Here is a 56,708-nt window from a genome sequence, read left to right on the forward strand (position 1 = left end):
TTGGTGCCACTCCGCCCGCACCGGCGTTACCGGCAACGCTGGGCGGGAGGGAGCCGAAAATTACGTTGCCGGTGTCTCCTTTGCGGGAGGAGTCGCACCGGCGACGCTCCCGCAGGGTCGTCACCGGCGGGTCCATGGGCCTCAAGTCGGTGGGGGACTTCACGTAAGGCAATGGCTTTTGTGATTGCGGCAGGGGGGTCCTAGGGGGGCGGAGCCCACCTAGCGGGGGGTGTAGGGGGGCGGAGCCCGCCCTACGCCCGTCCGGCGAGGACCGGGGGTTTGGGGGCGGAGCCCCCAACAACAGACCGGGTACGAGGGCTGAGGCCCTCAGCCATTGGCGGCGGCGCCAGTGGAGCAGGCGGCCTGGGGACGAATCGGCATGCGATTGACAGGCCGCCCCGTCGCCGCCCGCACCGCCCCCGCCACAGCCGCCGGCGTCACGACAACCGGCGCCGAGGAGGCGGCCTTCGCCCCGAAGGGGGCCACCACGTCCCGTTCCTCCACCAGCTTCACCACGCGAATGTCCGGCGTGTCCAGCGCGGTCGGCAGGGCGTAAGCCGTGAAGTCGGCGTGCCGCACGACGCCTTTGGCCACTCGCAGGTGTTCGGTCAGTGCGGTGCCGATGCCCTGGGTGACGCCGGCCTCCAGGCGGGCCCGCAGTTGGCGGGGGTTGAGGACGGCGCCGACGTCCTGCGCGAGCGCGACCTCGACCACCCGTACCGAGCCCAACTCGATGTCGACGTCCACCACGGCGCGTACGGCGGCGAAGGCGAGGCCGACGAAGGCGTCGCCTTGTCCCCACTCGTCGAGTGGCTCCGTGGGGTGGGGGCGGCACTGCGCGGTCGCCCACAGTTCTTTGCCCTCCAATGCCTCGGCCACTGTCGTCGAGAGCACCCCGTCGTAGGAGGTGATCTTGCCGTCGGCGATGGTCAGCAGTTCGGTGGACATGCCGAATTTGGCCGCGAGCGGCTGGAGCAGTTGGGTGCGCACCATTTTCGCGGCGCGCTCCACCGCGCCGCCGGAGACCCAGGTGTGCCGTCCGCGGCCACTGGCTCCGGACGGGGGCTGGTCCGTGTCGACGGATGCCACATGCACTTCGTCGACGCCCAGCACGTCCTGCACGATCTGCCGGGCCAGTGTGTCGAATCCCTGCCCGGACTCGACGGCCGCGCACATCACCGTGGCCACCGGTCCGTTGACCTTCACCGTCGCGGTGGAGACCTCGTCGGTGCCCTCGGCGCCCAGCATGTGCACCATGCCGAGTGCGTAGCCGACGCCCCGGCGTACGGCCGCGGGGTCGCCGGCGCCCTCGGGTCCGCCGGGCAGCAGCCAGTCCTCCTCGGGCGCGTCCTTGGGCAGCGGCGGCAGCGGCGCCTCGTGGACGGCTTCCAGCAGTTCGGCCACCGGTGCCGGGCAGGTCACGGTCTGGCCGGTGGGCAGCAGGTCTCCGGTGGCCATGACGTTGCGCATCCGCACCTCGACCGGGTCGAGTCCCAGCCGTTCGGCCAGCTTGTCCAGCTGGCCCTCGTAGGCGGCGCACACCTGCATGGCGCCTTCGCCACGTACATGTCCGGAGGGCGGGTTGTTGGTGCGTACGACCCAGCCGTCGATCACCGCGTGCGGCACCACGTACGGCCCGCAGGCGAACGAGACGGCGGCGGCCAGGGCGTCCGAGGAGGTGTCGGCGTAGGCGCCGCCGTCCAGCAGGATCTGGGCCTCCACCTTGACCAGCTTGCCCTCGCTGTCGGCGTGGTGGCGGTAGCGCAGCAGGGTGGGGTGGCGGTGTGCGTGGCCGAGGAAGGACTCCTCGCGGTTGAGGGCGATCTTCACCGGGCAGCCGGTGCGCATGGCCAGCAGGCCCAACGGGACCTGGAGTGCCGCGTCCTCGCGGTCGCCCATGGCGCCGGGCACCCCGGTGACGACGATCTTGACCTGTTCGGCGGGCAGTCCGAAGCAGGCGGCGGCCAGGTCGCGGTCGGTGTGCGGGTCGGTGGAGGCGGTGTAGATCTCCACGCCGCCGTCCGGGCGCGGCACGGCCAGTGCCGCCTCGGCGCCGATGGGTGCCGGGTCCTGCCGGCCGATCCGGTAGAGCCCCTCCACGACGACGTCGCCGGTGGCCTCCGGGTCGCCGTAGCGCAGCGGGATGTGGCGCAGCAGGTTGCCGTCCGGGTGCAGCGGTTCGGCCTCGAACGACTTCTCCGGGTCGGTGACCGGCTCCAGCACCTCGTACTCGACGGCGATGGCCGCGGCGGCCAGTCGTGCCGTGTCGGGGTGGTCGGCGGCGACGGCGGCGATCGGTTCGCCGTAGTAGCGCACCATGTCCCGTGCGAACGCCGGCTGGTCGGCGATCTTTCGCCCGTGGGCCGAGTCGCCGGGGACGTCCTCGTGGGTGATGACCGCCCGGACGCCGGGCATCTTCGCGGCCTCCTCGGTGTCGATCGCCAGGATCCGCGCGTGCGGGTGCGGCGACCGGTGCACGGCCGCCCACAGCAGTCCTTCGGCCCACAGGTCCGCGGCGTACGGGAAGGTGCCCTGCGCCTTGGCGTAGGAGTCGGTGGGCAGGACGGAGGCGCCCAGGCCGTGCGGCTCGGGCTCGCTGCGGGCGCCCGGCAGCGGGGTGCCGCCGGGCGGGGTGGTCGCTGTCCCTGGGCCGCCCGCACCGGGTCCGGGGCCGGCGCCGGTGTGACCGTCAGCCGTTTCCGTCATGCCGCCGCCTTTCTGTGCTTGCGTGCGCGGGGCGCGCCGGTGCGGGGCGCGCTGCCGCCAGGGGACGCGCTGCCAGGGGGCGCGCTGCTGCGAGGGCCGCGCGCATCAGGACTCGCCGCCGTTGTCGGGGTGCCGGGTCTGGTGCGGGATGTGCGCGCCGTAGGTGCCGTCGTCGTACGTCCCACCGTCGTAGGCCCCGTTGTCGTACGCTCCGCCGTCGTACGTCCCGTGGTGGCCGTGCGCCGCCGGGTCGTAGTCGTAGCCGCCGCCCTGCGGGGCGCCGTAGCCGCCGGTCGGGTAGCCGCCCTGGTCGTAGCCACCTTGGTCGTAGCCGCCCTGGCCGTACTGCTCGTAGGGGGCGGGCTGTTGGTAGCCGCCCGGCTGCTGCTCGGGGACGCCGTGGCCGTAGCCGCCCTGCGGGTCGTAGCCGCCCTGGCCGTGACCGGCCGGGCCGGGCTGCTGTCCGGTTCCCGGCCCGCCGGGGCCGTCCGGCTGCCGGCCGGTGGCCGCCTGCGCCTCCGCCTCGGCCGCCTCGCGCTCGGCCTGGGCGGCGCGCTGCTCGACGACCGTACGGACCGCGTCCAGCACCCCGCGGTAGCCCGAGCACCGGCACAGATTGCCGCTGATCGCCTTGCGGGTCTCCAACTCGGTGGGCGCGTGGTTGCCCTCCAGCAGGTCGTGCACGGTCATCGCGAGTCCCGGCACGCAGAACCCGCACTGCACCGAGCCGCTCTCGGCGAGCGCGCACTGCACATCGGAGGGGGTGCCGTCGGCCGACAGCCCCTCCACCGTGCGTACTTCGCTGCCCGCCGCGGTGGCGGCGGGCACCAGGCAGGCGGCCACCAGCCGGCCGTCCACCTGCACCGAGCAGGCGCCGCACTCGCCCTGGGAGCAACCGTCCTTGGCCCCGGCGAGGCCCAACCGCTCCCGCAGCACGTACAGCAGCGACTCGCCGATCCACGCGCTGGCGACGGGCCGGTCGACGCCGTTGACCCGCAGGACGTACGAGACGTGCGGGTGCTCGTCCTCCGTGTCGACGGCTTCGGGGAGCGGCGCGGTGTCGCCGTCGCCGTCCTCCGCCGGGCCGGTGCCGCTGTGCTGGGACGGCTCGGCGGACGGCTCCTCGGAGCTCCCCTCGGGCTCGGGGTCCGCACCGCCGTCGGTGCCCGGCTCGGCGCCCGCGTCGGCCCCTTCGGCTCCGGCGGCCGTATCCGCTTCCCCGGCACCGGTACCGGCACCGCCGGCCGGGTCCGGGGCGTCGGCGTCACCGGCCTGACCGGTCCGCGGTGCGGCGTCCGGCTGGGTGGCGGGGGTGGGTTCGGGCTCCGGCTGCTGCGGTGCGGCCTGCTGCGGTACCGGGGCGGGCGCCGGGGCGGCCTCGGCCAGGGAGGTCACCTCGGAGTCCGCGTTGCTCTCCGGCCCGGCGGGCGGGGCGGGCGGCTCGCTGGCGACGATCCCGGCACCGGCGGCGGGCTGCGGCTCGGCGGGCAGGGGCTGCTGCTCGGCGGGCGCGGCGTCGGTCCGCTCGGTGGTGGGCGCGTCGGGGAAGCTGTAGGCAGCCGCCGGGGCGCTGCCCGGTGCCTCCTCGGTCGGCCAGGCGTCCGTGCCCGGCTCCTGCGGAGGCAGCGGCCCGGGGCCGACCGCCTCGGATGCGCTCCCGGGTGCGGGCGCCGTGCTGTCCCAGCTCGGCGCCGAGGTCGGCGAGGAGGGCGCGGAGGGCGCCCAGGCGTGTGCGGTCTCCGTCCCGGGGGCGCCGGGACCGGGCTGGGAGGACCCGGGAACGGGCGTGCCCGAGGCGGGCGTGCCGGGCACGGGTGTACCGGTTGCGGGCGTGCCGGGCACGGGTGTGCCGGAAGCGGGCGTGCCGGTTGCGGGTGAACCCGGCGCGGGCTGCGCGGGCTCCTCGTCCGCGGTCGCCGCGCGGGCCACACCGGTACCGAGGGGGCGGCGTCCCGTGCGGGCCTCGTGGGAGCCCGCGAGCGCGGCGGCAGCACCCTGGCCGAGCCCGGCGGGCGGCGCGGCGCCGGCCGGGCCCGTGGCAGCGCCGGGGACGTCGTGGCCGCTCTGCCCGCCGAGCGTGTCGTGCGGATCCGGCGCACCGGCCGGGCCGTGCTCCGGTGAGCCGCCGCCGGGACCGGCTTCGGGACCGGCTTCGGGACCGGCTCCGTACTGACCGGCCCGGCCGTAGGGCCCCGGCTGTCCGTACTGCCCCGGCTGTCCGGGCCCGCCGCTGCCCTGCTCGCCGTTCTCCGGTGCGAACGGCAGCACCCAGTGGCCCCCGGCGGCCGGATCGGTGCCCGCGGCGGGGGGCAGCGCTCCGGAGCCGCTGCCGGGCTCCGCGGCGGTGTGGGAGGACGGGTCGATGGGCGGCGGGGTGTAGCCGCCCTGCCCGGTGCCGGGGGCGGCCAGCGGCACGTCCTCGGCGAACTCCCCGAAGCCCCCGCTGGGCAGCTGCACGAAGGCGGTGGCGTCGGCGTCGTACTCGCCCCCGCCCCAACTCCTGGGCACATGCTGCCCGTACGCCGCCTCCTGGGTGTAGGGGGCGTATCCGGCGTCGGCGCCGGCGCCGTGCGCGGACTCGGCGCCGTGCGGGGCGGCGTAGGGCTCGCCGTACTGTTCGGCGCCGCCTGTCGGGTTGCCGTACTCGTCTGTGTCCGTGTGCGCGCTCACGTGTCCGTGCGGATCCGCACCCGCGTGCGGCCCCGCGCCCCCGTTCCGGTTTCCGTTCCCGTTGCCGTGTGGTGCCTGTGGTGTGCCGCTCATGCGAGAGCCCTCCCGAGTCCTCGGCGGGCCAGTGTCGCCACCGTACGCCGCAAGTGCAGCGCCGCGGGCGGAAGCTGGGGTACCGCGCCGGGAGTGCCGTCGGCGCCCTCCTCCGGCATCGGGTCGGGGATGCACGCCATCGCGACGTACTCCCCGAAAGCGGACAGCGCCTCGGGGGCCAGCGACCGCTCGCCGTCCCAGTCGATGAGCGAGGCGATCCACTGCTCGGCCTCCAGCGGGCGCAGCGGCATCGGTGCGACGGCGCCCACCGCGCAGCGCACCCCGCGCCGCATCGGGTCGAGCACGACGGCGACGGAGGCCAGCGCACGGCTGGGCCCGGTGCGGCTGGTGGCCTTGAGGAACGTCTGCGGCGCGTGCAGCAGCGGCACCTTCACATAGCCCACGACCTCGCTGGGCCGGAGCATGTCCATCCCCGCGAGCAGATGGCTGACCGGCAGTTCGCGGCGCGACCCTTCCGGGCCCGCGATGGAGAGCGTGGCCTCCAGCGCGGCCAGCACGGGGAGTGCGTCCCCGGTGGGCGACGCGCTGACGATGTTGCCGCCGAGCGTGCCCGCGTTGCGGATCTGCGGGGGCCCCGCGGCGCGCGCGGCGGCGGCGAGCGCGGGGATGAGCGCGGCGAAGTCGGGGCGGCCCATGCGCGCGTGGGTGAGCCCGGCGCCGAGCACGGCGTACCCGTCCTGGTACGACCAGCCGCGGATCTCGCTGATCCGGCCGAGGCCGACCAGCGCGGCGGGGCGCAGCTGGCCGGAGTTGACGTCGGCCATCAGATCGGTGCCCCCGGCGACCGGCACGGCGGCGGGTTGGGCCAGGAGCGCGGAGACGGCCTCGTCCAGGGTGGTCGGCAGCATGACAGCAGGGGGCACAGCCTGCGCGGCTCGTTCGCCGTCTGGTGCATGCCGTACGTGCGTGCTCAACCTGCTGCCCCTTCCCCGACATACCGGGCTCCCGGCTGCACTGCCGTACGGTACGTGCTCACAGCCCGGACGAGGCAACTCTGGCATATCTCGGCCCCCGCCCGACACGAGGGCCAGGGATGGGCGCTTTCGCACCTTTTACCGAGGAGCCGGCCTCTCTCACTCCAGCGGCCGCCCCGCGATTCCCGGCCGCCGCTGCCAGGGACGAGGCCCGGAAAGGGGGCGGTACTCGACCCCGCAGGCGTCGAGGCGGGGAAGGTGTGCCGCCGCCAGGCGCTCGGCGAACTCGTCGTAGGAGTGCCCCGGCCCGGCCCAGGCCACCTCCGCGACGGCGGCGAGCCGCGGAAACACCTGGTAGTCGACGCGCTGCGAACTCTCCGCGCACTCGGTCCACATGTTGGCCTGCAGCCCCAGTACCCGCCCGGCGTGTCCGCTCTCCGCGAGCCGTGCGGGCACCGGCCGCACCTCGTACACGTCTTGCAGCGACGCCACCCGGCCCAGCGGCACCGGCTCGTCCTCCCCCGGCGCCTGCCGCCGGTCGAGGTACACCTCGTGCTCGGGACACATCACCACATCGTGGCCCGCCTCGGCGGCGGCGATGCCCCCCTCGTACCCCCGCCAGGAGGAGACGACGGCACCCGGCGTGAGGCCGTCGCCCCCGAGGGTGCCTCCCTCCAGGATCTCGTCCCAGCCGACCATCCGCCGCCCCCGCTCGGCGAGCCAGCGGTCGAAGTGCCGCACCATCCACGCCTGCAGGGCGTCCTCGTCGCGCAGCCCCTCGCGGGCGATGCGCTCCTGGGCGACAGCCGAAGCCCGCCACTGCTCCTTGGGGGTCTCGTCGCCGCCGATGTGGATGAAGGGGGACGGAAAGACGTCGAGCACCTCCTCCAGCACGTGCTCGTAGAAGCGCAGGACGTCGTCCGTGGGGGCCAGCAGCTGCGGGCTGACACCCCAGTCGGTCCACACCTCGAGCGCGGAGGTGTCGACGACGTCCGTGTTGCCCAGCTGCGGATAGGCGGCGATCGCGGCCTGCGAGTGCCCGGGGAGTTCGATCTCGGGTACGACGGTGATGTGCCGTTCGGCGGCGTACGCCACGATCTCGCGCAGATCGTCCTGGGTGTAGTGGCCGCCGTGCGGGCGCTCGTCCCACAGCGGGGAGGCCCGGTGCCCCACCCGGGTGCGGGAGCGGGAGCCGCCGACCTCGGTCAGCCGTGGGTAGCGGCGGATCTCCATCCGCCACCCCTGGTCGTCGGTCAGGTGGAGGTGGAAGACGTTCAGCTTGTGCACGGCGAGCAGGTCGAGGAGGCGCAGCACACCGTCCTTGGGCATGAAGTGCCGGGCCACGTCGAGCATCAGGCCGCGCCAGGCGAACCGCGGGGCGTCCTGGACGCGGCACGGCGCGATCCGCCACTCGCACCGGGGGCCGGCCCGCCGGAACGCCGCGGGCGGCAGCGCCTGGCGCAGCGTCTGGAGGCCCCGGAACACCCCTGCGGCGTCCCCGCCCTCGATCAGCGCGCGATCGGCCGTGACCTCCAGCCGGTAGGCCTCGGGGCCGAGTCCGGCATCCAGCCTCAGCTCCACGGTGTTGCCCGGCGCCCCCTCGTCGTCCGGCGCCCCTCCGTCGTCCAACGCCCGCTCGCCCTCCTCCCGGAAGGGCAGCACGGACTGGCCGCGCAGCCAGCGGGCCACCTCCCGCAGACCGGGTGCGGGCTCCACGACGAGGGCCGTACCGCTCCCCCAGACGAAGGGCGGTCCGTCGCCCTCCCGTACGTCACGGGCGCGCGGCACGAGCCCCGCCCAGCCGGTGGCCGACATGACCGGTCCTCCTTGTGTGAGGTGCTTGGTTGCCTGTGTGAGGGCTTACTTGACCGCGCCGCCCAGTCCGGAGACCAGGCGGCGGTGTACGCAGACGAAAAAGATGAGCACGGGCACGGTCATCACCGTGGAGGCGGCCATCACCCCGCCCCAGTCGGGGGTCTCGGTGTCGAAGAAGACCAGCAGCGCCATCGGCAGTGTGGAGTTCTCCGTCGCGCTGATGATGAACGACTTGGCGAACAGGAAGTCGTTCCAGGTGGAGATGAACGAGAACACGCTCGTGGCGACGAGTCCGGGAAGGACCAGCGGGAAGAGGATCTGCCACAGAAAACGCGTCCGGCTCGCTCCGTCGATGAACGCCTGTTCCTCCAGCGCCTCGGGGACGGCCTTCACGAAGCCGCGCAGCATCCAGATGGCGAACGGCAGCGAGAACGCCAGATGCGGAAGGATGAGGGAGAAGAGGGTGTTGAGCGCGCCGATGTCCCGCATGAGGAAGAACAGCGGAATGGTCAACGCCTCGACGGGCACCATCTGGGCGACCAGGAAGAGGATGAGCAGCGTGGTCCGCAGCCGGAACCGGAAGCGGGCCACGGCGGTCGCCGCGAGGAAGGCCAGCAGCGCGGAGGCGACCACGACGGTGCCCGCGACCAGCAGGCTGTTGAGGAAGTACCGCCCGAAATCCTGCTGCTCGAAGACGCGCCGGAACGCGTCGAGGGACGGCGAGAGCGTCCAGGGAACGGGGTGGTCGGAGCGGACCTCACCGGCCGGTTTGAACGCCGAGAGCACCATCCAGTACAGCGGGAAGGCGACGACGGCGGCAATGAGGACGGCGGCGCCGTCGGCTGCGAGCCGCCCCGGTTTCCGTATCCACGACCGCGTCCCGGCGCCCGGCCCCGGGCGCGTCCGCGATCCGGCACCGACGTCCGCGCTCATATCTCTTCCCCATTTCTGCGGAGCAGCTTGAGATAGACCAGCGTGACGGCCAGCAGAATCAGCAGCATGACGACGCCGATTGCCGAACCGAGGCTGTACTGGGACGAGGCGAACGCCTTTTGGTAGGCGTAGACGTTCAGCACCAGATTCTGGTCGGCTATGCCACCGCCGTCCGTCATCACATAGATCTGGGTGAAGACCTTGAAGTCCCAGATGACGGACTGGATGGTCACCACAATCAGTACCGGGCGCAGCATCGGCGCCAGGACGCTGCGCCAGGTACGCCAGGCACCGGCGCCGTCCAGCGCGGCGGCCTCCAGCACCTCGCCGGGCACGGCGCGGATTCCCGCGTACGTCACCACCATCACCAGGGGGAACGAGCACCACACGACTTCCAGGAAGACGAGCGTGAACGCGCTGTAACGCCCGTACGTCCAGGAGTGGTCGCCCAGCCCCAGCACCCGGTTGACCGGTCCGAAGTCCGGATCGAAAAGGAACACCCACACGGTCGACCCGGTGATCGCGGGTGTCGCCCAGGCCCCGAGCGCCGCCAGCATCAGCAGCAGCCGGGGCACCGCCCGGACGCGGGTGAGCAGCACGGCCAGCGCGCACCCCACGGTCACCGTGCCGAGCACACAGGCGGCGGCGAACACCACGGTCGCCAGCAGCACGTCCCAGAACTGCGGGTCGCCCAGCAGCTCACGGTAGTTCGCCAGCCCCTGGAAGCTGGTCGGCTCTCCGCCGCTGACCTGCGCCTGGGTGTACTCCAGGAAGGAGATCAGCCCGAGCTGGTAGACGGGATAGACGAGCAGTCCGGCCAGGACGACCAGAGCGGGCGCGAGGTAGAGCCAGGGCGTCCACCCGCCGTGCCGGACGGGAGGACGGCGGATGCGCGCGCCGTCCCGCCCCCTCACCGGGCGAACGCCTTGTCCATCTTCCCCGCGGCGTCGGCGGCAGCCGAGTCCACGTCCTGTTTGCCGCTGACGATCCGCTGGAACATGCCCGGCAGGATCTGCGCGGCGTCGATCCGCCCCCACGCCGGGCTGGCGGGCACGAACTTCGTCCCGGCGTCGAGTGTCGCCACGAACGGCTCGACGAAGGGTTCCCGCGCGGCCACCTTCTTTCTGGTGTCGCTGAAGGTCGGCAGAAAGCCCATGGCGTCGAACAGCCGCTCCTGGGTGCGCTTGCCCGCCAGTTCCTTCATCAGCGCGACGGCGAGGCTGCGGTGCCGGCTGCTCTTGAGGACGCCGATGTTGTTGCCGCCCGCGAAAGCGGGCGCGACGCTGCCCTTCCGGGCGCCGGGCAGCGGAACCACGGCGTACTTGCCCCGGACGGCGCCGTCGTCCATGGCCTGCCGGTTGAAGTCGCCGCCGATGGCCATGCCCGCCTTGCCGCCGGCGAACGCCTCCACCGTGTCGTTGCCGCCCATGGCGGCACAGGTCGTGGCGGGGCAGTTGTCGTCCCCGAACAGGGAGGTGTAGGCCTTGATGCCCTTCTTGGCGGCGGCGCTGTCGAGGGTGGCGCGGAACTTCCCGCCGCCGCTCTCCTCGGCCAACTCCCCGCCGTGTGCCCACAGGAAGGGCATGGCCCCGTAGGTGTAGGCGCCGCCGACCGCGATGCCGTACATCTCCTGGCGCTCGGCGCGGATCTTCTTCGCCGTCGCGGCCAGTTCGCTCAGGGTGCGGGGCGGCTCCAGGCCGAGGTCCTTGAAGACGTCGGTGCGGTAGTAGAGGGCGCGGACGCCGACGAAGAGGGGGGCGCCGTACTGCTTGCCCTGGACGGTGACGGACTTCTCGGCGGTCGGGTCGAGGTCGTCGGCTGCGTCCCATTCGGCGAACTCGGCGCTGACGTCGGCCAGTCCGCCGTCGGCGACGTATCCGGCGGTGTCGGTGTTGCCGTACTCGATGACGTCCGGGGCCGAGTCGGGGTCGTTGAAGGCACCCTTGATCTTCTCGGCCCGGCTGTCGACGGGGATGTACTGCACGGAGACGCGCACGCCGTTGTGCTGCTTCTCGAACCGGTCGACCACACCCTGGACGACCTTCTCCTTGGGCTTGTTGCCGACCTCCCGGAAGAGCCAGACACGTACCGTCCCGCTCTTCTCGTCCGCGCCGCCCTCGTCGCCGGAGGTACTGGGAGCGCACCCGGCCACCGCGGCCGCCACCATTCCCAACGCCATGAGAGGGGCCACGAGACGCCGCCCGCGCCCCCGCCGCCCGCCCTCGCCGGACTGTCCGCCCTCGTCGGACTGTCTGCCCTCGCCGGACTGTCTGCCCTTGACGCGCTGTCTGCCCTTGACGACCTGCACGACGAGACCCCCAAGCACGCGATGCTGCAACGGCGTTGCAACATATGCAACTGACGTTTCGCAGAGCACAACCTGCACGGGAGGCTACGAGGCAGCCACACACGAGGGCAATAGGTCTGTACCAGCAAAGCGGCAGCGGCGGGAGGCGTCGACTCCCCGACCGACTGACCAGATCGTTCCGCCACCCGCCCCGATCGTGTCTGTCGGCAGCCCCCCGCCGCTGGCCAGACTGGCGCACATGAACAGAGCGCTGCTTGTCATCGATGTCCAGGAATCCTTCCGCGCCCGCCCCGACACCTGGGCCACCCTCGCCGACCCGGACATCGCCGGACCGGTCACCAGGCTGGTGCGGCTCGCCCGCACCGCCGGGGACCTCGTCGTCTGGGTCCTGCACACCGAGCCCGGCTCGGGCGGCGTCTTCGACCCCGAGCAGGGTCAGGTACGGCTGCTGGCCGAACTCGACCAGCCACTCCCCGGCGAGCCCGTCCTGTACAAGACCTCCCACAACGCGTTCACCACCACCAACCTCCAGCAACTGCTGACGAACGCGGGCGTCACCGAACTCGTCGTCAGCGGTATCCGCACCGAGCAGTGCGTCGAGACCACGACCCGCCTCGGCAGCGATCTGGGCTACCGCGTCTCCTTCCCCGTCGACGCCACCACGACGAACCCGGTCGGCGGCCTGAGCGCCGAGGCCGTCGTCGAACGCACGGTGGCGGTGCTCCGCGACCGGTTCGCACGGATCACCACGGTGGCCGAACTGGAGGCGGAGTCGGCACCGCCGGCGCCACAGCAGCCCGACGGGGAGCGGACGACGGCCTGAGCGGCGGAGCAGCCCGAGCGGGCGCCGGAACCCGAACCGGTGCCGGAATCCCAACCGGTGCCGGAACCCGAACCGGTGCCGAGGGGGCCGTCATGGGTGGAACCGTGGCCGGGGCGGCTGACACCATCCCGGGCGTGACCCACGTCGTCCTCGTCCTCACCCCGGGCGTCCACCTCCTCGACCTCGCGGGCCCCGCCCAGGTGTTCAGCACCGCGGCGGAGCTCGGCCGGGCCTACCGGCTCAGCTACGTCGGCGACCAGGAACGCGTCGACAGCGCCCAGGGGCTGCCGTTGAGCGCCCGGACCGAGTGGCCACCCGATCTGGGCCCGGACGACCTGCTCGTCGTACCGGGCTGGCGCTGCCCGCGCCGCACCCCGGGCCCGCCCTTCACCGACCAGACCCTCGCCCGGATCGCCGCGCACCACGCCGCCGGTGGCACGGTCGCCAGCGTTTGCTCGGGGGCGCAGGCCCTCGGCGAGGCGGGGCTGCTGGACGGTCGACGCTGCACCACGCACCACGAACTCCAGGACTCACTCGCCCACCGCTTCCCCCGGGCGAAGGTCGTCCGCGACGTCCTGTTCACCACCGACGACCGGGTCGTCACCTCCGCCGGCATCGCCAGCGGCATCGACCTGTCGCTGCACCTGCTGGCCGCACGCCACGGCCCGGCGCACGCCGCACAAGTGGCCCGCAACATGGTCGTCTACGCCCGCCGCAACGGGGACGAGCCGCAGGCCAGCGCCGTACTGCGGTACCGCTCACACCTCAACGACACCGTCCACCGGATCCAGGACCTCATCGACACCCGCTTCGCCGAGCCCCTCACCCTGGACCAGCTGGCCGCCACCGCCGACGTCAGCCCGCGCACCCTGACCCGCCTGTTCACCCGCGCCACCGGCGGTCTGACCCCCCTCCGCTACCAGCAGACCCTCCGCCTGGAGCGCGCCGAGCACCTCATCGCCCACGGCGCCACCACCGAAACCGCCGCCCACGAGGTCGGCTTCACCGACCCCCGCATGCTCCGCCGCCTCCGCTCCCGCACCGCCTCGTAAAGCCCCCGAGAACTCACCTTCCGCAAAGGCACCGCCGCCCTCACAGCTTGCGCTCGAACGTTCACATGTAGATACGGTGTTCGATCGATGGGGCGGGAGGAACGCAAGGGGGGAGCTGGGATGGGTGACAACAGTGGACCGCCGCAACCGGGCACGATGCTCACGAACGAGCTGGCGTACCGGGGGAAGTTGCAGGTTCCCAAAGAGACCGTCGATCGGCTGACCAAGGGCATCAAGGGTGCGCTGGATGAGCTGCGTGAGGTCGGCACGGACGTGGACGCCGCGCAGGGCAGCGGGTTCGAGGAGATGTCGCTGTCCAAGATGGAGGTCGGCGACGACGCGCTGTCCCAGTCGTTCGAGGGTTTCTGCGAGCAGTGGGAGTGGGGGGTGCGCGGGCTGATGGCGGACGCGGACGCCATCGCCGAGGGCCTGGGACTGGCCGCGGGCATGTCCTGGGAAGAGGACCGCTACCGGTCGGTGGCGATCAAGGGCAGCGTCAACGCGCTGAACCCCATCGGTAACCCGTACGCCTCTCAGGACGGGGTCGACAAGGCCGGGTTCGTGGACATGGTCACAGGCCAGGTCGCCGGCGAGCCCGGCCAGGGCGAAGGAAAGGCCGACTGATGGGGCTCGGGGACCTGATCAACGCGGGAACCGACGCGGCCAAGGACGCCTACCACGACTTCACCCCCGATCCGGTCGAGGACAAGATCGAGGGCGCCGTCGAGAAGGGCGGCGAGGTCGTCGGCAAAGGCTCGAACCTTCTCGCCGACAAGCTGGACGAGATGGGCTGGAAGCCCGGGGCCCGGTTCGTCCGGGACGCGGGCGACGCGGTCACCAACAAGACCGGCGGTGATGTCCAGGAGCGGGAGCTGGGTGAGACGCAGGAAGCGAACAAGCTCATCCACGGCTCCCCCTCCAAGCTGGAGTCCACCGCCAACCACCTGCGCGACTTCCACAAGGCGTTCAACCGGGTGGGCCGCGGCCTGAAGGGCCTGGACTCACACCACTTGAAGGGCGAGGCGGCCGATGCCTTCCGCCGGTCGGTGGAGGTGCAGCCCGGCCGGTGGTTCAAGGCGGCCGACGCCTGTGAGAAGGCCAAGGGGGCGCTGAACGACTTCGCCCGCACCGTGCGCTGGGCCCAGGGCGAGGCGAAGGAGGCCATCAGGCTCTACAACGAGGGCAAAACCGCCTCTCAGCAGCACAAGGCGAAGGTCGACTTCTACAACGACGCGGTCAAGGCGTACAAGGAGACGCCGAAGAAGGATCGCGTGCCCGGCTCGCTCCCCGACAAGCCTCCGGCCAAGGACCCGGGCGAGGCCAAGATGGACCAGGCCCGGGAGAAGCTGAAGGAGGCCCGCCGGCAGCGGGACGAGGCGGCACGGGCCGCCAACAAGCTGATGGAAGCAGCCCGGGATGCGGCTCCGTCCAAGCCCTCCTACTACGCCCAGGCCCGCAGCGGACTCAAGGGCGGGCTGCTGGCGGTGGAACACCGCATCGGCGGCTTCCTCACCACAGGCACCGAAGCCGTCAACTTCGTCCACGGTATGAGCCCGGTCAACGGCCACAACCTCCTCAACCCCGACGACTACCAGACCAACCTCAACAGCACGGCCACCGGGATGAAAACCCTGGCCACAAACCCGGACCTCGCCCTCAAGCAGGCATACCGAAGCTTCCTGAAGGACCCGGAGGCGTTCTTCGGCGGCGCGGCCTTCGACGTCCTCACCGGAGGCAGCGGCAAAGCCGCGAGCACGGTGGCTAAAGGCTCACGGCTCGCCCAGAAGGCTGAGCACGCCACGGAGCGTCCGGGCCGCAAGTCACTCCGACATGAGCCGGACAACTCCAACCGGCCGAACGACGGCCGGCCCTGCGGTGAGGATCCGGTCGACTTCGCCACCGGCCGCATGCTGTTGCCGCAGACCGACCTGGCACTTCCCGGTGTGCTGCCGTTGGTCTTCCGGCGTCAGTTCGAATCCTCCTACCGCGCCGGACGCTGGTTCGGGGCGGCGTGGTCGAGCACCCTCGACCAGCGCCTGGAAGTCGACGCCGAGGGCCTCGTCTTCCACGGGGAGAACAGCCTGCTGGTGGCGTATCCGTACCCGGAGCCGGGCGGCGGGCCGGTCCTTCCCGAGAAGGGCCCGCAACGGCCACTGCGGCTGCACGCGGACGGCGACTACCTGCTGACCGACCCCGAAACCGGCTGGACCAGCTACTTCGCGCCCTCGGTGGATCTGGTCGACCGCACAGGCGTGGCCCTGCTCACCGAGGTGTCCGACCGCAACGGCAACCGCGTCACGTTCGAGTACGACGAAGACGGCACCCCGCTCGCGCTGGTCCACTCCGGCGGCTACCACGTGCGCATCGAGACCGACGGGGCGCTGCGGCGGGTGGTCGGCCTGCACCTGGCCGGTGCGGCACAGGACGGCGACGACCAGCAGATCGTCCGCTTCGGCTACGACGAACACGGCAACCTGACGGAGGTGACCGGCTCCACGGGCCGCCCGCTGCGCTTCGGTTACGACGACGCCGGACGCATCGTCTCCTGGACCGATACCAACGACTCGCACTACGAGTACGCGTACGACGAGCACGACCGCTGCGTGTGGCAGTCCGGCACCGAGGGCCACATGTGCGCAACCTTCGACTACAGCTCCGTCGACCCGGAAACCGGCCACCGCGTCACCAAGGTCACCAACTCCCTCGGGCACACCACCTACTACCTGGTGAACACCCGCAACCAGGTCGTCGCGGTCACCGACCCCACCGGTGCCACCGCCCGCATCGAACGCGACGCGTACCACCGCGTCCTCTCCCACACCGACGCACTGGGCCGCACCACCCGCCTGGAACGGGACGGCAACGGCCGCGTCGTGCGGATTCTGCGCCCGGACGGCAGCACGGGGTCGATCTCCTACAACACTCTGGGTCTGCCGGTCGAAATCGTCGAGCCGGACGGTTCGGTGTGGCGGAACGAGTACGACGGGCGCGGCAACCGCACACAGACCGTCGACCCGGTGGGCGCCGCGACTCGTTATACGTACGATGCGGCAGGCCACCTCACCTCCATGACCGACGCACTGGGGCATGCGACGCAGCTGCGCTGCGACGCGGCGGGCCTGCCCACCGAGATCACCGACCCGGCCGGCGCGGTGACGACGTACCGCCGCGACGCCTTCGGCCGCCCCACCGCCGTCATCAATCCACTCGGCGACACCACCCACCTGGCCTGGACGGTCGAAGGCCACCTCACGCGCCGCGTCGACCCGGACGGTGCCACCGAGCACTGGGAGTGGGACGGCGAGGGCAACTGCACCCGCCACGTGGACCCGGCCGGCGGCGAGACGATCCACGAGTACACCCACTTCGACCTGCTCGCCGCCCGCACCGGCCCCGACGGCGTACGCCACACCTTCACCCACGACACCCGGCTCCGGCTGCGCGAGGTGACCAATCCGCAGGGGCTGAGGTGGACGTACGAGTACGACGGCGCCGACCGCCTCGTCGCGGAGACCGACTTCGACGGCCGCACCCAGCGCTACACGCTCGACGCCGCCGGACAACTGGCCGCCCGCACCACACCGCTCGGCGACACCATCACCTACGAACGTGACCTGCTCGGCCGGATGACGGCCAAGGACGCGGCAGGCACCGTGACGACGTACGCCTACGACCGGGCCGGCCGCCTGGTCGAGGCCCGCAACCCGGACGCGGAACTGCTGCGCCAGTACGACCGAGCGGGCCGGCTCAAGACGGAGGTCGTGGGCGGCCGCGCTCTCACCCATGCCTACGACACGCTGGGCCGCCCGGTACGCCGCACCACTCCCACCGGCTCGGTGACCCGGTACGGCTACGACGCGGCCGGCAACCGCACGACAGTCACCGCCGACGGCCACACGCTGGCGTCGTCGTACGACATGGCAGGCCGCGAACAGCAACGGCGTCTCGGCGAGTTGTCGTCCCTCACCTGGACCTGGGACCCGGCAGGCCGCCTCACCGGCCAGAGCCTCACAGGTGCGGCAGCGGAAACCGACTGGCACCGCTCCTACACCTACCGCCCGGACGGCCATCTGATCGCGGTGGACGACTCCCGCGAGGGTGCCACCCGCTTCTCCCTCGACGCGGCGGGCCGCGTCACGCGGGTGACCGCCCGGGACTGGACCGAGTCCTACGCCTACGACGAGGCGGGCAACCAGACAACGGCGTCCTGGCCGGAAACCCACGCCGCCGCCGAAGCCCGCGGCCCCCGCACCTACACCGGCACCCGCATCCGCACAGCGGGCCGCCTGCGCTACGAACACGACGCGGCGGGACGCGTCGTGAGCCGCCAGAAGAAGAACCTCTCCCGGCGGCCGGACACCTGGCACTACGAGTGGGACGCAGAGGACCGCCTGACGCGGGTCACCACGCCGGACGGCACGGAATGGCGTTACGCGTACGACCCGCTGGGCCGCCGCATATCAAAGGAATCCGCCTCCGAGCGGGTGGACTTCACCTGGGACGGCCCCACCCTCATAGAACAGACAACAACCGGCGAGGCCCCCCACCCGGTCACCCTCACCTGGAACCATCAGGGCCTCCATCCCATCTCCCAGACGGAACGCATCACCGAGGAAACCACCCAACGGGAAATAGACTCCCGCTTCTTCGCCATCGTCACCGACCTCATCGGCACCCCCACAGCGCTGCTCACCGAGTCCGGCGCCACGGCCTGGCACACCCGGCAAACCCTCTGGGGCACCACCACCTGGAACACCGACGCCGCCACCTACACCCCCCTCCGCTTCCCCGGCCAATACTTCGACCCCGAAACCGGGCTCCATTACAACTACTTCCGCCACTACGACCCCGAGACAGCCCGCTATCTCTCCCTGGACCCACTCGGCCTGACACCGGCACCGAACCCGGTGGCCTACGTGGCGAATCCCAATTCATGGGCCGATCCACTCGGGCTCGGACCGTGCAAGAAAGTGGCGGAGAATGATGCTGGACGCTTTGGCGACCTGAACCCAGGCCCTCCAGGCGACGGGCTCACAGCTCACCATATGCCCCAGCACGCGCTGGGTTTCCTAGACAGGAACGAAGGCGGAGCAATAGTGATGAAACAAGCGGATCATGAACTCACCCGAACCTACGGCTATAACGGGAGGGCCACAAAAGCAGCTGATGCTGGTCTCCCGTTCCGGACAGTGCTGGCTATGGACATATGGGACATGCGGAGGATTGGCCAACTGCAGTACGGCGATCCAGGGTATTACAATAAAGGCATTATGGGTCTGCTGGCCTACTATCGCAGCATCGGACTTCTTTGAAAGGATTTTCAGGTGGCAATCCGTCGCACGGTTCAGAATCTGGTGGACGCGGGACCCTTCCCCTCCGAAGAGGGCACCGAGGAAGAGATTGCCGCCACGCAACACCTTCTTGAGCAGATCGTCGCACCTGTGACCGACGAAGAGGCGCAGGCACTTGCAACAGCTTTCGGCCCCGACGATTGCTACGGTCTTTCGTGGACCCTGCTGCACCTGATCGAGACCGCACCAAACGCCCAGAACGCACATTATCCGCAGAATGCAGATAACCCATGGGTCGAGCTGTTGAACTCCCGCGTTGCATTCGGTAAAGAAATGCGCAAGGAATGACTTGCGAAAGGCTGGCGTAACTCGCAGATAGTGGCCGCGACACTCTTGCAGCTGTGAGAACGAGCCTCGCACCGCGGTGCACACGGCATCGCCACGCCCGGCTGATCCCGCGAGCAGCCGGGGGCTATCCTGGCTGTCCTGACCATGCGTTGACCCAGAGGTCACCCTCGGTCAGTCAGCGCAGTGCAGCAGTCTCCCTCTCACCGAGCGAGCCTTCGGAGGTCACCGATCCATGGCCCAGCGGCCCCCGCGACTGCCTACGCCGCCGCCCAATCCGTATGGAGCGCATCCGGGGGCGGGTTGGGCGCCGCCGGCTTCGGGGGTGCGGAAGAAGGGGGTCACCACCGGGCGGGTGATCGGGACCTGTGTGGCGGGGCTGTTGGTGTTCGTCTATGTGGTGATACCAGTCGTGCAGCTGCTCCGTTGACCCGGCGGGCAGGGTGGGGCGGCGAACAGGGCGACGGCTAGTGCGAGGGCATCGGATGTGGAAGCGGGGGGCGGCCGAAGAGGTCGCGGGGGCAGCAGGGACAGGGGCGGCGGCGCCGGTCTGGGCGGAGGTGCCCAGTGAGGTGGAGCAGCGGCTGTACGAGGCCAAGTGCCGTCATGACTGGGGCGCATACCTGGACGTACTGGCCAACCAGTATCTCTACCGGCTGGCCTCCCGGCCCTGGCTGGACGCCAATCCGGGCCGGATACCGGCCCGGATGCACCCGGTCTGGCGTCCCGAGGTGCAGGGCTGGTGTGCGGCCGTGTACACGGAGGCCATGTTGCCGGCGCCGGTCGAGGATCCGGTCTTCATCTCGGAGAGCCTGGGTGAGTACGCCCGCCGGTGGTCGCCGCAGGATCCGCCGTGGTTGGCGGTGAATCCGGGGTCGCCCTGCGAGGCGTACTTCCCGGCCAGCCGGTCCCTGTGCGCACTGTGGCAGCAGCACGCCGACCGCGCCGCGGAGCTGAACAAGCAGGGCAGGCTCCGCACGCTGTGGGTGGGCGGCCCGCGTACCGGCCCGGTCGCGCGGGGGCTGGCGTGCGGGGCGCTGCTGTCCGTGTACAACAGCCGCTACTGGAACTCCCTCTCCCACGGAATCGGCTACGACGACGAGCGACGGGCGCTCGAACGCTGGTGGGGGGTCACCACGCGGGAGAAGTGGCAGCAGTATCAGGAGGAGCTGCTGACCAACGAGATGAGCAGCCCGGTGTGGGAGTTCACCCTGGGGCTGCGGCACAGTCTGGCCCAGGACTTCGGCGGGCAGGTGGAGCCGGCGCACTGGCGGCAGGCGGCGGAGCGGGTGCTGCGCAAGCGGGTCGCGACGGCCACGATCGAGCTGACGCCGGACGGGGTGACGCGCACGGAGGGCCCCAGCGAGGAGGAGGTGGAGTGGCAGATCGACGGTGTGAAGCGGCTGATCGGCCGGATCACCCGGTACGAGGCGAGGTTCCGCGCCGACGGGCTGCTGCCCGAGGGGCGGTTCGTCCGCTCGGTCGCCGCCTGGGACTACGGCCGTGGCTCCAACATGGCCCGCTTCGGACTGGCGGCCCGCTTCTGCACGGTGGAGGAGGCCGAGGCGGCCGTCCTGCGCGCCGGTCGGGTCAGCACCGTCACCTACCGCTCGTGGGAGGACTTCTCCGCCGCGTACATCCTCGGCCGCTGCCTCCACTTCGACGAGGAGGAGTTCGGGCCGTGGTACGAGGAGATGCTGGACGCCCATCGGGTGCTGACGACCGATCCGGAGAGTCCCTGGCTCACGCTCCCCTTCCGCGCCGGGTGACCGGTGACCGGCCGGGGGTCTCCCCGATCCCCTGGCCCCGGCCCGGGAGCGGCTAGCAGTACGGTGCCTGGCCCGTCAGCGCGTAGGCGACGCCCATGAAGACGCCGAAGAGGCGGAAGAGGGCCGGCAGATCGCCGCTGACCCGCACCGAGCGGTCGTGGGTCGAGCGGTCGTCGGCCGGGTCCTTACCCGGACGGGTGACGCCGGGGATGCCCTCCAACTGCTGGGCGACGGAGGCCGACTGCCAGCGCACGGTGAGGGTGTGGGCGCCGGTGTCGGGCGCCGGGCGGGTACGGGACGGGGCCTGGCGCACCCCCTCGCGTACGGCCGCCTCGATCGCGCCGCGCGCCTCGTCGGCGGGGCGGAGCCGGGCGGCGAAGCGGTCCCTGGCGTATTTGACGGGCGCCGTACGCACGTTCGCGTCCCATTCGGCGACCTCCGCACAGGCCACGTCGCAGCCCGAGAGTGCGACGACGGGCACGCCGAGCGCCGTGGCCGTCGCGTACGCGAAACCGATCTCGCCCATGGCACGGTCGTCGTCCAGCCACATGTCCTCGATCTCGTGGCCCATGAAGCTGTGGCTGAGTACGCCGAGCGCACCGGCGCGCGCGTGGTAGCCGATGAACACGGCGGCGTCGAAGGAGGCGTCGAGGTCCTGGAGCATGCCCATCGGCTTGGGCTTGCCGCGCACCAGGGACGCCGCCGGGTGCAGGTCTTCGACCAGCAGATTCCGCATCGTGCTGTGCGTGTCGTTGACGACGACCTCACGGGCTCCGGCCGCCAGCGCCCCGCGCACCGCCGCGTTGACGTCCTCGGTCATCATCCGGCGCCCGCGCTCGTAGTCCCGGCCGCCCATCTGTACGTCGTCGGCCCCGACCAGCCCGGTCACGCCCTCCATGTCGGCGCTGATGTACACCTTCATCCGCTGCGCTCTCCGTTCGCCCGTTCCGCGACTGCCTCGTCCGCGCCAAGTCTCGCAGTGAGGCGGGAGTGGCGGATGCCGTAGAGGAAGTAGCAGGCGAGGCCCACGGTCATCCAGGCGCCGAAGACGGCCCAGGTGACGGCGGGCAGGCTGACCATCATCCAGGCGCAGAAGCCGAAGCCGAGCAGCGGGGTGAGCGGGAAGAGCGCCACCCGGAAGGTGCGGTTCATGGTGGGGCGGGTGCGGCGCAGGACGATGACGGCGACGTTGACCAGGGCGAAGGCGAACAGGGTGCCGATGCTGGTTGCGTTGGCGAGTTCGCCCAGCGGGACGGTGGCGGCCAGGGTGCCGCAGAAGGCGGAGACCAGGAGGGTGTTGGCACGCGGTGTGCCCGTCCGCTGGTTCACCTTGGCGAACACCTGCGGTACGAGACCGTCCCGGGACATGGCGAACAGGATGCGGGTCTGGCCGTAGAGGACGGCGAAGACGACGCTGGCGATGGCGACGACGGCGCCCGCGGCGAGCACCACGCTCCACAGCCCGATGCCGGTGACGTCCTTCATGATCTGCGCGAGAGCGGCGTCGGTGCCCTCGAAGTCCTGCCAGGGCATGGCGCCGACGGCGACCAGCGCGACGAGGCAGTACAGGACGGTGACGATCAGCAGGGACAGCATGATCGCCCGGGGCAGGTCCCGCTTGGGGTTCTTCGCCTCCTCGCCCGCGGTGGAGGCGGCGTCGAAGCCGATGTAGGAGAAGAAGAGGGTCGCTGCGGCGGCGCTGACGCCGGTCGCGCCGAGCGGGGCGAGCGGCGCGTAGTTGCCCGCCTGGATGCCGAAGAAGCCGATGCCGCAGAAGAGCAGCAGCGTCACGATCTTGATGACGACCATGGTGGTGTTGATGCGGGCGCTCTCCTTCGCGCCGCCCATCAGGAAGACCATGGCGAGCAGGATGACCGCGAGCGCGGGCAGATTGACGAAGCCGCCCTCGCCGAGCGGTGCGGAGACCGCGGCGGGGATCGTCACCCCGATGGTGCCGGCCAGGAGTTCGTCGAGGTACTGCCCCCAGCCGACGGCGACGGCCGCCACCGAGATGCCGTACTCCAGCACCAGGCACCAGCCGCAGATCCAGGCGACGAGTTCGCCCATGGTGGCGTAGGCGTACGAGTAGGAGGAGCCGGAGACCGGGATGGAGCCGGCCAGTTCCGCGTAGGAGAGCGCGGAGAAGAGGGCCGTCAGTCCCGCGAGGACGAAGGAGATCGCGACGGCGGGCCCGGCGAGCGGAGTGGCTTCACCGAGTACGACGAAGATCCCGGTGCCGAGCGTGGCACCGATGCTGATGGTCGTCAGCTGCCACATCGACAGGGAGCGGCGGAGCGCACCGCCCTCCCCCTGCCCGCCCTCGGCGATCAGCCGCTCGACGGGCTTTCGGCGCAGCAGTCTGCTTCTGCGCCCGGACGCCGGGGCCTGCCCCCGGGCTTGGCCGGTGGCAGGGTCGGTGGCCGGGGCGCGCCCCGAGGTCGAGCCGGTGGCCGGTGCGGAGCCCGTCTGCGGTCCCGGCGGGGAGGAGGGTTCGGAGGCGGGCTGGGCCGTGGGCGGCGCTGCGCTGTGTTCCGGCGGCATGTCGGGCTCCTTGTCGCTGCGTCGGCGGAGAATGCGACGGCGACCACAATCCGCGTACATGACAAAGGGCATGACGCGTCAGCCCGTGCGGGGATCAACCCGTGCACCGGTGAGGGGGCCGCCGAGCTGGCGGTCACCGCCACTCCTGGCACGGGGCATGAGCCTACGAGTCCGCAGCTCACGGCAGGAATGCATGCCTGTTGCGCATTGCCGGAAGATCGTTGCGTACTTCGGGCCGCGAACGGGGAAACGTTGCGCGGACGGGAAACACCGCGCGAACGGCGCCTTACACGGCGCCGGACTCCTGCCCGGATTCCTGCCCGTTCTCGCGCCCCGGCTCCTGCCCGGTCTCCCGCACCGGCTCCTGCCCGGTGCCCCGCACCGGCTCCCCGGGCGACCCCACCGAAGCCGCCCCGGGCTGCGACTGCGCCTCCAGCACCGTCAGCAGCTCCGCGAACACGGGAAGCGCGCGCTCCAGCACCTCGCGGCGCTCCGGACCGAGCTCGTCCAGGGCGCGGCGGAGGGCACCGGTACTCACCCGGTCGTAGCGGCCGAGCATGTCCAGCGCCTTGGGGGAGGCGGCCAGCCGCACCGTCCGCAGATCGGTGGCGGACGGCGTCCGCTCCACCAGCCCGGACGCCGTCATCGCGCGGACCAGGTTGCTGACCGTGGAGGGCGCGATCCGCAGTCGTCCGGCGACCTCGCGCGGCGTGCACGGTCCGTCCTCGGCAAGGCTGCGCAGCAGTTCGATCTGGGCCTCCGGCAGGTCGGGCAGGCCCTCGATACGGCGGGTGCGCAGCACGGCGCGGCGCAGGGGTCCGATGAGCCGGCCGATACGGGTGGCGGTGTCCATGATCCCAGTATGGACCATGGATTTTGCGGCAAAACTATTTTGCTGCAAAATGAAACTAGTCCCCCAGCCGAGGGGGCGGGCACCTTGCCCAACACACACGAAGCAGAAGGAGGCAGCTCATGACCACGGCCGCCACCACGGCGACCGCCCCCGTCCCCCCGCAGGACCTGAGCGGCATCGTCGGACACCGCTTCATCTACACCTACGCCAACGGCTGGCAGTACGAGATGTATGTGAAGAACGACCGCACCATCGACTACCGCATCCACTCCGGGATGGTCGGTGGCCGCTGGGTCAAGGACCAGCACGTCGACCTCGTCCAACTCGACGAGGACAGCTACAAGGTCGCCTGGACGGAGCCGACCGGCACCTCCGTCACCGTCAATGTGCTGCCGGGCAAGCGGCGGCTGCACGGCACGATCTTCTTCCCCCGCTGGGTGGAGGAGCACGGCGAACGCACCGTCTGCTACCAGAACGACCACCTGGACGAGATGCGGGCCTACCGCGATCAGGGCCCCACCTACCCGCTCCACGTCGTCCCGGAATTCGCCCGGATCACCCTTTTCGAGTACGTCGGCACCGACGACGAGTCCGTCATCGCGGTGGCCCCCGGCGACCTCCCCACCGGCTGGGCCGACCGCACCGACCGAGACGGCGTGGGACTCTTTCCCCATGACGCCTCCGGTGACGAACCGACCTCTACCGGTACTCGTCTACGACGGTGACTGCGGCTTCTGCACCACCGCGGTGCGCTTCGGCGAACGGCACGTGCGGCCCCGGTGCGTGAGCGAGCCCTGGCAGTTCCTCGACCGCACCGAACTCGCCGCGCTCGGCATCACGCGCGAGCGCGCCGAACACGAGGTGCTGTGGGTGACGCCGACCGGAACGGTGTACGGCGGCGCCCAGGCCCTCGCGAAAGCCCTGCTCAGCGCGGGCGGCGCCTGGCCCGTGGCCGGCGCCGTACTGACCCTGCCGCCCTTTCGCTGGGCCGCCCACATGGGCTATCGCCTCGTCGCCGCCAACCGCCACCGCCTGCCGGGCGGTACGGCGGCGTGCGCCGTCACCCGATCCGGCGACCCTGGTGAGGGCCCGACTAGTTGATGGACTGGATCTCCTGGACCGTCACGTCCTGCTGACCGCCGAACTCGCCGGTGGGCAGATCGTTCTCGCCGGCGCCGTCACTGCCTTCCCACGACGCCTTCCACGTCAGCGTGGAGCTCAAGGTGTACGTCCCGCCGCCCTGGGTCGCCCGCAAATACGTCACCCCGCACGGCGGCGCCTTCTTCCCGCTCCCCTTCTTGTACGGGGAACCGATGCTGCCGTCACCCTTGATCGCGCACTCACCTGACTCCGGGTGCACCGTCGCGTCCTCCGTCCCCGGGTCCAGCTTGAGGGAGTCGGGCGTCACCGTCGTCCGCGCCCAGATCTCCTCTCCCCCGCCGAGATCCACGGACGCCTTCACCGACAGCGGCCTGTACCGCCCCTTGTCCAGCCACACCCAGGTGGGCAGATTGACCGTCTGCTTGTCCTTCGGATTCAGCTCCACCCGCGTCTCGGGCACCGTGATCTGCGCATACGCCAACTTCGAGAGGATCTGCGGACTGATCGCGTTCTCCACGTCGTCCGGCCGCTCACCGTTCTTCACCCAGAACGGCAACCTCGTACACGACTCCCGCTTCGCCGCGTCCTTCTCATTCGGATTCGGCACCGCCGCCCAGAACTTCCCCTCACCCTGCTTATCCAGGTTGAAGTCCTTGTACTCGCCCTCCGAGTACATGTGCCGGATGTCCTGGTCCATCTCCTGCTTGTGAGGACCGTTGTTGGGAGCTCGCCCGGTCAACGAGTACGGCGACGCGTCAACCTTCTCCTTGAGCTCCTTCGGCGTATACGTGGGTGCGTACCAACACGGCGGCGGCGACCAGTTCCCCACCGGCACGGACAGATTGCCACCCCCACCTTTGCCCCCGGCGGAACCGCTGCCGGAGTAGTGGACCACTCCTGCGTTAGCGCTGTAGTTCTGGCCCTCCTTGTCGCCGCCCTGGTCGGCGTCGAAGCCTGCGTAGGCGTACGGCGCTTCCAAACCGAGCACCGTGGCTGCAGCCCCTGCCAACACCGCCGCCCTGATTACTGCTCTTTGCATTGCTTCACCGCCTTCTCCGTGACATCCACAGACCGGGCTTTCCACGGCGCACCGCCTTCGGAAGGCTTCTGCATCACTACACTGAAGCGGAGAAAGTTCTCTTCAGGCGCACCAGTGTTTCGGATGACCTTCCCAGTCTTGATCTGCTTACTGAAGATCTTTCGCTGGTCGGAGCAGAACGCCACCTCAACGAGCTTCCCATCCACCGCGTCCCCGACCTGCTCCTTGTAGAAGCGCTCAGAGCCGGTAACGGTGTAATTCTTCTTGGCGTGCTGCTCCATCATGTAGGTGGCGTAATCCTGCGCGTCCTGAAGCGGCACTGTGTGGGCAGCGATCAGCGGATCTTTGGGGCGGTCCTTCACCATGCCGTGCCGGACCACCCTCATATAGTCCGCGGCTCCGTCCAAGGCGGCGGCCTTGTCGGGGTCGGAGGGCTGGTCCCAGTCGAAGACGAGCTTCACGTCATCGGGCAGTTCGATGTCGCTGGTGCGGAAGTCGGGCTCCTTCTCCTGGGTGCCCTCATTCTTCTTCGGGCTCGGGGACTTGTCCTTCGAAGAATCCGCGCCCTCGATCTTGTCGCTCTTCGAGTCGCCGTCGTCGCCCCCGCCGCACCCGGCGAGAAGCAGCGCGGCGGCAGCGGTGGCGGCGGCCAACGAGACGGCGGGGCGGGTGAGGTGCACAGCTGGCTCCCTGTTGCATCAGGTGACTGTCGTGCACCTGACGGTAGCAGCGGCGCCAACTCCCCACCCAGCGACTTCAGGAGCGGAAAAAGTGGAGGAGAACCGTCCGAAGAAAGGGCAGGGGAAGGGCGGGGCGAAGACAAAACCGCCGCTTCGCCCGTACGGAGTACGGGCGAAGCGGCGGTTTGCGGTACGCGCGTGACGCGTGAGCGCGGGGGCGCGGAGCGAGAACGCGTGGGCGGGCTACTTCTTGTCGCCGCCCTTGCCGTCCTTGCCGTTCTTGTCCCCGCCGGGACCCATGGTCTCGTAGATCTCCTTGCACATCGGGCAGACCGGGTACTTCTTCGGGTCGCGACCCGGGACCCAGACCTTCCCGCAGAGCGCGACGACGGGCGTCCCGTCCATCGCGCTCGCCATGATCTTGTCCTTCTGGACATAGTGGGCGAACCGCTCGTGATCGCCATCACCGTGCGACGTCTGCGGGGTCGGTTCGACGAGTGTGCCGGTGCCCGCCCCGCGCTCGGGCTCAAGAGTGCTCATGCAGTCCAAGGGTACTCATGCGACCGGAACACGTCAGGCATGGGCCGTGGCCCGCGTCACCCGTCGGGAGCCTTGCGCGGACCCGTGTTCGGCTCCGCTTCCTGGCTCCCCCGGGGACGGTCTCCGTGGCCTCGGGGGACGGCCTTCCGGCTGGCCCCGGTCGGTACGGGCCTCAGTTCAGCGACGGGTCGTCCGGGTACGTCGCCACCAGCGCCAACTCGCTGCGCTGTCTGCGCAGTACGGACCGCCACAGGCGCTCGGGGGCCGGGGACGAGACATCGCCGGGCTCCGACTCGACCACGTACCACGCGCCCTCCGACAGCTCCTTCTCCAGCTGTCCCGGGCCCCAGCCCGCGTATCCGGCGAAGATCCGCAGCGAGCCGAGCTCGGCGGCGAGCAGTTCGGGCGGTGCCTCCAGGTCGACGAGGCCGATGGCGCCGTGCACCCGGCGCCAGCCGAGGGGGCCGTCCGTGTCCAGGACGGTGTCGGTGTCGGCCTCGGGGCCGATTCCGGCGGCGGCTCCGGGGTCCGCCTCGGCGGTGTCGGCGCCCTCCGTATCGCCACCGGAAGCGCTCTCACCTGCGGTCTCCCGCTTGCCGGTGGCGCTGCCGCGCCCGGTGGCGGGGCCACCGGGCCCGGGGGCGTTCTCCGCCGGGCCACGCGTGGCGTCCGGCCGGTCCACCGGCCGTCCGCCGGGCTCTTCCGCCTGCTTGCCCGGGGGCTGCGCGCTGTCCGCCGTGGGGGCTCTCTTCTCGTCCGACGCGGCGCCCGGGCCGCCGTCGACCGCGCGGCCGGGGCCGCCGTCGGTGCGGTCGCCTCTGCCGGAGGGGACCACGGCGACGCCCAGCGCGGCGTCCAGCGAGACGGGGCCGCCCTGGAAGACGACTCCGGGCTCGCCGGTGAGCGCGGCCCACGGCTCCAGGATGTCGCTGACGTCCACCGGGGTGGGACGGTTGAGGACCACGCCCAGTGAGCCCTCCTCGTCATGGTCGAGGAGGAGCACCACCGCGCGGTCGAAGTTCGGATCGGCCAGCACCGGTGTGGCGACGAGCAGTCGTCCGGTGAGCGAGGACACCTCGGTCATACGGCAATGATCCCGCACCTGCGCCGTTTGCGGGACCCAATGGCCGGATCGGGGCCCCCACCGGGCCCGCCCCACGCCTCAGCCCCGCCTCACCCGCGCCCCATCGCACCCCGTGCACGCCCCGTCCACGCCCCGCCCGCGCCCCACCCTGACGCCGCGCACCGTTGCGCGGCACGACAGCCACCGGTTTCGCAGTACGGCAGGTAACGGGCAAATCACCCTACGTGTTATTGCTGACCTGTGACAGTCCCCGGCCCCCCTCGGACTTGGGTCCGCACCGGACGAGGCCATTACGCTTGCCTGTTGTCCCATCCCGTCTCGCGGAATCGCGGAGATCCATGACCGACAGCCCAGCCGACGTACTCCTCGTCCACGGTGGCGCCCCGCTCGAGGGCGAGCTCCGTGTCCGGGGTGCGAAGAACCTCGTTCCCAAGGCCATGGTCGCCGCGCTGCTGGGCAGTGAACCGAGCCGACTGCGCAACGTGCCTGACATCCGGGATGTCCGGGTCGTCCGTGGGCTGCTCCAGCTGCACGGTGTGACGGTCCGCACCGGGGACGAGTCCGGCGAGCTGGTGCTCGACCCCTCCCACGTGGAGAGCGCCAACGTCGCGGACATCGACGCGCACGCGGGCTCCTCCCGCATCCCGATCCTGTTCTGCGGTCCGCTGCTGCACCGGCTGGGGCACGCCTTCATCCCGGGTCTGGGCGGCTGCGACATCGGCGGTCGTCCGGTGGACTTCCACTTCGACGTGCTGCGCAAGTTCGGCGCGACGATCGAGAAGCGCGCCGACGGGCAGTATCTGGAGGCCCCGCAGCGGCTGCGCGGCACCAAGATCCGGCTGCCGTACCCGTCGGTCGGCTCCACGGAGCAGGTGCTGCTGACGGCGGTGCTGGCGGACGGTGTCACCGAGCTGTCGAACGCGGCGGTCGAGCCGGAGATCGAGGACCTGATCTGCGTGCTGCAGAAGATGGGCGCGATCATCTCGATGGACACCGACCGGACCATCCGGATCACGGGCGTCGACAAGCTGGGCGGCTACACCCACCGCGCCCTGCCCGACCGGCTGGAGGCGGCCTCCTGGGCGAGCGCGGCGCTGGCGACCGAGGGCAGCGTGTTCGTGCGCGGTGCCGAGCAGAAGTCGATGATCGCCTTCCTCAACACCTTCCGGAAGGTGGGCGGCGCCTTCGAGATCGGTGACGAGGGCATCCGCTTCTGGCACCCGGGCGGCCCGCTGAACGCCATCGCGCTGGAGACGGACGTCCACCCCGGCTTCCAGACGGACTGGCAGCAGCCGCTGGTGGTGGCGCTGACCCAGGCGTCGGGGCTGTCGATCGTGCACGAGACGGTGTACGAGTCGCGCCTGGGCTTCACCTCGGCGCTCAACCAGATGGGCGCGCACATCCAGCTGTACCGCGAGTGCCTGGGCGGGATGCCGTGCCGCTTCGGCCAGCGCAACTTCCTGCACTCGGCGGTGGTTTCCGGGCCGACGAAGCTCCAGGGCAGCGACCTGGTCATTCCGGACCTGCGCGGCGGCTTCTCGTATCTGATCGCCGCGCTGGCCGCGCAGGGCACCTCGCGGGTGCACGGCATCGACCTGATCAACCGCGGCTACGAGAACTTCCAGCAGAAGCTGGTCGAACTGGGCGCCAAGGTCGACCGCCCCTAGGCGGTTTCGACTCTTCGACTGTTCGGCGGTTTCGGCTGTTCCCGGCCGGTCGGTTCAGCGGCTGTTCCGGCCCGCCCGCCGGCCGGTTCGGGGGCTGTGCCGCACAAAGCCCCCGGCGCACCGGTCGTCACCGGTGTGTGCGCCGGGGGCTTCGGCATGCCGGGCCGCGTCCCGGTGGGCGGGGCCGTCAGCCCGCCGTCACCGGGTAGTGGTCCGACAGGTTGTCGTAGGTGTACTCCTTGCCCCAGCTGGAGACCGTCCAGGGCTCGGTCTGCTCCTTGACCACGTGGTTCGTCCAGCTGTCGGGGCGTACGTGTCCGCTGCGGTGCAGGACGTGGTCGAGGTCCTCGCTCGGGGCCTGCGGGTAGCGGTCGGCGGCGATGGAGTTCTCCCGCGTGTCGAAGGAGTGGGGGTGGCCCGTGCGTGCGTCGGCGGGTACGACTCCGGCGTCGGACAGCATCGAGGCGTACTCGTCGCCGTGCCGGTCGACGTTCAGGTCCCCGGCCACCATGACCTGTTCGTCGGCCGGGATGTGCTTGGCGTCCAGGAAGGCGTCGATCGCCTTGAACTGCTTCGCGCGGACGGCTCTGCCACCGCCGTTCCCGCCTTCGGCGCACGCGGAGTCGGTGGCCTGGGTGTGGGTTCCCACGATGTGCACCCGGGTGCCGTTCACGTCCAGCACCGCGTAGACGAAGCCCTTGTTGGAGAACTTGTCGGAGCCGCACGCGTCCGCGTACACGTACTGCTCCCGGTGCACGATGGGCCACTTGCTGAGCAGGGTGACTCCGCCGTCCTCGGGGGTGAGGCCCGAGTACGCGCCGCCCGTGGCGTCCCAGCCGCTCCTGCTGCGGCCCACCACCGGTGTCTGGTGCGGGTAGCTGTCGGCGGCGTGCTGCTTCAGCGCGTCGGCCGAGGAGTTGTCGAACGCTTCTTGGAGGACGACCACGTCCTTGCCCTGGAAGAAGTCCGCCTCGGGGATGGTCCGCGCGCGATGGTCCTGTCCCCAGTTGGGGTAGAGGTTCTTGCTGAACAGGAAGGTGTTGTAGGTGAGCACCTGGAGCCGGGGGGTGTCCCCGGGCTGCTGCTGAGCCGCTGCTGTCGCGGCTCCCGCCGGGGCGGCCCCGAGCAGAGCGGCGGTGGCGGCCAGAGCGGTTGCCGCCGCGGCGGCGCCGAGTACGGTGCGTCGGTCGGTGGTCACGCGGCCTCCTCCACCAGCACGGGCTTCTCGTGCGGGGTGAGGGTGCAGCGTGCGCCCGGTGTGAGGGCGTCGGCTTCCCAACTGGGCAGGTCGGCCTTGGCCTCGGCGCCCGAGTCGGTGGTCAGCAGGAGGCGGGTGGTGCTGCCGAGGAAGGTGGCGACCCGGACGGTCGCCGCCTCGCCGTCCGCGTCCGTACCGGTGCGCACTTTCAGTCCCTCGGGGCGCAGGAGTACCTCCACCGTTCGCCCGGTGCCGGGGCACTCCCCGTGCACCGGCAGCCGGCGTCCCAGCACCTCGACGGTGCCGCCGTCGCGTACGACGCCGGGGAGGCGGTTCATCGTGCCGACGAACTCGGCGACGAAGGGCGTCGTCGGCCGTTCGTACAGCTCGTTCGGCGCGGCGCACTGCTCCAGCCGGCCGTCCTTCATCACGGCGACGCGGTCGGCCATCGACAGTGCCTCCTCCTGGTCGTGGGTGACGAAGACGGTGGTGATGCCCAGCTCCAGCTGGAGGCGGCGGATCTCCTCGCGCAGTTGGAGCCGCACCTTGGCGTCGAGCGCGGACAGCGGCTCGTCCAGCAGCAGCATCCGGGGCCGGATGGCCAGCGCGCGGGCGAGGGCGACACGCTGCTGCTGACCGCCGGAGAGCTGGTGCGGATAGTGCTTCTCGCGCCCCGGCAGCCCCACCAGCTCCAGCAACTCCTCGGCGCGTGCGGCGCGCTCGGCCTTGGAGACTTTGCGTACGCGCAGCCCGTAGGCGACGTTCTCGGCGGCCGTCATGGTGGGGAAGAGGCTGTAGGACTGGAAGACCATGCCGATGTCGCGCCGGTTGGCGGGTACGGCGGTCACGTCCTCGTCGCCGATGAGCAGTTCGCCCGTGTCCGCGGTCTCGAAGCCGGCGATGATGCGCAGCGCCGTGGTCTTGCCGCAGCCGGACGGGCCGAGCAGGGCGACGAGTTCGCCGGGGGCGATGTCCAGGTCGAGTCCGTCGAGCGCGGTCGTGGCGCCGAAGGAGCGCCGCAGCCCGCGCAGCCGCAGGCCGACGCCGCCCGCGCCGGGCGAGGCCGGTGTCGCCTGCTGCACGGTGGTGGCGGTGGTGGTCATACGGTCGTTCTCCTCCGGTTGCCGGTCCGGTTCCGGTCGCGGTCGCGATTGCGGTTGCGGTTGCGCCCGCCGGCGAGGTTGGTGAGCAGGAGCAGCAGGCCCCAGGTGATGAGCAGGCTGAGCATGGCGGCGGCGACGGACAGCTGGGCCTCGTACTCGCCGACGTGCACCATCCACACGGAGAACGGTTCGAACCCGAGCACGTTCGCCACGGTGAACTCGCCCAGCACCATGGCCAGGCTGAGCACCGCGCCGCTGACGATGGCGGGCCGCAGGTTGGGCACCACGACGCGGCACAGTGTGCCCGGCCGCGAGGCGCCGAGGCTGCGTGAGGCTTCCACCAGCGTCTTCAGATCGACGGCGCGCAGTCCCCCGTCCAGCGAACGGTAGAGGAACGGCAGCGACATGACGGTGTAGACGAGGACGAGGACGAGCGGGAAGTTCTTGTCGTGCAGCGCCTGGAAGGTGCCCCACAGCGGGGTGGTCCGCAGGTCGTCCTCCCAGGAGAGCACCGTGCTGACCCCGGCCACGAGCGCGATCGGCGGCATGATGAGCGGCACCATGCACAGCACCTCGACCACCCGGCGCAGCTTGGGCAGCCGCAGCGTGACGACGACCATGGTGGGCACCATCAGCAGCAGGCCGAGTGCCACGGTCGCCAGGCCGAGCCGTACCGACAGGCCGAGGCTGGTGGCCATGCCGCCGTCGCGCAGGCCCTTGGCGTACGCGCCGAAGGTGAGCCCCTTGCCGGGGTCGTCGACGGTGAACCACAACGAGGCGGCGACGGGGACGAGGAAGTAGAGCGCGGCCAGCAGCAGGACGAGGACGCTGCCGTACGGGCGGCTGCGCAGCGGGCGCCCGGGCTGGCGGGGAGTCGCGGTGCGGGTGCGGGGAGTGGCGGTCATCCCAGCCATCGGTTGCTCCGTCGTTGCAGCGGGATCTGTACGGCCATCACGAGCAGCGCGATCACCACCATGTTGAGGCTCATGGCGAGCGCCAGGTTCTCCTGGCCGACCAGTACGTTGCCGGACAGGGCGTTGGCGATCTGGATGGTGATCAGTGGTACCGAACTGCCGGTCATCACGGCGGCGGTGGCGTGCGAGGCGAAGGCGGTGCCGAACATCAGCACGGCGCCGCCCAGCAGTGAGGGCATCAGCACCGGCAGCCCCACGTGCCGCCAGAACTGTGCCTTGGTCGCCCCGCAGGACGCGGCGGCCTCCCGCCACTGGGTACGCACACCGTCCAGCGCGGGCAGGATGGTGACGACCATCAGCGGCACCATGAAGTAGAGGTAGGCCAGCACCAGTCCGGTGAAGGTGTAGAGGCTGAACCCGGTGCTCTTGAGGTGCAGCAGCCGGGTGACGGTGCCGGTGGTGCCGAGGGTGGCGATGAAGGCGAAGGCCAGCGGGGCGCCGCTGAAGTTGGCGAAGACGCCGGAGGCCGAGATGACGGCCTTGCGCAGGGCGCTGTTGCCCGCGCCCAGCAGCGCCTGGCCGATGACGGTGCCCAGCACGGTGGCCAGCACCGCGCTGAGCAGCGAGAGTTTCACACTGCCCGCCAGCCCGGTGGCGTAGGCACCGGACAGCGAGTGCCGCACGTTGTCCAGGCTGTAGTGGCTGGTGCCGGTGGACGGGTCGACGACGGTGAACGCGTTGTAGGCCAGGGTGCAGGCGGGCAGCCCGAAGCAGACGGCCATGAAGGCGAAGAACGGTACGACGGCGGGCCAGCGCCACCGGCGCGCGCCGCCGCCGCGCGCGCGGCGCTTCGCCGGGGTCGTGGGCGAGGGGGCCGGCGGCTGCTCCGCGTCGGCGGCGCCGCTTCGGGCCGGGGCGGGGGTCGTCGCAGCCATCAGCTGACCGCCGCGCCCCAGCCCTGGCTGATGGCCTTCTGCGCCTTGGCCTCCTGTGCGGGGGTCGGGAACTTCGGCGCGCCGTCGACCTCGGGGAGCTTGGCGGCGGCCTTCTTGTCGACGGTGCCGTCCTTGGTCATCTTCTCCAGCAGCGCGGGCCGCGAGTAGCCCTTGAGCCAGATGTTCTGGCCCTCGGGGCTGTAGAGGAACTCCAACCACAGCCGTGCCGCGGCCGGGTGCGGGGCGTACTTGTTGACGCCCTGGTTGTAGTACTGCGAGTACTGGCCGTCCTCGGGGACGTTGACCTGCCAGTCGACGCCCTTGGACTTGAGCTCCTCGCCGTAGCCGAGGTTGAGGTAGTCCCAGTCGATGGAGATGGGCGTCTCGCCCTTTTGGATGGTGGCCTTGGTGGACTCGACGGGCACATAGTTGCCGGCCTTCTTCAGCTTCTTGAAGAAGTCGAGGCCGGGCTGGACGTCGTCGAAGCTGCCGCCGTTGGCGAGCGAGGCGGCGATGACGGAGGAGAAGGCCGAGGAGGACTCGTTCGGGTTGCCGTTGAGGGCGACCTTGTTCTTGTACTGCGGCTTCAGCAGGTCCTTGAAGCTGTTCGGGCACTCCTTGACGGCCTTGGCGTCGCAGCCGATGGAGATGTAGCCGCCGTAGTTGTTCATGAAGGAGCCGTCGGGCTGCTTCTGCGACTTCGGTATCGCCTCCCAGCCCTTGACCTTGTAGGGCGCCAGCAGCTTCTTGGCCTTGGCCTGCTGCATGAAGGCGGTGCCCAGGTCGAGGGCGTCGACGGCGCGGTCCTGGCCCTTGCGCTTGGCCGCGGCGTTCAGTGCGCCCTGGCTGCTGCCGCCGGGGTCCTCGTTGTGGACCTCGATGCCGTACTTCTTCTCGAAGGCCTTGATCATCTGGCCGTAGTTGGCCCAGGTGGGGGCGAGTGCGTAGACGTTCAGCTCGCCCTCCTTCTTCGCCGCCTCCACCAGCTTGTCCATACCGCCCAGGTCCGCGGCCGAGCGCGCCTTGGCGGCCTTGCTGTCGGAGCCCTGCGCCGGTGCGGAACCGCAGCCGGTGGCGACGGCGGAGAGGGTGACGGCCGCTGCTGCGGCGGCCAACAGGCGGCTCCGGCGGCGGCTCCTACGGCTGTGATGGTCTGCCTTCACGTGTCTACTCCTGGGGTTCGCGCCCGTCACCTGTATGGACAAGCTCGATTCATTGAGCCAGGGCAAGCTAACAGCACCCACCCCTCGACGCAAAGCCCGTGACGCTATCAAACCCCCAGCTCAAAGCGTTATTTGCGAACAGGTTTAGGCCTGCGAACAGCGGTTATACGCATCTGTCCCACCCATCGAATGTGCACAGCACTGCGCACAGATGGCATGATCGGGCGAGCCCGCGCAGCCGTAAGCGCAGCACTTCGAGGAGCCGCCCCATGCCCGAGCCCGCCCGCCACGAGCGGATCGCCGACGAGCTGCGCCGCGCCATCGCCGACGGGCGTTATCCGGTCGGAGCCACTCTCCCCTCCGAGGCCGAACTCGCCACCGCGCACGGCGCCTCCCGGGGCACCGTGCGGCAGGCCGTCGCCGCGCTGCTCGCCGAGGGTCTGATCGGCTCCCGCCAGGGCGCCCGCCGCGTCGTCCTGTCCACGACCCCCAGCCAGAGCTTCACCGAGCTGCGCAGCTTCGCCCAGTGGGCCCGCGCGGGCGGCCGGACGGCGGGCGGGCTTGTGGTCGCCGCAGGCTGGGAGACCGCCCGCGCCGAGGAGGCCGGACTGCTGCAGGTGCGGCACGGGTCGCCGGTGCTGCGGGTGCTGCGGGTGCGCACGCTGGACGAGGAGCCCGTGCTGCTGGAGCGCACCGTCTACGCGGAGTGGATCGGCACCGCCGTGGAGGCGCTGCCGGCCGACTGCGAGTCGGTCACCCAGCGGCTCTACGACGACACCGGGCTGGTCTTCGCACACGGCGAGCACCACATCGACGCGGTGGCGGCGGGCACCGCCGACGCCGAGCACCTGGGGGTGCGCCGGGGCAGCCCGCTGCTGCGCGTACGCCGGACGACCACCACGGCCGACGGCCGCCCGGTGGAGACCTCGGACGACCGCTACCGCCCCGGCTCCGTCGTCTTCACCGTCCGCAACTCCACCCAGACCAACCCGCTGGCACGCACCCGCGCGTGACCAGCCACCGTCCCGGCAGCATCCACCCACCGACGAAAGTGCGAGCCCGCATTGCCCACTCCCCCGCCCCGCCCCGCCGCCTCGACCGGCACCCGGCCGCAAGGCGCCCCCTCGATGCCCGCGGCCCTGCTCTGCGACATGGACGGCACCCTCGTGGACACCGAGCGTGACTGGCTGGCCTCCCTCGCCGACCTGCTGGCCGAGCACGGAGCACCCGCCGACGAGGCCGCCCTCGCGCCCTTCGCTGGGCTGCCGCTGGACGGCGCGGCCCAGCTGGTCGCGCGCCGCACCGGGCTGGCCGCCGAGACGGCCCGGGCGCGGCTGGACGCGTCCTTCACGGCACGGGTGCGAGCCGGGGTGACGGTGCAGCCCGGAGCGCTGGCGCTGCTCGACGACGCCCGGCTGCTGGGCGTCCCTGTGGCACTTGTCACGGCGTCCGAGCGGCCGATCGCCGATCTGGTGCTGGCCACCCTGGGGCCGCACCGCTTCACCTGCTCGGTCGCCCACGGTGAAACGCCGCTGGGCAAGCCGCATCCGGACCCGTACCTGGCCGCCGCCGACCGGCTGGGCGTCCCCGCGGCGGCGTGCCTGGCCCTGGAGGACACCCCCACCGGCGCCGCCTCGGCACGCGCCGCGGGCTGCCGGGTGATCGCCGTGCCCACCGTGGACGGCATCGAGGAGGCCCCTGGCACCCTCCTGCTGGCCTCGCTGCGCGAGGTCGACCTGAAGGCGCTGCCGCTCTCCTTCGGCGCCCTCGGCGCCGACAGCGCCTAGCTCGGCGACCGCCGGCAGCGCCCGGCTTCGACCACCGCGTACGCGCGAAAAGGGCGGCCCCCCGTGGGGGGCCGCCCTTTGCTTCAGAGCTTCAGGTTCCTGAGCTTCGGATGTCCTGGGCTGCAGGTGGCCTGGGCTTCAGGTCTCCTGGGCTTACTTGCCCTTCGCCGCTTCCTTGAGCTTGGAGCCCGCCGAAACCTTGACGCTGTACCCGGCCGGGATCTGGATCGGGTCGCCGGTCTGCGGGTTGCGCGCGCTGCGCGCCGCCCGGTGGGTGCGCTCGAAGGTGAGGAAGCCGGGGATGGTGACCTTCTCGTCGCCCTTGGCGACGACCTCGCCGACGGTCTCGGCGAACGCCGACAGGATCGCGTCGGCGTCCTTACGGGTCACCTCGGCACGCTCGGACAGAGCGGCCACCAGCTCACTGCGGTTCATAATTCGTACTCCCGTGTTCTTCTTGCCGATGAGGCGTGCCACGCGGCAGAGCCGCATATCAGACACAGCGAAGCCGATGCTGCCAGGGCCCTCCGACAGTCCCCGGACCCGGGTCCGCCTTCGGGCCCGCGCGCCCCGTGGGGATATCCCCTGGACAAGGTCCGGATCGGGGTCTCCCCCTCGGATCAAGTCCTTGGGGATGCATCCTGCCCCTACCTGCGGCGGTAAAGCCAATCCGGCGTCATCCGGCGTCCTCGCGCGGTGCTGCCCGCAACACTAGAGGGCCCGCCCGAGTGAACCCCCACCCGACTCGCCGGGGACACCGCTCCCGCGCCCCCTGCTGCGCTTGGGCGGGGCGTGGCCCCTCACGCTTGGGCGGCCGGGTCCTTGGTGGCGGCCTTGCCCTCGCCCTCGGCGAGGGCGGCGTTGCGGACGGCACCGGCGACGGCGCCGGAGACCTTCTCGTTGAAGACGCTGGGGATGATGTAGTTCGGGTTGAGCTCGTCCTCGCCGACCACATCGGCGAGCGCCCGCGCGGCGGCCAGCATCATCGCGTCGTCCACGGTGCGCGACTGCGCGTCCAGGAGGCCGCGGAAGACGCCGGGGAAGACGAGCACGTTGTTGATCTGGTTCGGGAAGTCGGAGCGCCCGGTGGCCACCACCGACGCCGACTCGCGGGCCGCGGCCGGATCGACCTCGGGGTCCGGATTGGCGAGCGCGAACACGATGGCGCCCTCCGCCATCTTGGCGATGTCGCTGCCGTCCAGGACGTTGGGCGCGGAGACGCCGATGAAGACATCGGCCCCGACCACGACCTCCTTGAGGGTGCCGGTGTGGCCCTCGGGGTTGGTGTTGTCGGCGACCCAGCGCATCGGCGAGCCCTCCTCGGCGTCCGCGAGGTCCTTGCGACCCGCGTGGACGACACCGTGGATGTCGGCGACGACGGCGTGCTTGACGCCGGCCTCCAGCAGCAGTTTCAGGATGGCCGTACCGGCGGCGCCGGCCCCCGACATCACGACGCGCACGTCCTCGATGCGCTTGTCCACGACGCGCAGCGCGTTGTAGAGCGCGGCGAGCACGACGATGGCGGTTCCGTGCTGGTCGTCGTGGAAGACGGGGATGTCGACGGCCTCCCGCAGCCGCGCCTCGATCTCGAAGCAGCGGGGCGCGGAGATGTCCTCCAGGTTGATACCGGCGAAGCCGGGCGCCAGCGCCTTGACGACCTCCACGATGGTGTCGGTGTCCTGGGTGTCCAGGCAGATCGGCCAGGCGTCGATCCCGGCGAAGCGCTTGAAGAGGGCCGCCTTGCCCTCCATGACGGGCAGCGCCGCCTGCGGGCCGATGTTGCCCAGGCCCAGCACGGCGGAGCCGTCGGTGACGACGGCGACGCTGTTCCGCTTGATCGTCAGACGGCGCGCGTCCTCGGGGTGTTCGGCGATCTGCGTGCACACGCGGGCCACGCCCGGGGTGTAGATCATCGACAGGTCGTCGCGATTGCGAATGGGGTGTTTGGCGGACATCTCGATCTTGCCGCCGAGGTGCATCAGGAAGGTCCGGTCCGAGACCTTGCCGATGGTGACGCCTTCGACGGTGCGCAGCTGGGCCACGATCTCGTCGGCGTGCGCCGTGGAGCTGGCCGCGATCGTCACGTCGATCCGCAGCCTCTCGTGGCCCGACGCCGTCACGTCGAGGCCCGTCACCGAGCCGCCAGACGACTCCACGACCGTGGTGAGCTGACTGACCGCCGTCCCGCCTGCGGGGACCTCCAGGCGGACCGTCATCGAGTAGGAGACGCTTGGCGCCATTGCCGACTTCCCTCTGCTTTCCCTTGTCACGTTGTGCACGTGCGCGCGCGTGGCCGCAGTTCTTACGGCCCACAACGCGCCACGTCAACAGATCGTCCCACCTACCCCCCGGTACGTGGTAACGCGCCCGCACTTTCGGAAAGCGTATTCCACTATCCGAGAGATTGTCACCCGTAAGAAAACGGCCTCAATTCCCCTGAAACAGCACGAAAGCGACTTAAGATCACCCCGCACACTGCCTCTGCATCACAGGAGACCCGCAACATGGCTCAGGGCACGGTCAAGTGGTTCAACGCCGAGAAGGGCTACGGCTTCATCGCACAGGAAGGCGGCGGGCCGGACGTCTTCGTGCACTACAGCTCGATCGACAGTGAGGGATACCGCAGCCTGGAAGACGCACAGCGCGTCGAATTCGAGATCACCCAGGGCCGCAAGGGCCCGCAGGCCGACGGCGTCCGCGTGGTCGGCTGACCCCGCCGACACCCCGGACCGCACAGTGAAAAGAGGGCTCCCATCGGCTTCAACGGGAGCCCTCTGATGACGTGTAAGCGACACCGACCCGCCAGCTCGCCTCGCGGCAAGTGGGCGCTCGAAGCGCCTATGGTTGGGCCCGGGGGCATGGATCGGGCCGGTGCCACACCCAGGCTAACAAACGCCCCGCGCCCCTGATTCCCCGTTGCCGGACCCCGTTGCCGGACCGCTTCCCGGGCCTCTTCGCCCCGTCGGTCCCCGCGGTCCCGCCCCTCGGTCCCGCTCGGTCGCGGTCAGTCCCGCAGCAGGTCGGGGACGCCCTCGGCGTCGGGGAGGTCGGCGGGAGCGCTCAGCACCTGCAGTCGCTGCGTCGCCCGCGTCAAGGCGACGTACAGCACCCGCAGCCCGGCCGGCGACTCGTCCGCGATCTCCGCGGGCGAGACGACGAGCGCGGCGTCGTACTCCAGACCCTTGGCCTCCAGGCTGCCGAGCGCCACGACCCGCTCCCCCAGTCCCGCGAGCCACTCGCGCACCTCCTCCCGCCGCCGCATGGCCACCACCACGCCCACCGTCCCCTCGACCTCCGCCAGGAGCCGGGCGGCGCTCTCCCGCACCGAGGCGCCCAGGTCGTCGCCCGCCACGGTGAATCCGGGCTCGACGCCGGTGGAGCGAACCGCGCGGGGCGGCGCGACGCCGGGCATGGCCAGCGCGAGCACCCGGTCGGCGAGAACGGCCAACTCGGCCGGGTTGCGGTAGTTGACCGTCAACTCGAAGCGGCGCCGGGGCCGCTTCCCGAGCGCCTCGTCCCGTGCCGCCGCGGCCTCGTCGGGGTCGGTCCAGGAGGACTGCGCGGGGTCGCCGACGACGGTCCAGGTGGCGTGCCGCCCGCGTCGGCCGACCATCCGCCACTGCATGGGCGTCAGATCCTGCGCCTCGTCGACGATGACGTGCGCGTACTCCGTACGTTCCTGCGGGTGCCGCTCGGCCACCCGCTCCCGCCGTCCCGCGCCGTCCCGGTCCGCGGCGGTGGTCAGCTCCTCCAACCCGGTGAGCTGGTCCAACGGGTCCACTTCCCGCTTCTTCGGGCGCGCGGGCGCACCCAGCAGGGTGCGCAGCTCGTCCAGGAGCGCGATGTCGTGCACCGACAGCGGCCCCTCGCCCTGCGGGGTGAGGCGCGCGGCGAGGGCGCGCGCCAGCGTGCGGGCCTCACCGGGCCGCAGCACGCGCCGCGACCAGCGCGCCAGCCGCCCCTCGTCCGCCATGGCGCCCAGCACCTGGCGCGGGGTGAGCTCCGGCCACCACGCGTCGAGAAAGGTGCGGAAGTCGTCCTCGCCCGCGATGTCCTCGTCGAACCCCTGCCGGGCCTCGGCTGCCAGCTCCTCGTCGTCGTACCGGCGACGCGCCCCGGCCTTCTCCCACAGCGCGTCCAGCAGCAGCTTCCGGGCCCGGGGACGCATCAGGTTGACCGGCGCCGTACCGCCGAGAACCTGCTGCCGCACGGCTGTCAGCTCGTCCGCGTCCAGCTCCACACGGGCCCCGAAGGCGACCACGCGCAACCGCTGCGGCACCGGGGTACGCAACCCCAGCTCCAGCGCCCCACGGGCCGCCTTGCGCAGCACCTTCACCATCCGCACCGAGCCCTTGACGCGGGCGACACTCTGCTCGTCGTACGTCGTCGCCTCCGCGCCCGTGGTCTCCTCGGCCAGCGAGCCGAGCGCCCGGATGGCCACCTGCCCTTCCTCCCCCAGCGAGGGCAGCACACCTTCGGTGTAGGAGACCAGCAGCGGGGTCGGCGAGACGATCAGGATTCCGCCCGCGTAGCGCCGCCGGTCCTGGTAGAGCAGATACGCGGCACGGTGCAGGGCCACCGCGGTCTTCCCCGTCCCCGGGCCGCCCTCCACCTCGGTGACGGAGGCGGCGGGGGCGCGGATCACCTCGTCCTGCTCGGCCTGGATGGAGGCGACGATGTCCCGCATCGTATGGCTGCGGGCCTGCCCGAGCGCCGCCATCAACGCCCCGTCCCCGACCACGGCCAGCTCCTCCCCCGCCAGCCGGGCCTTCAGCTCGGGACGCAGCAGATCGTCCTCGACGCTCAGCACCCGCCGCCCCTTGCTGCGGATGACCCGACGCCGCACGACCCGTCCGGGGGCCACCGGAGTGGAACGGTAGAAGGGCGCCGCAGCCGGGGCACGCCAGTCGATGACCAGCGGCGCGTAGTCGGCGTCCAGCACGCCGAGCCGCCCGATGTGCAGCGTCTCGGCGATATCGGCCAGCTGCTCGCCGCCCTCCTCCCGGACGGCCCCCTCCGCCGGCTCCACCGAGGTGTAGGCCCCGTCCGGCCCGCGCTCGCCCGTCTTGCCCTCCAGCAGATCGATCCGGCCGAAGAGGAAGTCCTCGAACTCGCTGTTGAGCCGATTGAGATGAATCCCGGCCCGGAAAACCTGCGCATCGCGCTCGGCGAGCGCGCCAGGTGTGCCCACCTGGGCGCGCTTGGAGGCGTCGTCCATGAGGAACTCCGCCTCATGGATCTTCTCCTCCAGCCTCCGGTACACCCGGTCGAGATGCTGTTGCTCCGCGTCGACCTCGCGGTCACGGATGGTTTCTGGCTCCGCTCTGTGCTGCGCGTTCAACGCGGCGGCCCCCTTCTGCGTTCCTTAGGGCAGCCGTCAACCGTACGCGATTCCGCATCGCGGAGACGTGCGGACGGGGGGCACTGCGCTGGTGCGGCGCCCTGGTGACCCCTCGCGGAGGACCGCCGACGAGGCAATGGGTGCTACTGCCTCACGCGAGGGCTCCACCCCCAAGAACGGCTGGGCTCCTCATCCAGCCCTCAGGGGAGAGTCGGCTTCTCGCACCCGTGCAGCGCGGCCATGTCCGACCCGAACGCCTTCAGGAGGTCCCGTTCGAACGCGGGGCTCACCTCGAGGCGGTCCTCGTCGCCGATACGCATGCTGGCGGCGGTGAACAACGCCGACGGTTGCCCCTCAGGGCACTTGGCACTGGCCCAGGCCCAACCGGAGCTCTGTTCGGACCTGCCCGCCTTCCCGTTCACCTCGCCCAGAACGCCGCTTGAAGACCGATAGCCCTGGGCGAGCGGGCCGCTCAAGGTCGACAACCGGTAGACCTTTTTCCCCTCGTCGTTGACAAGAAGACAGTCCTGAGTCGGAGCCTCCTCGACCGCTTCGGTACCAATAGCCCGCGTGATGCCCCACTTCTTGGCGGCCGGAGCAAGCTGCCGCATGCTGCGGCATGTCCCGGTCGCCTCGGACAGTGGCTGGGGCGCATCCTTCGTCATATCAGCAGGAGCGTGGCGAATCGGCCGGCCCAGGTCAGCGCCACATTCCCACTTCTCGTTCGCTTCCTTGCTCACGGCTGCGGCAGCCCGCGCCAGTCCGAGCCGCTCCTCGTCACTGGAAAAACTCGTATCGATGCTGGAGAGCTGCAACTTTGTATCCACAAGCAGGTAGTCAGGCCGCCCGGGCCCGCACTTGAGTACTATCGTTGCGTCAGCAGTTATACGACCCTGCATCGTCAACGTACCCGGCCAGCCCGCACCCAACGGGGCTGAGGCGGCTGTACCGAACAGATCATCGTGGAGGGTCTGCTGCACGATTTTCGAGGAGGAATCAGCGGTCCCAATGGAAAATGTGGCGTAACGAGTCTTCCCCTTCTCTCTCGCTTCGCAATTTGCCAAATAGCCGCCCGAATCTACCGACACTCCTCCATCATTACTGAGACTCTCGACCTCATCATCACCGAGAATCTCTCGCGCACTCCCCTCTTTGACTACCCCGTCACAAAGCACAGGAAAACCTGGCTTGTTCATACTCTTCCATATCGCAACAGAAGCAACGAGAAGGCAGCAAAGGGCACAAACCGAAATAGTCAACACGGTTTTGCACTTCAACACTCAGCCCTCACCTCGCCCTAGAAGTTTCATGACTTCATGGTGCGCCTTATCACGGGCATCCAGCGCGGAATCCGCCTTCAAGACGGTTATCGCCGAGTCAGTCTCGTCCAATCCGGCATGGTTAGCCCATTTGTCCACCAGACGCCGTATTTGGGAGTCAGATGAGAGCCATTGCTCTATCAGCTTCTGATCAGTAGCCGTGGCCACATCAGATTTATCCTGATTATATTTGTCCCAGGTCATCGTATCGACCAAGCGCTGCATGGGGTCACCCAACCCGCCGCCGAGCGGAGTTACGGCACCACCGACTATGTGATAGGCAATCTTCGCCTTCCAATCGAGCTTACTCATTTCGTCTTCGCCCTGATCGAGTTCGAAGTCACTCCGGATCGCTTCCATGGCTCCCAGTCCAGCACCGGCCCGCTTCATTGCCTCCTTCACCTCACTACTTTCCGGGCCCAGCCCCTCGGGCAGATTGGATAGATCCTGCAACCCCTGCCCTCGCTCTGCCTCGTACAGCGTCGCGAACGCCTCAGGTGATTCGGATACCCCTCTCATAACCTGGACGAGTTTGTCGGCACGGATAGATATCCGAGCGTCACTCTCACTTCCGTGAACTCCGAGATCATCACGTGTGCGGTCTGCCACATGTAGAGATGAGTGAGTATCCGGTGCATAATCGGCCAAAGCATTTGCAACCGGCCGGCGAAGAGCATCGTGGACAGGCTCACCGTTCGGTCCGGGGGCAAGTTGCTTGATCACCTCTTCCATGACCCTGGCCTCTGCCCTCGTATGCGTGGCATGAAGCCGAGCAGGCTCCTTCGCGTCCCCCCTGGGCTGCTCCCCCGTTGATGCTGCTTCCAGTGCGCGCCCGAAGCCCTCACGAGAACGGTCGGTCTCGTTGTCCGGGTCGCTCCCGTCCGGGCTTACCGGACCCCCGTCGACGGTCTTCCAGTCCCGGTCGTTCAGCAAGTACGCAAGATTGTCATTCTTTCCCTTCTCGCCCGGCTCACCAGGGTCAAGGTACTCCGTCGCCACATCGGGTTGCCTTGACATGACGTCAAGAATTCCGTCATAGGGATCATTGGCAAAGTGCGCGTACTTCTTGCCGTCGAAATTCCCTTGCAGATCCCAGACGTCCGGGTCACCGTTCTGGTCCTCGTCCTCAGCAACGCGGATAGAATCAGCCGTATCGGTCAGGAACTGTTTGCCATAGTCATCGTCGCCGCGTTGCATCAGGGAGACAAGGCTTTGGTAGCCACGGACCGGCCCAGGGCCCGGGGCATCCCCAGGGTCCTGGGCCACCAGCTTCATGTCATATTTTTTCAGGCCGACATCTCGCATTTTGGCCTGGAACTCTTTGTAGAAAGCCGTATTCGGCTCTTTGGTAGCGGACGCGAGGTTCACGGCAAGACCTTTGTCCAGTGACAGAAAGGTCTTCTTCCGGTCCGTGTCATCTGCGTAGGCCAGGTCGTCGAGTCGATTGTGGGTCTTGATGAGGCCGTCCGGGCCTCCGATGGAGTTGATCAATGTACGGCTGAAAACAGGGTCGTCATCGAGCCCCCGGGCCAGGATGCCGGCCTCACGCAGTTCTTCGGGCGACGGGTTTTTACCGTCCCTGATGTCCTTGTAGGTCTCAGCGGCTCGCTTCGCACTTTTCTTCACCGCTTCGTCACCGATGGCCCCGTTGAACCCGTTGGGCAAGCCCCTCTCTGGCTCCTTCGGGTCGGCTATGAAGATTTCCTTCAAGGCTGCGTCTGCCTCTTGCGTTTCCCTGACTGCCTTCTTTATCGCCTCATTCCAGTTTTCCTCTGCCATCGCCCGGGCCTGCTTGTCCTCGCGGTACTCATCAGCGACCTTCTTACCCTTCTTCGCCTCGACCTTCTCGAGGTTCATCGTGCAGCGGCCCCTGGAGTCGACGTCCAAGCCCTCGTCCTGAGCATCGTCGCGAACGGCTTCCACGGCCTTCTTGTGGGCGGTCAGAGTGGCGTGCGCCAGCCTCAGCAGAGCAGCCACTCCGTGTGCCTCGCCCTTGGCCTGGTCGTACTCCTCGGCTGTCTTCCGCCCCCACTGTCCGAACTTGTGCGCCGCCTTGCCCTGCCAGCTATCGGCATCCACAGCTGCCCGAACGTGATCCCTGTAGTGGCCGCCCAGAGTTCCGAACCTTTTGCCCATCGTCTCCCAGGACTTGGCGGCCGTCTCCAGATCGCCGAGATCCGCGTTGATGATGTCCTCGTAGGAAATCGCCATGCCGCTGTCGCCCCCTCAAAACTTGTCAAGTCCGCTCTTGGGTCGAAGTCCGGGCGCCGTCGAGTCGATACCCGGGGCCGCCGAGTTGATGCGGTTGTTGGTATCGATATCGGTATTGTTGAGCACCTTGTTGACGTCCAGCAACGCCTCACGCTCGTGCGACAAGACCCGAGTGAGGTGTTTGTGATGTCGACGCCAAACCGACAAACGGTGGCGGATACCGGTCCACACCTCCCAGCCCTGCAACTTCCCGCGCCCTGTCGGACTTTTAGGGTTTCCTGTGAGGGCCTCGGTGTCTCCGTCGGCTTTCGAGCCCGCCTTGTGTGTCTCCGGGCCCAAGGTCTCCGCGATGTAGCGTGCCGCAGCCCTCTTCTGCGACTCCGAGTTGACCAAGTCGGAGTTCTGCGGCAGATGTCCGCCCGGTTTTGTTCCCGGGGTGGGATTCTTGTCCGGTGTTGCGTCGCCCCCCATGGCTCCGCTCTCCCCCTCCTCCTGAAATGCGGACGGCCTGTTGCCTTTCCGGGCACAACCGGCTCGACGCCCCTCTTGGTCCGCCCCCGCAGTGGGGCCGGCCTGTTGTGCGACCGTCCGAAAGCGTTCCCCAAAGCTAACAGGCACTATTACCGAACGCTACTGCGGAGAGCGGAGAGTGAGGGATGTCCCGACCAGGCATCCCGCAGGCAAGGAGCGCAGCGCCCTTTGCGGGCTTGGCCGTTGGGGTTCGGTGGAGCGCAGCGCAGTACTGTCCGCCGGCGTATCGATCTGCAGCCGATGTAATCCGAGCCCGGTGTGATCGACCGGCATGTGTGGGCGGCCTTCGGCTCGGTCGGAGTTCTCCCTGCCGTCGGAAGGTCGATCTCGCGCCGGTCCCTGATCCCCAGGCCATCCTCCGGAGGGTTCCCAGCCCGGCACGGTCGCCAGGAAGGTGGCGAGGTGGTCGGCGCCCGCTGCTGCTCGGCCAGAACCTCCAGGCTCCACAGGTCCTCGAAGGTGGGCTCGTGGTTCCGAGTCCGGTGATCGCCACCGCGCGGACGAGCCGGGCTCTGTTGTTCCCGCATGCCGTGGTCGAGGTAGCCCCCGTGGAGCAGAACCAGGATGGAACAGCTCGCGCCCACCGAAGGACTCTCCGTCGGGGTACGTACGTGCCGTCCTGGACCTGTTGTGAGAGAAGGGCCCCCTGACGGTGCCGCAGCTGGGCCGTGCCCAGGCGTTGGGGCGGCAGTTCGTCCAGCGGATGGTCTGCTCGACGGGCCGGTCGGCGTGGACGTCGACCAGGGCCTGTCCGGCTGATCCTGCCGGACAGGCCCCGCACCCGTGGGACTCAGCGTTTGAGCGTGAAGGTGAAGTCGCCGGACAGCTTTCCGCTCAGCCGGACCCCCGATACGAGATTTCCCTCGGCGATCAGTCTCTCGACCTCGGCTCGCGACAAGCCGAAACCTTCAGCGATCAGTCGCACCGGTCGGACAGGTATCCGCGCCGCGAAACGGACCGCGACATCGATCGCCTCGTCCTCCAGCCGAGCCGATCCACCGGTGTCGAGACGCCAGGCGTTGTCCCAGTCGAGGGCGACGCGGTTGCGGCGCCGCACGACCGGGTCCTGGAGCAGTTCGGCTGCCAGATCGGGGTCGTTGTGGTGCAGCCGGTCCAGCAGCTCGGACCGTATGGAGCGCACGTTCACTCGTTCCAGGACGGTGAGCTTGGTGGTCCCCCCGCACACGGTGCACAGCGCGAGGAGCCAGACATCGAGGAGCTTGTGGTGTGCGTTGACGCGGAATTTGCCGGTCGCCCGGAAGCGCGCGGAGGCGCATACGTGGCAGCGGCGGAGAATGACAGGCAGGCAGGTGGGCACGACCACCCAGTTTTCGGGCACAGAAGTACACCGGTTCCAGTGAGAAGTCCGCAGCAAGAAGCAGCGCGGCGCACATGCGCGACGCGCGACCAATCAGCACTCGGGAGATCTCACTGGATGTACAACGGCACGTCCTCGGCCAGGCGACAGGGGCGGGAGCACGCTAGCGGCACACCCGAGCGCGGCTCCACCGGTTTTCGGGCGAGGCGGGCCGCGATGGCTCGCCATGGGGTCGAGGGAGCCTGCCTGGGCCGAGCGGAGCGGCACCCGCGCCCGCGTGCCGGTCATGTGGGGACGAGACGGGAAGGGAAGGGGGACGGCGCCACGTCGGCCGCGTCTCGACGAGCAGCACCGGGGACCGGGGGACCCGGGACTTGCCCTTTACGCTGCGTCAACTTCTAGCCTCGCGGCCATGTCGATCACCGTTCTTGACACCTGCTCCGCCATGAAGCGGATCCTGACGGCCCCCGCCACAGACCGCGTCGACCTGCTGCGTTCGATGCTCGAACCCATCCAGGGCATGTACCGCTACTACCCCGGCGAGGTCGACCTGGTGGGCATACATCGCCAAACCTCCGGGTTCCCCATAGACCGCGACGAGGAGCGCTGCCTCGACGCGATCGAAACCCTGGCTGCGGCCGGGGCCCGGGAGCGGATGCAACGCGCACTCGACGACGCCCTCGCCGTACTGCTGGAGGCGACGCCGGGGCTGGAGGCTCCGGACATCACCGTGGCGCTCGTGCTCGGCGATCCGAGTGACGAGCACTTCATGGGTCCCTGCAAAGGGTTGACCGGGTTCGGCGGCATCTCCGGCTACATCGCCATCACGTTCTGGCCCTTCCCCGAGAACGTGGAGCGGCTGGAGGCCACCGCCGTCCACGAACTCCACCACAACCTGCGGTTCGGCCCGGGCGGCGTTGTGTGGGATCCGGCAACTGTCACGGTCGGGGAGCACGTCGTCTCCGAGGGACTGGCCGACGCCTTCGCCCGACAGCTCTACGGCGACGAACTCGGCCCCGCCCGTATCGGCGTGCCGCACCTGCACGACGACGAGGTCTTCAGCAAGGTACTCACCGGGCTCGACGTGACAGGTATGGAGAACTTCTCCGCCTGGGTGCACGGCGACCCCGGCGCCGAGCGCTTCGGCCTCACCCCGGTGGGACTGCCGATGGGCGCCGGGTACGCCGCGGGCAACAGACTGGTCGACACCTACCTGGCGGCAACCGGGCAGACGGCGGCGCAGGCCCTGCACGCGGACAGCTCCGAGATCATCGCCGCCACCCTCAGTCGCGGGTGACACCGGAACGAGGAAGTGGGGGACGGGACCGGTCTCCCGAACCGGCCGCCGCCGCAGTGCCACCGCGGCGGCGGCTGTCGGCTCGGGGCTGACGCCCGCCGACACGGTGTTTCTTGCGGCGCCCATTCAATGACGCCGGGGTCGCGCACGGCACCCCGCGAATTCCGCCCACACCACCTTTCCCGGGCTCCGCTCCCCCACTCCCCACTTGTCCGCCAGCATTTCGAGCAGCAGCAGTCCGCGACCGGATTCCGCCTCGTCGTCGACGCACGACAAGCGCGGCGTTCCCTCCCCGCTGTCGCGCACCTCAATTCGCAACAGCCCGTCATGCTCCAGCCAAAGCATCACCCGAAATCCCCGCCCCGGCGGCACCCCGTGCAGCAGCGCGTTCGTCGCCATCTCGCTGACGCACAGCAGTACGTCGTCGCTGCGCTCGCTGACACCCCAACCACTGAGCGCTGCCCTCACGAAGGCCCGCGCACGGGGAACCGAGCGCCGCTCCCGCCGATAGAAGTGCTCCCGGAAATGAGGGAGATGAGTTTCGCGGTTCATATGAGAACAGTCGCGTCTCTTGTTTACGCTCAACACCGGTTCCACTCGTACAGATCCGTTGTACGGGTTCAGTACCGGTCAACCCCGGGCCGGTTGGGGGAGAGACACGGTCATGCCACAACCCAAAAAGCGTACGAAGAACGCCTCCGCCATGAAGATGGTGGGCCAACTCCTCGCCAACTATCGCCGCGCAGCGGGCTACACGCAACGGTCCCTTGCCCGGCTGGTATGCGCGGAAGAGGAAACCGTCGCCTCCATCGAGCAGGGCCGCCGCGCCCTGAAGAGCGACCTCGCCGAACAGTTGGACGAGCTCCTCGACACGAAGGGCGCCCTGGCGGTCGCCGTCAAGCACATGCCGGAGATGGACAAGTATCCGCTGTGGGCGGAGGAGTTCATCGACCGGGAGCAGGAGGCCTTGGCCATCGACTGGTTCGAGAACCAGGTACTGCCCGGCCTGTTGCAGACCGAGGAGTATGCCCGCGCGGTCTTCCGGAGCAAGGAGCCGCCGCTGGACGCCGACGAGATCGAGGTCCAGGTCGCCGGGCGCATCGACCGTCAGGCCGTTCTCCAACGGAAGGTTCCGCCCTCCGCGAGCTTCGTCATCTCCGAGGCCGTACTGTTGGATCGCATCGGCGGCGACCTCGTGCGGCGGGAGCAGCTACGCCGCCTCCGGCAGGATGCCGACCTGCCGGGGCTGTCGATCCAAGTCATGCCGCTCGGACGCGAAACCCATGCGGCGCTCGACGGCCCATTCGTCCTGCTGGGAACGCCGGACCACGAGCACCTCGGCTACATGGAGACGCAGCGCGGAAGCATCCTCGTCTCAGACGCAAATGAGGTCGGCATCCTTACGCGAAAATATGCGATGCTGCGAACCCAGGCTCTCAACATCGAAGAGTCCAGAAGCCTGTTGGACCGGTTGGTAGGAGAGGCATGAGCGAAGCACAGTCCACACCCGGCACCGACACCCTGGCGTGGTTCAAGTCGAGCTACAGCGGCAGCGAAGGCGGCGCCTGCCTCGAAGTCGCCTACGACTGGCACAAGTCCAGCTACAGCGGAACCGAAGGTGGCAACTGCCTGGAGGTCGCCACCTGCCCCGACGCCCAGGTCCACATCCGCGACTCCAAGAACCCCACCGGCCCCACCCTCACCCTCACCCCGGCCGCCTGGGCGCAGTTCACGGCGTACGCCGCACACCGGCGCTGACGGGGACGCGCCCCGAAGGGGGCGCGGGGAACGGCGCGCCCAGCCACAAACAGACCCGCAGCGGGCAGACGCCCCGCAGGGGCAGGCAGCAGCCCTACGAGCGGAAGCCGATGACGCCGAAGCCCTCCCGGGCTTCGGCGTACCGCATCCAGTCGAGGCACTGCATCACGGCGTCGACGACGTCCGGTTCGAGCGGCGGGGCGTGCCCCGCCGCCTTCGTGGCCTCGAACTGCTCCAGCGCCTTGGCTATCTGCTGCGGCGTCCAGGTGCCGCAGCCGGGCATGTGGGTCCAGGGAAGCGGCTCGGGGAAGTCGGAGAAGCTGAACTCCTCCACGGACACGGCGGTGATGCGCAGGGCTTCCAGGCCCTCGTCCACGACGGAGAGCCAGTCGCCGCGGTGCGGGGTGAAGCAGTCGTTGGGCAGGAACGAACCGGTGAGGTCACACAGCCGCCGGTAGGCGTAGCCGTACTGGAAGGCGTGATCCTCCTTGTCGCTGAACGGGCCACCGTTGACGACGGCGGTGAGCGCCTCGTAGGCGCTGGGCGCGCCGCGTTCGATCTCGAAGCTGAAGGAGTCGTCGTCGCGTTCGAGGTCCTCGGCGAAGTTGGTGCGTATGACTTCCAGGAGTTGCTCGTCGCGGGAGCCCACGAGGGCGCGGGTGGCAGCGACGTCGAGCAGGTACACACTCAGGGCTGAACTCATGGCGCGACCCTAATTCCGGGCACCGACAACGAAGCGGGACGCCCTCGCGTCCGCGTCCGGCGATAACCCGGTGCGGCCGATGCCGGACCCGGGCCATCCTCGTCGTACATGAACGAGTCGTACATGAACGAGAAGCGGAACGTCCGCGTATCCAAGTTTCTGGCGCGCCATCTTCGCCATGACCCCGCGCGCATCGGGCTCAGTCTCGACGCGCAGGGCTGGGCCGTTGTCGATGAGTTGCTGGATGCCGCCGCGGCGCACGGTTTCCCCGTCACGCGGGCGGAGCTCGAAGAGGTGGTGGCGACCAACGACAAGCAGCGCTACGCCCTTTCCGAGGACGGCAGCCGCATTCGGGCCAACCAAGGGCACTCCGTCGCTGTCGAGTTGGAACTCCCCGAGCTGGCGCCGCCGCATGTGCTCTTTCACGGCACGGTGCCCCGTTTTCTCGCCGCCATCCGCGCGGAAGGGCTGCGCCCCATGTCGCGGCATGCCGTGCACCTGTCGGCGGATCGCGAGACGGCGACCCGGGTGGGGGCCCGCCGGGGCCGTGCGGTGGTGCTGACGGTCGCCGCGGGGTACATGCACGAGCAGGGCCACATCTTCCGGCGGAGCGAGAACGGCGTGTGGCTGACCGCTGCGGTGCCCCCTCGCTGTCTCGGCTTCCCTCGCTGAGACCTCCGCCAGTACGTCCGCCGAGACGTCCACCGATACGTCCGCCGAGACATCGTTGAGGGCGGGTTTCCGCCAGCCCTCGCGCGGGGGCCTTGCTGGACTCGTGGGCATGGAAACAGTGCTCACGAAGGAACAGCCGGCGAAGGGGTCGCCGCTCACATCGTGGCCGGCCGTGATCTCGGTGATGGCGGGGCTGTTCTCCCTCGTCACGACGGAGATCCTGCCCATCGGGCTGCTCACCTCGATCGGGGCCGACTTCACCGTCTCGGACGGTATGGCCGGGCTGATGATGACGATGCCGGGCTTCTTGGCGGCGGTCTCCGCACCGCTGGTGACGGTGGCGACAGCACGCGTGGACCGGCGGCGGATGCTGTGCGCGTTCATGCTGCTGCTGGCGCTGGCCAACTTCGTCGCCGCGACGGCCGACGACTACGGGTGGATTCTCGCCTCGCGCGCCGCGGTGGGGGTCACGATCGGTGGGTTCTGGTCGATCGGCGCGGGCCTGGCGCCGCGACTGGTCGCGGCGCCCTCGGTGGGGCGGGCGACGGCGGTGATCTTCGCGGCGGTGCCGCTGGGCTCGGTGCTCGGGGTGCCGCTGGGCACGTTCGTGGGGGATGTGGCGGGGTGGCGTACGGCGTTCGCGGCGATGGGGGCGCTGTCGCTGGCGGTCTTCGCCGCGCTGTTGTCGGTGGTACCGCCGCTGCCGCCCGAACAGGTCACCCGGCTGCGTACGCTCGGCCGGCAACTCGGCCGGGGCGGTACGCGGTTCGCGCTGCTGGTCACCTTTCTGATCGTGCTGGCGCACTTCGGCGCCTACACGTACGTCACGCCGTTCCTGGAACAGGTCGCCCGGGCGGGCCCCGGAGTGATCACCGCGGCGCTGCTGGCCTTCGGAGCCGCCGGGATGCTCGGCAACTTCGTGGGCGGTCCGGCTGCCGCCCGTCGGCCGTACGCGGCGTTCGGTGCGGCAGCGGGGACGCTCGCCGTCGCGACGCTGCTGCTGCCGGTGCTGGGCCGGTGGGAGGCGGGGGCTTTCGCGCTGCTGGTGGTCTGGGGCGTGGGGTACGGGGCCGTGCCGGTCTGCTCCCGGACGCTGTTCGCCATGGCAGCTCCCGGGGAGGCGGAGGCGTCCTCGACGCTGTTCACCGCGTCGTTCCAGGCCACCATCTCGACGGGGGCGCTGGCCGGCGGCGCGCTGCTGGACCGTTCGTCGCCGTCGGTGGTACTGACGGTGGGCGGTGCGGTGGCACTGCTGGTGGTGCCTGCCGTCCTGTGGCGGGTGGCGGCGAGGACTGCGGCGGTCTGAAAGGGCTGCCGGGGCCCGCGTTCGGGCCTGTTCCGCCGGGCGGGCCAGGTTCGCTGGAGGCGCCGTGCGAGGGGGGCGATCACCGGTTGCCCACCTGCCTCACGGGCCCGCCGGGAAGGTGGTTCTCCATCGGCTACCTGGCCCACGGCGCGATTCCGGGGGCCGCACCCGGGATACCCGTAGGCGCATGTCCGGTATCGAACTGAGCACCTCGGCCTTCAACGACCACGCTTTGATCCCCCGCCGCTACACGCGCGACGGCGAGGACGTCTCCCCGCCCCTGGAGTGGTCCGGGGTGCCCGACGGCACCGCCGAACTGCTGCTGCTGTGCGAGGACCCGGACGCACCGTCGGGCACCTTCGTGCACTGGCTGGTGACCGGCATCGACCCGGCCGCGCGGTCGGTGGACACCGGGGAGACCCCGCAGGGCGGTACCCCGCTCACGAACGGCTTCGGAGGAACCGGCTGGGGCGGCCCCCAACCGCCGGCGGGGGACGAGGCGCACCGGTACTTCTTCCGGCTGTACGCCCTGCCGGAGGCGGTGCGCATCCCCGACAACGCCTCCGCCCAGGAGGTGCACCGCGCGGTGGACGGGCCCGCGCTGGCCAGCGGCAACATCGTCGGGCTCTACCAGCGCTGAGGCTCCGGCGGTTCCGGCGAGGGGGCCGCTGCCGGTCGGGGGCCGCTGCCGGTCGGTTGCCGGGTGCGGGTCGGTCACGGCTGGTGGGGGCACTCCCCCAGCCTCCGGCCGGGGGCACCCTCACCCGGGCGGAGTCCGGGGGAGGGGCGCGGCGCCCGTAAGCGTGTCCCAGGCCGCCATGGCGGCCTCCACGACACACAGCAGCTCGTCGCGGGAGGCGCCGTCCTTGGCCTGGACGGAGAGGCCGAACAGGACGGTCGCGTAGAACGAGGCCAGCGTGCGGGTGTCGGTGCCGTCCGGTACGTCGCCCTCCACGACGCCGCGGTCCATGCGCTCGCGGAGACTGCTCTCCATCGCCCGGCGGTCCTCGGCCAGCAGTGCGCTGACGCCGGCGTTCTCGGGGGTGCAGTTGGTGGCGGCGAGGACGATCATGCAGCCGGGTGGCCTGCCGGGTTCGGTGTAGCCGACGGCGTTGCGGCGCAGCGCCTGGTGGATGCCCTCGCGGGCCGTGCGCGCCTCGGACAGCGCGCGGGGGGTGACGGTGCCGTCGGTGCGCCCGTACAGCTCCACCGCCTCGCGGAAGAGGGCCTCCTTGGAGCCGAAGGCGGCGTAGAGGCTCGGCGGTCTGATGCCCATGGCCTCGGTGAGCTCGGCCATCGTGGTCGCCTCGTATCCGCGCTCCCAGAAGACGTGCATCGCGCGTTCGAGCGCGGCGTCCCGGTCGAAGGCGCGTGGCCGTCCGCGTGTGGCCATCACCGGCCCCCTTCCTGCCGTTGCTCGGCGTCGGCTGCCGCCCGGCCCCTGGCGGCAGTTTATTTAACGCTCGCTACCGAAAGCCCTTGACGCCCGAGGATACTCGCTGCCTTAATTATAAAGCGCTCGCTACAGAAAGAGCGGGCGCAGCTTGCGGCTCCATACGCGACACGAAACGAGGACAGCCATGACGTCGACGTCGACACTCCCCCTCAGCGGCAGGGCAGCGCTGGTCACCGGGGGCAGCAGGGGCATAGGCGCGGCCGTCGCCAGGCGGCTCGCGGCGGACGGCGCGGATGTCGCACTGACCTATGTCAGCGCGGAGGGCCGGGCCAAGGAGGTCGCCGAAGACGTGCGCGCCACCGGCCGCCGGGCACTGGCCGTCCAGGCGGACAGCGCCTCGGCCACCGACCCGGTGGAGGCCGTGCACCGTACGGCACGAGAGTTCGGACGCCTCGACATCCTGGTCAACAACGCGGGCGTCTTCCCCAACGGCCCGCTGGAGGACGTCACCCCCGAGGAGATCGACCGCACCCTCGCGATCCACGTACGGGCCGCGCTGCTCGGCGCCCAGGCCGCGGCAGGACACATGACGGACGGCGGACGCATCGTCACGATCGGCAGCAACCTGGCCGAGCGCGTCCCCGGCCCCGGCATCACGCTCTACGCCGCCTCCAAGTCGGCGCTCAGCGGCCTCACTCGGGGGCTGGCCCGCGACCTGGGCGCCCGCGGCATCACCGCCAACCTCGTCCAGCCCGGCTCGACGGACACGGAGATGAACCCCGCAGACAGCGACAAGGCCGACGCGCAGCGGGCCCTGACCGCCCTCGGCCGCTACGGCAGCCCTGAGGGCATCGCCGCCATGGTGGCCCACCTGGTGGGCCCCGACGGCGCGGGCACCACGGGCGCCACCTTCACCGTGGACGCCGGCGCCAACGCCTGACCGCTCCGGAGCGGGGTCCCGGGCGCTGGTCAGGGACCGTGCAGGGCCTCGTCCGGGGCCGGGAGCCAGGAGCCGGGCGGGCGAAGGCGCCAGCCCTCGTCCCCGTCCGGCTTCCGCGCGGCCTCCCGCAGCGCCGTCAGGCCCGAGTGCCGCAGTCCCCGGCGCCACACCACCGAGACCGGTGACAGCGGCACCGGCTCGGTCAGGGGCCGCAGCACCATGCCCTCGATGCCGATGAAGACGGTGGTGGCCAACACCGACCACCCCCTCCCCCGCACCACCCGGGCGAACTCCCGCTCCCCCTCGATCTTCGGGAAGGGCGCGGCCAGTTGTATCCCACGCCCCGCGAACAGGGCCTGGGCGTAGGAGGTCCACTCGGCGGTGTCCGGGTTGCCGGCACCGGCGTACAGCGTCTCCCCCTCCAGCGCCGCCAGTGGCACTTCGCTCAGCCCCGCCAGCCGGTGCTCTTGCGGCAGCAGCACGGCGACGCGCTCGTACCGCACCAGGTCGTGCTCCAGCCCGGCCAGCGTCTCGCGCGGCAGTCCGGCCACCCGCCCGAAGGCGACATCGA

At 70.2% G+C, this 56,708-nt stretch carries 49 protein-coding genes and 1 pseudogene (1 of these 50 running past the window's edge); 20 read left to right on the forward strand and 30 right to left on the reverse strand.

Annotated elements, in window-relative coordinates:
- Positions 1-327 precede the first annotated feature (327 nt).
- The 7 genes from JW613_RS27715 to JW613_RS27745 form a co-directional block, all read right to left on the reverse strand.
- The gene (locus JW613_RS27715) at positions 328-2,706 is read right to left on the reverse strand and encodes a xanthine dehydrogenase family protein molybdopterin-binding subunit (protein WP_209213626.1); all 2,379 of its coding nucleotides are present in this window, start codon (positions 2,704-2,706) and stop codon (positions 328-330) included.
- Positions 2,707-2,811: 105 nt separating this feature from the next.
- The gene (locus tag JW613_RS36015; protein WP_307866065.1) at positions 2,812-5,376 is read right to left on the reverse strand and encodes a 2Fe-2S iron-sulfur cluster-binding protein; all 2,565 of its coding nucleotides are present in this window, start codon (positions 5,374-5,376) and stop codon (positions 2,812-2,814) included.
- An 89-nt stretch (positions 5,377-5,465) separates the two neighbouring features.
- A complete protein-coding gene (locus JW613_RS27725; RefSeq protein WP_209213627.1) occupies positions 5,466-6,338 on the reverse strand; it encodes an FAD binding domain-containing protein in 873 nt (290 codons plus the stop codon).
- 225 nt (positions 6,339-6,563) lie between these two features.
- Positions 6,564-8,219, reverse strand: coding sequence for a beta-N-acetylhexosaminidase (locus tag JW613_RS27730; RefSeq protein ID WP_209213628.1), 1,656 nt, complete (start codon positions 8,217-8,219; stop codon positions 6,564-6,566).
- A 45-nt stretch (positions 8,220-8,264) separates the two neighbouring features.
- On the reverse strand, positions 8,265-9,152 hold the full coding sequence (locus tag JW613_RS27735; protein ID WP_245226398.1) for a carbohydrate ABC transporter permease: 888 nt from the start codon (positions 9,150-9,152) through the stop codon (positions 8,265-8,267).
- A complete protein-coding gene (locus JW613_RS27740) occupies positions 9,149-10,066 on the reverse strand; it encodes a carbohydrate ABC transporter permease (protein ID WP_307866066.1) in 918 nt (305 codons plus the stop codon). The genes JW613_RS27735 and JW613_RS27740 overlap by 4 nt, the downstream gene beginning before the upstream one ends.
- Positions 10,063-11,331, reverse strand: a complete 1,269-nt coding sequence (locus tag JW613_RS27745) for an extracellular solute-binding protein (protein WP_209213709.1) — start codon at positions 11,329-11,331, stop codon at positions 10,063-10,065. Before JW613_RS27745 ends, JW613_RS27740 begins: the two co-directional genes overlap by 4 nt.
- A gap of 367 nt (positions 11,332-11,698) precedes the next feature.
- On the opposite strand from JW613_RS27745, the gene JW613_RS27750 reads away from it, so the two are divergent.
- From JW613_RS27750 to JW613_RS27775, 6 genes are all read left to right on the forward strand, one after another.
- A complete protein-coding gene (locus JW613_RS27750) occupies positions 11,699-12,283 on the forward strand; it encodes a cysteine hydrolase family protein (RefSeq protein ID WP_209213629.1) in 585 nt (194 codons plus the stop codon).
- A gap of 134 nt (positions 12,284-12,417) precedes the next feature.
- On the forward strand, positions 12,418-13,335 hold the full coding sequence (locus JW613_RS27755) for a GlxA family transcriptional regulator (RefSeq protein ID WP_209213711.1): 918 nt from the start codon (positions 12,418-12,420) through the stop codon (positions 13,333-13,335).
- Positions 13,336-13,455: 120 nt separating this feature from the next.
- Entirely contained in the window at positions 13,456-13,959 is a 504-nt protein-coding gene (locus JW613_RS27760) for a hypothetical protein (RefSeq protein WP_209213630.1), read from the forward strand.
- Positions 13,959-18,647, forward strand: coding sequence for a putative T7SS-secreted protein (locus JW613_RS27765; protein WP_245226400.1), 4,689 nt, complete (start codon positions 13,959-13,961; stop codon positions 18,645-18,647). Before JW613_RS27760 ends, JW613_RS27765 begins: the two co-directional genes overlap by 1 nt.
- Positions 18,648-18,659: 12 nt before the next feature.
- Positions 18,660-18,974 (forward strand): hypothetical protein, encoded by a 315-nt coding sequence (locus JW613_RS27770; protein WP_209213720.1) that lies wholly within the window; start codon positions 18,660-18,662, stop codon positions 18,972-18,974.
- Positions 18,975-19,456: 482 nt separating this feature from the next.
- Complete coding sequence (locus tag JW613_RS27775) at positions 19,457-20,740, forward strand: DUF1266 domain-containing protein (protein WP_209213631.1); 1,284 nt, start codon at positions 19,457-19,459, stop codon at positions 20,738-20,740.
- Between the two features lie 52 nt (positions 20,741-20,792).
- Here the strand turns inward: JW613_RS27775 and JW613_RS27780 are convergent, their stop codons facing one another.
- From JW613_RS27780 to JW613_RS27790, 3 genes are all read right to left on the reverse strand, one after another.
- Positions 20,793-21,662 (reverse strand): M55 family metallopeptidase, encoded by an 870-nt coding sequence (locus JW613_RS27780; RefSeq protein WP_209213632.1) that lies wholly within the window; start codon positions 21,660-21,662, stop codon positions 20,793-20,795.
- On the reverse strand, positions 21,659-23,281 hold the full coding sequence (locus tag JW613_RS27785) for an amino acid permease (protein ID WP_209213633.1): 1,623 nt from the start codon (positions 23,279-23,281) through the stop codon (positions 21,659-21,661). Before JW613_RS27785 ends, JW613_RS27780 begins: the two co-directional genes overlap by 4 nt.
- A gap of 286 nt (positions 23,282-23,567) precedes the next feature.
- On the reverse strand, positions 23,568-24,134 hold the full coding sequence (locus tag JW613_RS27790) for a MarR family winged helix-turn-helix transcriptional regulator (protein ID WP_209213634.1): 567 nt from the start codon (positions 24,132-24,134) through the stop codon (positions 23,568-23,570).
- Positions 24,135-24,253: 119 nt separating this feature from the next.
- On the opposite strand from JW613_RS27790, the gene JW613_RS36470 reads away from it, so the two are divergent.
- Together JW613_RS36470 and JW613_RS27800 are read left to right on the forward strand one after the other, a co-directional pair.
- A complete protein-coding gene (locus JW613_RS36470; RefSeq protein ID WP_209213635.1) occupies positions 24,254-24,859 on the forward strand; it encodes a phenolic acid decarboxylase in 606 nt (201 codons plus the stop codon).
- Positions 24,807-25,235 carry a thiol-disulfide oxidoreductase DCC family protein gene (locus JW613_RS27800; protein ID WP_209213636.1) on the forward strand — a complete coding sequence of 143 codons (429 nt, stop codon included), beginning with the start codon at positions 24,807-24,809 and terminating at the stop codon, positions 25,233-25,235. Before JW613_RS36470 ends, JW613_RS27800 begins: the two co-directional genes overlap by 53 nt.
- On the opposite strand, the gene JW613_RS27805 is transcribed toward JW613_RS27800, so the two are convergent.
- The 4 genes from JW613_RS27805 to JW613_RS27820 all read right to left on the reverse strand — a co-directional run bounded on the left by JW613_RS27805 (position 25,228) and on the right by JW613_RS27820 (position 28,578).
- Complete coding sequence (locus tag JW613_RS27805; RefSeq protein ID WP_245226401.1) at positions 25,228-26,214, reverse strand: hypothetical protein; 987 nt, start codon at positions 26,212-26,214, stop codon at positions 25,228-25,230. The genes JW613_RS27800 and JW613_RS27805 overlap by 8 nt on opposite strands.
- Positions 26,215-26,258: 44 nt before the next feature.
- Complete coding sequence (locus JW613_RS27810; RefSeq protein WP_209213637.1) at positions 26,259-26,954, reverse strand: hypothetical protein; 696 nt, start codon at positions 26,952-26,954, stop codon at positions 26,259-26,261.
- Between the two features lie 243 nt (positions 26,955-27,197).
- On the reverse strand, positions 27,198-27,494 hold the full coding sequence (locus JW613_RS27815; protein ID WP_099881383.1) for a DUF3039 domain-containing protein: 297 nt from the start codon (positions 27,492-27,494) through the stop codon (positions 27,198-27,200).
- A 172-nt stretch (positions 27,495-27,666) separates the two neighbouring features.
- A complete protein-coding gene (locus tag JW613_RS27820) occupies positions 27,667-28,578 on the reverse strand; it encodes a YqgE/AlgH family protein (RefSeq protein WP_209213638.1) in 912 nt (303 codons plus the stop codon).
- A 338-nt stretch (positions 28,579-28,916) separates the two neighbouring features.
- Here JW613_RS27820 and murA point away from each other — a divergent pair, with 338 nt between their 5' ends.
- Positions 28,917-30,245: a UDP-N-acetylglucosamine 1-carboxyvinyltransferase gene (gene murA, locus JW613_RS27825; protein ID WP_099881387.1), complete on the forward strand. Its 1,329-nt coding sequence runs from the start codon at positions 28,917-28,919 to the stop codon at positions 30,243-30,245.
- Between the two features lie 187 nt (positions 30,246-30,432).
- Here murA and sph read toward each other — a convergent pair whose 3' ends face one another.
- The 5 genes from sph to JW613_RS27850 are packed head-to-tail and all read right to left on the reverse strand — an operon-like array spanning position 30,433 to position 35,558.
- A complete protein-coding gene (gene sph, locus JW613_RS27830; protein ID WP_209213639.1) occupies positions 30,433-31,443 on the reverse strand; it encodes a sphingomyelin phosphodiesterase in 1,011 nt (336 codons plus the stop codon).
- On the reverse strand, positions 31,440-32,546 hold the full coding sequence (locus JW613_RS27835; RefSeq protein WP_245226402.1) for an ABC transporter ATP-binding protein: 1,107 nt from the start codon (positions 32,544-32,546) through the stop codon (positions 31,440-31,442). The genes sph and JW613_RS27835 overlap by 4 nt, the downstream gene beginning before the upstream one ends.
- Positions 32,543-33,460: an ABC transporter permease gene (locus JW613_RS27840; RefSeq protein WP_372448008.1), complete on the reverse strand. Its 918-nt coding sequence runs from the start codon at positions 33,458-33,460 to the stop codon at positions 32,543-32,545. Before JW613_RS27840 ends, JW613_RS27835 begins: the two co-directional genes overlap by 4 nt.
- A complete protein-coding gene (locus JW613_RS27845; RefSeq protein WP_209213640.1) occupies positions 33,448-34,395 on the reverse strand; it encodes an ABC transporter permease in 948 nt (315 codons plus the stop codon). The genes JW613_RS27840 and JW613_RS27845 overlap by 13 nt, the downstream gene beginning before the upstream one ends.
- Positions 34,395-35,558 (reverse strand): ABC transporter substrate-binding protein, encoded by a 1,164-nt coding sequence (locus JW613_RS27850; RefSeq protein WP_372448009.1) that lies wholly within the window; start codon positions 35,556-35,558, stop codon positions 34,395-34,397. Before JW613_RS27850 ends, JW613_RS27845 begins: the two co-directional genes overlap by 1 nt.
- Positions 35,559-35,827: 269 nt before the next feature.
- Here JW613_RS27850 and JW613_RS27855 point away from each other — a divergent pair, with 269 nt between their 5' ends.
- Both JW613_RS27855 and JW613_RS27860 read left to right on the forward strand, forming a co-directional pair.
- The gene (locus JW613_RS27855; protein WP_209213641.1) at positions 35,828-36,571 is read left to right on the forward strand and encodes a GntR family transcriptional regulator; all 744 of its coding nucleotides are present in this window, start codon (positions 35,828-35,830) and stop codon (positions 36,569-36,571) included.
- 114 nt (positions 36,572-36,685) lie between these two features.
- A complete protein-coding gene (locus JW613_RS27860) occupies positions 36,686-37,345 on the forward strand; it encodes an HAD family hydrolase (protein ID WP_245226403.1) in 660 nt (219 codons plus the stop codon).
- A 153-nt stretch (positions 37,346-37,498) separates the two neighbouring features.
- Here JW613_RS27860 and JW613_RS27865 read toward each other — a convergent pair whose 3' ends face one another.
- Both JW613_RS27865 and JW613_RS27870 read right to left on the reverse strand, forming a co-directional pair.
- Complete coding sequence (locus tag JW613_RS27865) at positions 37,499-37,780, reverse strand: HU family DNA-binding protein (protein ID WP_099881396.1); 282 nt, start codon at positions 37,778-37,780, stop codon at positions 37,499-37,501.
- 365 nt (positions 37,781-38,145) lie between these two features.
- Positions 38,146-39,585 (reverse strand): NAD-dependent malic enzyme, encoded by a 1,440-nt coding sequence (locus tag JW613_RS27870; RefSeq protein ID WP_209213642.1) that lies wholly within the window; start codon positions 39,583-39,585, stop codon positions 38,146-38,148.
- Between the two features lie 264 nt (positions 39,586-39,849).
- Here JW613_RS27870 and JW613_RS27875 point away from each other — a divergent pair, with 264 nt between their 5' ends.
- On the forward strand, positions 39,850-40,056 hold the full coding sequence (locus JW613_RS27875) for a cold-shock protein (protein ID WP_019354305.1): 207 nt from the start codon (positions 39,850-39,852) through the stop codon (positions 40,054-40,056).
- Between the two features lie 293 nt (positions 40,057-40,349).
- Here the strand turns inward: JW613_RS27875 and JW613_RS27880 are convergent, their stop codons facing one another.
- From JW613_RS27880 to JW613_RS27895, 4 genes are all read right to left on the reverse strand, one after another.
- Positions 40,350-42,686, reverse strand: coding sequence for a HelD family protein (locus JW613_RS27880; protein WP_209213643.1), 2,337 nt, complete (start codon positions 42,684-42,686; stop codon positions 40,350-40,352).
- 200 nt (positions 42,687-42,886) lie between these two features.
- Complete coding sequence (locus JW613_RS27885; protein WP_209213644.1) at positions 42,887-43,882, reverse strand: hypothetical protein; 996 nt, start codon at positions 43,880-43,882, stop codon at positions 42,887-42,889.
- Between the two features lie 84 nt (positions 43,883-43,966).
- The gene (locus tag JW613_RS27890; protein ID WP_209213645.1) at positions 43,967-46,216 is read right to left on the reverse strand and encodes a DUF6571 family protein; all 2,250 of its coding nucleotides are present in this window, start codon (positions 46,214-46,216) and stop codon (positions 43,967-43,969) included.
- Between the two features lie 15 nt (positions 46,217-46,231).
- A complete protein-coding gene (locus JW613_RS27895) occupies positions 46,232-46,687 on the reverse strand; it encodes a hypothetical protein (RefSeq protein WP_209213646.1) in 456 nt (151 codons plus the stop codon).
- Between the two features lie 624 nt (positions 46,688-47,311).
- Between JW613_RS27895 and JW613_RS36025 the strand changes: the two are divergent.
- Positions 47,312-47,456: pseudogene (locus tag JW613_RS36025) on the forward strand (MarR family winged helix-turn-helix transcriptional regulator); the annotation flags it as partial.
- An 81-nt stretch (positions 47,457-47,537) separates the two neighbouring features.
- On the opposite strand, the gene JW613_RS27900 reads toward JW613_RS36025, so the two are convergent.
- The gene (locus JW613_RS27900; RefSeq protein WP_209213647.1) at positions 47,538-48,086 is read right to left on the reverse strand and encodes a DUF1062 domain-containing protein; all 549 of its coding nucleotides are present in this window, start codon (positions 48,084-48,086) and stop codon (positions 47,538-47,540) included.
- A 391-nt stretch (positions 48,087-48,477) separates the two neighbouring features.
- Here JW613_RS27900 and JW613_RS27905 point away from each other — a divergent pair, with 391 nt between their 5' ends.
- Positions 48,478-49,362: a DUF2268 domain-containing putative Zn-dependent protease gene (locus tag JW613_RS27905; RefSeq protein WP_209213648.1), complete on the forward strand. Its 885-nt coding sequence runs from the start codon at positions 48,478-48,480 to the stop codon at positions 49,360-49,362.
- Positions 49,363-49,488: 126 nt separating this feature from the next.
- Here JW613_RS27905 and JW613_RS27910 read toward each other — a convergent pair whose 3' ends face one another.
- Positions 49,489-49,914: an ATP-binding protein gene (locus tag JW613_RS27910; protein ID WP_209213649.1), complete on the reverse strand. Its 426-nt coding sequence runs from the start codon at positions 49,912-49,914 to the stop codon at positions 49,489-49,491.
- Positions 49,915-50,026: 112 nt separating this feature from the next.
- On the opposite strand from JW613_RS27910, the gene JW613_RS27915 reads away from it, so the two are divergent.
- Together JW613_RS27915 and JW613_RS27920 are read left to right on the forward strand one after the other, a co-directional pair.
- On the forward strand, positions 50,027-50,851 hold the full coding sequence (locus JW613_RS27915; protein ID WP_209213650.1) for a helix-turn-helix domain-containing protein: 825 nt from the start codon (positions 50,027-50,029) through the stop codon (positions 50,849-50,851).
- Complete coding sequence (locus tag JW613_RS27920) at positions 50,848-51,120, forward strand: DUF397 domain-containing protein (RefSeq protein WP_209213651.1); 273 nt, start codon at positions 50,848-50,850, stop codon at positions 51,118-51,120. The genes JW613_RS27915 and JW613_RS27920 overlap by 4 nt, the downstream gene beginning before the upstream one ends.
- A gap of 94 nt (positions 51,121-51,214) precedes the next feature.
- Here the strand turns inward: JW613_RS27920 and JW613_RS27925 are convergent, their stop codons facing one another.
- On the reverse strand, positions 51,215-51,823 hold the full coding sequence (locus JW613_RS27925) for a DUF7691 family protein (RefSeq protein WP_209213652.1): 609 nt from the start codon (positions 51,821-51,823) through the stop codon (positions 51,215-51,217).
- A 123-nt stretch (positions 51,824-51,946) separates the two neighbouring features.
- Between JW613_RS27925 and JW613_RS27930 the strand changes: the two genes are divergently transcribed.
- From JW613_RS27930 to JW613_RS27940, 3 genes are all read left to right on the forward strand, one after another.
- Complete coding sequence (locus tag JW613_RS27930; RefSeq protein ID WP_209213653.1) at positions 51,947-52,495, forward strand: RNA 2'-phosphotransferase; 549 nt, start codon at positions 51,947-51,949, stop codon at positions 52,493-52,495.
- A 172-nt stretch (positions 52,496-52,667) separates the two neighbouring features.
- Positions 52,668-53,801, forward strand: coding sequence for an MFS transporter (locus JW613_RS27935; protein ID WP_307866067.1), 1,134 nt, complete (start codon positions 52,668-52,670; stop codon positions 53,799-53,801).
- A gap of 187 nt (positions 53,802-53,988) precedes the next feature.
- On the forward strand, positions 53,989-54,441 hold the full coding sequence (locus JW613_RS27940; protein WP_209213655.1) for a YbhB/YbcL family Raf kinase inhibitor-like protein: 453 nt from the start codon (positions 53,989-53,991) through the stop codon (positions 54,439-54,441).
- Positions 54,442-54,561: 120 nt separating this feature from the next.
- Here the strand turns inward: JW613_RS27940 and JW613_RS27945 are convergent, their stop codons facing one another.
- Positions 54,562-55,194 carry a TetR/AcrR family transcriptional regulator gene (locus JW613_RS27945; protein WP_209213656.1) on the reverse strand — a complete coding sequence of 211 codons (633 nt, stop codon included), beginning with the start codon at positions 55,192-55,194 and terminating at the stop codon, positions 54,562-54,564.
- Between the two features lie 187 nt (positions 55,195-55,381).
- Between JW613_RS27945 and JW613_RS27950 the strand changes: the two genes are divergently transcribed.
- On the forward strand, positions 55,382-56,137 hold the full coding sequence (locus tag JW613_RS27950) for an SDR family NAD(P)-dependent oxidoreductase (RefSeq protein ID WP_209213657.1): 756 nt from the start codon (positions 55,382-55,384) through the stop codon (positions 56,135-56,137).
- A gap of 29 nt (positions 56,138-56,166) precedes the next feature.
- On the opposite strand, the gene JW613_RS27955 is transcribed toward JW613_RS27950, so the two are convergent.
- Positions 56,167-56,708 carry the 3' portion of a LysR family transcriptional regulator gene (locus tag JW613_RS27955; RefSeq protein ID WP_209213658.1) on the reverse strand. Its footprint extends 430 nt past the window's final position, so the window shows 542 of its 972 coding nt (coding positions 431-972); the start codon falls outside the window, past its right edge; it ends in the stop codon at positions 56,167-56,169.

The sequence above is a fragment of the Streptomyces smyrnaeus genome (genome assembly GCF_017676345.1).
In the GTDB taxonomy this organism is placed as follows: domain Bacteria; phylum Actinomycetota; class Actinomycetes; order Streptomycetales; family Streptomycetaceae; genus Streptomyces; species Streptomyces smyrnaeus.

What these genes read in the sequence shown, in the direction of transcription:
- JW613_RS27715 (WP_209213626.1), bottom strand. Translation starts at nt 2,706, where the DNA reads ATGACGGAAACGGCTGACGGTCACACCGGCGCCGGCCCCGGACCCGGT.
- JW613_RS27725 (WP_209213627.1), bottom strand. Translation starts at nt 6,338, where the DNA reads ATGCTGCCGACCACCCTGGACGAGGCCGTCTCCGCGCTCCTGGCCCAA.
- JW613_RS27730 (WP_209213628.1), bottom strand. Translation starts at nt 8,219, where the DNA reads ATGTCGGCCACCGGCTGGGCGGGGCTCGTGCCGCGCGCCCGTGACGTA.
- JW613_RS27735 (WP_245226398.1), bottom strand. Translation starts at nt 9,152, where the DNA reads ATGAGCGCGGACGTCGGTGCCGGATCGCGGACGCGCCCGGGGCCGGGC.
- JW613_RS27745 (WP_209213709.1), bottom strand. Translation starts at nt 11,331, where the DNA reads ATGGCGTTGGGAATGGTGGCGGCCGCGGTGGCCGGGTGCGCTCCCAGT.
- JW613_RS27750 (WP_209213629.1), top strand. Translation starts at nt 11,699, where the DNA reads ATGAACAGAGCGCTGCTTGTCATCGATGTCCAGGAATCCTTCCGCGCC.
- JW613_RS27760 (WP_209213630.1), top strand. Translation starts at nt 13,456, where the DNA reads ATGGGTGACAACAGTGGACCGCCGCAACCGGGCACGATGCTCACGAAC.
- JW613_RS27765 (WP_245226400.1), top strand. Translation starts at nt 13,959, where the DNA reads ATGGGGCTCGGGGACCTGATCAACGCGGGAACCGACGCGGCCAAGGAC.
- JW613_RS27775 (WP_209213631.1), top strand. Translation starts at nt 19,457, where the DNA reads ATGTGGAAGCGGGGGGCGGCCGAAGAGGTCGCGGGGGCAGCAGGGACA.
- JW613_RS27780 (WP_209213632.1), bottom strand. Translation starts at nt 21,662, where the DNA reads ATGAAGGTGTACATCAGCGCCGACATGGAGGGCGTGACCGGGCTGGTC.
- JW613_RS27785 (WP_209213633.1), bottom strand. Translation starts at nt 23,281, where the DNA reads ATGCCGCCGGAACACAGCGCAGCGCCGCCCACGGCCCAGCCCGCCTCC.
- JW613_RS27790 (WP_209213634.1), bottom strand. Translation starts at nt 24,134, where the DNA reads ATGGACACCGCCACCCGTATCGGCCGGCTCATCGGACCCCTGCGCCGC.
- JW613_RS36470 (WP_209213635.1), top strand. Translation starts at nt 24,254, where the DNA reads ATGACCACGGCCGCCACCACGGCGACCGCCCCCGTCCCCCCGCAGGAC.
- JW613_RS27800 (WP_209213636.1), top strand. Translation starts at nt 24,807, where the DNA reads ATGACGCCTCCGGTGACGAACCGACCTCTACCGGTACTCGTCTACGAC.
- JW613_RS27815 (WP_099881383.1), bottom strand. Translation starts at nt 27,494, where the DNA reads ATGAGCACTCTTGAGCCCGAGCGCGGGGCGGGCACCGGCACACTCGTC.
- JW613_RS27820 (WP_209213638.1), bottom strand. Translation starts at nt 28,578, where the DNA reads ATGACCGAGGTGTCCTCGCTCACCGGACGACTGCTCGTCGCCACACCG.
- murA (WP_099881387.1), top strand. Translation starts at nt 28,917, where the DNA reads ATGACCGACAGCCCAGCCGACGTACTCCTCGTCCACGGTGGCGCCCCG.
- JW613_RS27835 (WP_245226402.1), bottom strand. Translation starts at nt 32,546, where the DNA reads ATGACCACCACCGCCACCACCGTGCAGCAGGCGACACCGGCCTCGCCC.
- JW613_RS27840 (WP_372448008.1), bottom strand. Translation starts at nt 33,460, where the DNA reads ATGGCTGGGATGACCGCCACTCCCCGCACCCGCACCGCGACTCCCCGC.
- JW613_RS27845 (WP_209213640.1), bottom strand. Translation starts at nt 34,395, where the DNA reads ATGGCTGCGACGACCCCCGCCCCGGCCCGAAGCGGCGCCGCCGACGCG.
- JW613_RS27855 (WP_209213641.1), top strand. Translation starts at nt 35,828, where the DNA reads ATGCCCGAGCCCGCCCGCCACGAGCGGATCGCCGACGAGCTGCGCCGC.
- JW613_RS27860 (WP_245226403.1), top strand. Translation starts at nt 36,686, where the DNA reads ATGCCCGCGGCCCTGCTCTGCGACATGGACGGCACCCTCGTGGACACC.
- JW613_RS27865 (WP_099881396.1), bottom strand. Translation starts at nt 37,780, where the DNA reads ATGAACCGCAGTGAGCTGGTGGCCGCTCTGTCCGAGCGTGCCGAGGTG.
- JW613_RS27870 (WP_209213642.1), bottom strand. Translation starts at nt 39,585, where the DNA reads ATGGCGCCAAGCGTCTCCTACTCGATGACGGTCCGCCTGGAGGTCCCC.
- JW613_RS27875 (WP_019354305.1), top strand. Translation starts at nt 39,850, where the DNA reads ATGGCTCAGGGCACGGTCAAGTGGTTCAACGCCGAGAAGGGCTACGGC.
- JW613_RS27885 (WP_209213644.1), bottom strand. Translation starts at nt 43,882, where the DNA reads ATGAACAAGCCAGGTTTTCCTGTGCTTTGTGACGGGGTAGTCAAAGAG.
- JW613_RS27890 (WP_209213645.1), bottom strand. Translation starts at nt 46,216, where the DNA reads ATGGCGATTTCCTACGAGGACATCATCAACGCGGATCTCGGCGATCTG.
- JW613_RS27895 (WP_209213646.1), bottom strand. Translation starts at nt 46,687, where the DNA reads ATGGGGGGCGACGCAACACCGGACAAGAATCCCACCCCGGGAACAAAA.
- JW613_RS27905 (WP_209213648.1), top strand. Translation starts at nt 48,478, where the DNA reads ATGTCGATCACCGTTCTTGACACCTGCTCCGCCATGAAGCGGATCCTG.
- JW613_RS27910 (WP_209213649.1), bottom strand. Translation starts at nt 49,914, where the DNA reads ATGAACCGCGAAACTCATCTCCCTCATTTCCGGGAGCACTTCTATCGG.
- JW613_RS27915 (WP_209213650.1), top strand. Translation starts at nt 50,027, where the DNA reads ATGCCACAACCCAAAAAGCGTACGAAGAACGCCTCCGCCATGAAGATG.
- JW613_RS27920 (WP_209213651.1), top strand. Translation starts at nt 50,848, where the DNA reads ATGAGCGAAGCACAGTCCACACCCGGCACCGACACCCTGGCGTGGTTC.
- JW613_RS27925 (WP_209213652.1), bottom strand. Translation starts at nt 51,823, where the DNA reads ATGAGTTCAGCCCTGAGTGTGTACCTGCTCGACGTCGCTGCCACCCGC.
- JW613_RS27930 (WP_209213653.1), top strand. Translation starts at nt 51,947, where the DNA reads ATGAACGAGAAGCGGAACGTCCGCGTATCCAAGTTTCTGGCGCGCCAT.
- JW613_RS27940 (WP_209213655.1), top strand. Translation starts at nt 53,989, where the DNA reads ATGTCCGGTATCGAACTGAGCACCTCGGCCTTCAACGACCACGCTTTG.
- JW613_RS27945 (WP_209213656.1), bottom strand. Translation starts at nt 55,194, where the DNA reads ATGGCCACACGCGGACGGCCACGCGCCTTCGACCGGGACGCCGCGCTC.
- JW613_RS27950 (WP_209213657.1), top strand. Translation starts at nt 55,382, where the DNA reads ATGACGTCGACGTCGACACTCCCCCTCAGCGGCAGGGCAGCGCTGGTC.